Genomic DNA, 57,671 nt, shown 5'->3' with positions numbered 1-57,671 from the left:
ATCAACGACGAGGTGAAATCTCGGCCAGCCACAGGGCAAAATATGGCGAATTACTCGACCGGGCGCGGACAGCGATTCCGCAGGGTGACGCGACCACAATAGGCAGAATAGCTACGGCCAGCGCGCTCCTGCACCAGGAGCGAAGTCCAAAGGAGCACCTGAACTCAATGTTGAAAGCATCCGAAGCTACTGACGCCCTCGGGATCATAGTCGCGCACAGCGGCACAATGAGTGGAATTCTGCTTGATCGAATGGCCGCTGACTTTCCACGGAAGCTTCGGTCCGTGCTCGCTCATGTATCGGAGTTCGATGACTCGCCAAAAATATATCTGACCATGACTAGCTTTCAGTGAGGTAAGCAGGATGAACGCTCGTCCCAAACGCCTACCATTCTCCGGCTACTCAGATGCCTATGTCCTCCCCAGCATAATAAGGTGTGAGACAAACCTTTATGTTGCGCAGTTCGCGTTCATGAAACTTCTTCCCGCGAAGTACATCATTGAACAAGCGCTGGCCAGGGAGACTCTGACGTACGGCATGAAAGTTCTCGAAACTTCGAGCGGAACCTTCGCGCTGGGGTTAGCAGTAGTCTGCCGGGAATATGGTTTCCAACTTGAAATCTTCACAGACCCGGTGATGGACAAAGGCCTGGAAAACCGGTTGAACTCCTTGGGAGCCGAGGTCGTGATAATAACTGAAAAGGCGAAGCAGGGTGGCTATCAAAGAAGCCGTCTCGATGCCTTGCACGTTAGGATGAGACAGCTGGGCCACTTTTGCTTTTGGCCCCGACAGTACGAAACACCGGATAATCCAGCAGCCTATAAGCTCTTCGCCGACCAAATAGCAGAGATGTTCGGCTCGGACGTAACGTTGGTCGGATCTGTAGGGTCAGGCGGATCTACTTGCGGAACAATAGAGCGCCTCCGCCAAAAAGCGCCTAGCGCACGCCTGATCGGGGTGGACACCTTCAGTAGCGTGATCTTCGGCCAAAAGGATGGCGAACGCAAGCTGCGGGGGCTGGGGAACAGTCTTGTGCCCAAGAACGTGAAGCATGAACTGTATGACGAAGTGCATTTCATCTCGGCTCCACTCGCATTTACCGCAACGCGACTCCTCCACGAGTGGCACGCCGTCTTCGCCGGTCCGACATCCGGAGCGAGCTATGTGGTGGGGCGGTGGCGCGCCCGGCAATATCCAGAAGAGACTGTAGTCGTCATTTGCCCGGACGAAGGCCACCGCTACGTGGAAGCTGTATACGATCGCGAGTGGCTCAAGCAGAACGGATCTCTAAATGAAGGCGATCTACTGGATGCCCCGGCGACCGAAAACCATCCGTCCACGGCACTCCCACCATGGAACCGATATCTTTGGAAGCGGAAAACCCGGGAAGCGGTCTTAAACGTTTGGAGCGAGTGTGATGAGCCGAGGTAGCTTCCTTTTTGTAGAAAGCAATACGACCGGCACTGGCGAGCTATTAATGAAGCGGGCCCGAGTCTTGGGCTTTGAACCGTATCTCGTTACACGTAATCGAGCGCGCTACCCGTTTTTAAAAGACTCCGCGGCGCTTCAAGTGATCGAAGCTGAAACGGGCAGTCCGGATGACGTCATTGGGGTGGCTAGCAAAATAGGGCGGCTGAAGGCGATATACTCATCGTCCGACTATTTCGTGGAGACTGCGTCACGTGTCGCGACGGCAATGGGATTACCCGCGACGGACCCGGAGGCCATAGTCACATGCCGAAACAAATGGAAGCAAGCACTCGAGTTGCAGCGACAATCAATCGCGATTCCTGCAACTCGTCTGGCCACATCCATCACAGACGTCGAGAAAATTCTTAGCCGAGTCACTCTGCCGGTCGTCGTGAAACCAGTCTCCGGAAGCGGTAGTAGCGGCGTGCGGCTGTGCGAAAGCGTTACAGCTGCCATCAAGGCGTTTGAGAGCGCACAAATCGCACTGTTAGATCAAGTGGAACTGACCAGTCCCGAGATCCTCATCCAGCAATATTTAGAGGGTAGGGAATACTCTGCAGAGATAGTTGCTCACGATGGCGCGCTGCATTGCCTTGGAATTCTCGCAAAGCACAAAGGCCCCACTCCTTGCTTTGTCGAGGTAGGGCACGACTTTCCGGCTCCCCTTCCTGAGCCATTCCTCCAGGACCTGGCTTCCTTTGCCGCGGGCGCGGCATCGGCTCTGGGTCTGAATTTCGGACCGGCTCATGTGGAGTTCGTGATAACCGAGTGGGGCCCTGTCATCATCGAGGTCAACCCCAGGCTGGCCGGAGGGATGATTCCAGTCATGCTTTCGCACGCCTTGGGCACGTCAGTTCTGGATATGACAATCAAGCTTTACGCCGGGGACGCGTTCACGCCCCTCCGAGCGAGCACGAAGGCGGGAGCCATTCGTTTTTCCCTTGCTGATAAGGCTGGTAAGCTCAAACGCCTGAGCTTTTCTCGAAGTCGAGACGATGCAGTACCTGAGGCAGCTCTTCTAAAATCTGAGGGGGAGGAACTTCAAATATATGGCGATTTTAGAGATCGGATCGCTTACGCCATAGGCGTTGCTGATGAACTTACTGTCGCAGCCATAGCGGCTGAACGGATGATTGACTCCATTGTGATCGAGATTGAGGCGGCTCCTTGGCAAGCGGACAACCACAAAGTCGCGGGGTCAAGCCAGAGCAAGTGGAACCTGCATCCCGAAGCGATGAAGTTGCTCGCTCCACCAATCGAAATTGCACGTGACGGTCGCCTTCTGCGGTACCAGGCCACCATAGACGAAGCACATATGGTGATGCTCGCGGACCAAGGCCTGGTCCGTCAGGCAGTGGCTGCCGATCTCCTCAAGCACATCTTGGCCCTCCAGGACGAGGGCTTTCGGCCTTTGGAGGGCCGCGATGCTCCGCGTGGTGTCTATCTGGCCTATGAGGCCGAACTTGCCGCAAGAGCTGGCTCCGAAAAGGCTGGCTGGCTCCACCTCGCGAGATCCCGCAACGACTTGAACGCGACCATCTCTCTTCTGGTGCTTCGGGAAGCTGCATGTTCCATCTCGCAAGAGATAGGAATCGCACAAGATGCCCTACTTGAACGGGTGGAGGAAGCATCGAGCCTAGTGGCTCCGTTGTACAGTCAATATCAAATTGCGCTCCCGGGATCGCCAGGGCACTACCTGCTTGGCGTCTTCTTCGCTCTAGGTCGCGAGCGCCAGCGCCTCCATTCGCTGTTGGAAGGCATCAGAAAAAACTGCCCTATGGGAGCTGGTGCAGGCGGAGGCACCAGCTTGCCTATAGATGCGTTAAAGACCGCAAACCTTCTGGGGTTCGAAGTGCCGTCATTCAACTCACTTGATGCTGTCGCAAGTCGCGATCATCACGTGCACGGACTTTCAATCTTCGCTGGTATCTCGATATTGCTCAGCCGTTTGGCCCAGGACCTTCAGGTTTGGACTACGCGGGAGTTCGCGCTTATCGAGGTGCCCGACAATCTAGCTGGCGGCTCTTCCATGCTGCCACAAAAAAAGAACCCTTTTCTGCTGGAACACATTAAAGGGGCGGCAAGCTCGGTGATCGGGGCCTACGTTTCTGCAGCAACGGCAATCTACAAAGCACCTTTCAGTAACTCAATCGAGGTAAGCAACCACGGCTGCTCTTCACTAAGCCTCGCAGAAGAAGCGCTAAAGCGCGCCATAACCCTCACGTCGCTAATCGTGAAGTTCATGTCTTTCAAAGTTCTGTCGATGCGTGACTATCTGGAGGATGGTGCATCAATGACGACGATCGCCGTAGAACGGATGACGTCGCAAGGCGTTCCTTTTAGAGAAGCACACACAAAAGTTGCGGAGATTGCCAGACGCTTATCTCTGCATAGCAGCGCCGCTGAACGCCGCAGCGAGTTGATCAGACATCTCGCTGACGCGTTGCCAGCTAGTCTCGAAGAGGGTAGGGATGCTCTGCGGTTCGGAGGAGGACCGGGAAAGCGATCAACTGAGGGCCAGATTTCCGCAGCCAAAAAATTCCTTCGGGACACCCAACTGAAATATGTCGACCTATGCGATCACTGGGCACGCGCCGAGATGCTACGCAAACAGAGGGTGCAAGAACTCATTGACAGACACTAGCCTAGGTGTTTAGTCCCGGCATTTGCTGGAGCGGATTTACGATGAACTGTTAGGGCTGGTCAGCCCATTTGCCGATGAATTCGTAGGGCGTGAGCCCCTTCGGAGTCTTGAGCCTGCGAGCAAGTTGTAGGCGGCGACGAAGCCGGCGAGATGGGCGCGGAGTTGGTCGTACTCGTAGTGGAAGCGCTTGACAGTGGCATCCTTGACCCGGTTCAATCTCTCGATCTGGCCCTAGATCTTAGGATGCTTGGCCTTGGTCGTGCGGTGCTCGACGTCCTACCTGGCGCAGGAGTATTCGAAGGCGTCAGCGCGGAAGATCTCGCCATTGGGCGATTGCCTTCCTGGTCAGCGGCACCGCCGAGCCACCGGAACCGGTGGTGGTGAACTGGATGCCATTGTCGTAAGCACGGTGTGAATTTTGTAGGCCACGGGCGCGAAAACCGCAGCAGAAAGTCTCTTGATACGGCTGTGGGGCCTTCTCGTGCAACTAGACAAAGGCGAATTTCGGACGAACATATAGAGCTTGCCCTGCTCGGCCCGCACCTCTCCAGCGCCGATGTGGAAGTAGCCGATCGGGTAGCTCTTGAACTTCTTCTTCGCAGGCCTGTCGCACTCGACATCGGAAAGCCGGCCGATGCCATGGCGCTGCAAGCAGCGGTGCATTGAAGATCACGTCAGATGCGGGATCTCGGCTGAAGCGCGTAGAGGCAATCGTCAAGCGGCAGCAACGTGTAGCGCCGGAAGGCAACGATGACCGCCTCTTCCTCCATCGAGAGCACGGTCGAGCGCGGCTCGCTCGGGCCGGTCGGCAGATCAACGACGACGCTGACCCCATGACAGCTCCTACGTATTGGCGGTGAGCGTTTCGCCTATAGTGCATGCGCGTGAAGCAGTCCTGCATACCTGTCGTGAGTGGCAATCCGGGAGCGGGAAAGTCGTCAACACCAGGTCACGGCTCGCCACCTGGGAACCGCGCGCTTTGTGATCCGTGCGCTCTGTCTCGGCAATCAGCATCGCACGGCTTTCGATCTCATGCTTCGGGCAAATCATCCAACCAGCAAGCGCCCTCGCGGTGTGGTCTAGAAAAGATCTTTCCGATCGTTTCCAGATTCTTGCTTTGATGGTATCGCATGTAGACTCGGCTATCGGCTCCAAGGTCAAGGATCTCAATCTTGCCTGTGTAATGAGACATAATGTATTTGAATGTTTTTTGGATGCCGCTGAGACGTTGGTTGATGCCGCGTACAATCTCTGTTCCGCGGCGCAGCGACACCTGGAAGTGTGAGGCGCCCTTCACCGGCCTGCCCTGAAAGAGGTAATATGGACGGACACCGATTTGATGGCACTTGGCGAAGGTCGCTGCCAAAATCTCCGAATCGTCGTTGACTTTCGCGAGAAGCACGGATTGATTGAGAAACTGTACATCCTGTGCACGCAAAGAGCGAATATTGCGCTCCGCGTCCACTGAGATTTCACCGATGTGGTCGAAATGTGTGACGACCACCGAGGCTTTGCGCGCTTCATGGATCCGTTGGAACAAACCCGGCAAAGCGGGATCGTCAAACCGCTTGGGCTGGTAGGCGATTGCTTTTGTGCCGAATCGGATCGACTCCAAATGCGGTATTGGCAGTAGATGATCAAGAATTTTGCTAAGCGTGGCGGTACTGAGCGCGAAAGGATCGCCTCCCGAAAGCAATACATTTGTCATCTCAGGATGCTTGGTAATATAACGCGCAATCTCGGTGAAGTCAGTTGTGATTTCATGGGACTGCTTGCCAACGATGCGTTTACGAAAACAATAACGGCAGTAAGACACGCAACGGTCAGTTACAAGCAACAACCCGGTCTGGGGATATTTGTGCTGTAGTCCAGGCATGACCGTATTGTCGTGCTCGCCACTCGTATCCAGGCTGCCGGAGCTCTCGAACTCGTCGAATGAGGGCTCGACAATGTATCTAAGCTGGTCGCGGTAACCACTGGTTCTGACCTGTTCACGGTAGAATTTTGTGACTTGGTAACGCGTAATACCGTTGGCTTCCAGCTCACCTTCTGTAACGACGCGCGTCCCCTCGATGAATTTCATGATCGCTGTTCGGGCCCGCGTTTCAGAGCTTGTGGGCAGGCAAACGCGGGACGGTGCGGTCGCCGGCGCGTTTGGCACATACTCGCTCAGGCTCTGGTTCTCGCAATCAGCAGTACCCGCCTCCGAATCCCGCTTCATCTGGTTGGTTTGCGCAAGTTTCATTTAGTCCTCCGGGTTGGAGATTGCGGGACCCGTGATCATAACGTTTCCTTCACCGTGCCGTTTGCAACGGGCGTGCCGCCAAGAGATTGTGAGAGCAAGACGAGCGAAGCCAAATCTTTAACGATGTAATTGCGGGAATACTCGTACATCAGTGTGTCAAGTACCGAACATGGACGTATTCAACCGAACATGGCTGGCATAGGGTGCTGTAGGCGGGCGGAGCGCGTGCGATTGAAACGAATATCCCACAAAATGGGGTACCGGCCTCTGGCGCGCTGCGGCCAAACTTTCGAGGTGGTCGTCCTCACAATGATGATCTGAACCGTCAGGGCCGAAGCCAGGGTCAAACATCAAACCTGTCTGGCGGAGCCAAGAGACTGCAACAGATCTTCAAGTTAAATTCACAGAACCTTTGCAACCCAGACCGCTCATATTGCTACCTTCACCGCGGCTGACCCGTGTTTAAGGTCAGGCCGCCGCACTGCACTTCACGGAGGCGATGCCGAATGGCAAGAAGAGCGCTCATCCTGGTTGAAGGCCACAGGAGTATTGGTCTGCAATACGTTACCGCGGCCAAGCGTCTTGGGCTTCATCCAGTTACGTTGTCTGCCGATCCAGCTCAGTACGACTATCTTGCACCGGAAAGCCTTGAGACCATCCGTGTAGATACAGACGATTGCGATGCACTGATCCGCGAATGTTCCCAGCTACGTGCAACCTGTGACATTGCTGGTATTACAGGCTTTTCGGGCGTAGACGAGTCGATCTATGCGACAGTTGGCAAGCTCTGCCAGCGTTTCGGTCTGCCCGGACCGGACCCGGCATCCATCGAACGATGCTGCGATAAATACACTCAACGTCAACTCCTTGCCGTAGCCGGCATCCCAATGCCTGCTTATCGCTTGGCAATGGATGCGGCAGACGTAAAAAGCTGTGCAATGGAGATCGGCCTACCGGTGATTGTCAAGCCAGCCGTCGGTAGCGGCAGCTGCGGTGTGCGATTGTGCCGCAATGTCGACGAGTTGGCCAGGCACACGGCCTATCTGCTGGCTCGGGAGCCGACACATGGGACTTCGTCGAGGATACTGATCGAGGAATTTGCCCAGGGACCCCAGTATAGTGCTGACACAGTCGGAGATGAGGTCATTGCAGTGGGTGCCGCCAGCTTCGACCGCCCGCCACATTTCGTTGTCCGTGGCAGCGTCTTCCCGGCCCTACTGACGGAATACGAATATAAACGCATTGCCGACGTTTCACTGAGCTGTTTGCGATGTCTGGACCTTGGCTGGGGACCAGCGAACATTGAATTTCGGTGGACCAAGTGTGGCCCAGTAGTCATCGAAGTCAATCCGCGCCTTCCGGGGTGGACCACTCCTCGGCTGATTCAGCTGGCACATGGGGTCGATCTCATCACCGAGCACATCAGGCTTGTGATCGGCGAGGAATGGGATTTGCGCAGAAGGCATACGCAGGTTGCGGCCGCGCGGTTCCTACTTCCAGATCAGGATGGCATCTTTGATTGGATCGATGGCGACAGTCGGGCGGCTGCCGTACCAGGTATAGTCGAGGTCAAAATTTATACTAAACCCCAGACTCCGATCATCAGGAAAGGAGATTTCCAAGATACTATTGGACATGTCATCGCCGTTTCCCCCAGCCTTTCTCAAACTGAGGCGATACTGCAGCGTGCCGTCGATTTAATCGGTTGGTCGATTACACCCTTTCCAGCCCTTGGCTAACAGGAGCAATCTGTGGTCCCTGACCTTGTGGTGGCCAGTGTCGCACTGCACTCAAATCTAAGAGGAGTTTGGAAAATTCGGAAAGTGGGAGTTCGGCGGAGGTTTGGGCGAATCAAAGCTGTGGATGTGTGGACCGAACAGAGCGGTGGCCCGATGGCCAACATGGCAAGAAGACCAAGCGCTACCCGTCCGATCTGACGGATGAATGTGGGAACAGATCGCTCGGCTCGTGCTCAAGTTTTGGCTCCCCGGCCGTCCGCGCGAGTTTGGTATACGTTGGGTGATCAACGCGGTGCGCTACGTTGTGCGCTCGGCTTGCGGCTGGCGGATGCTGCCGATCCATTTCGGCGCCTGGCAGACGGTCTACGGGCTGGTCGGGAGTTGGCGCGGCGCTTCTGTTCCAGACCATCCACGACCTGACGCCGCTGGACCGCTCGCGACCCTGGCGCGAGGCCAGTCCCACGGCGGGCGTGATCGACAGCCCGGCGTAGGCTCCGCGAGCCAGCTTGTCGGCCGCAAGCGCCACACTACCGTCGATAAGGGCGGCTGTTCATGGTCAATCTATCGCCGGCCGACATCTCGGACAGTGCCGGGCTCAGGCGATTTTTGGATGGCATCCGCAAGGGCTGGCCCTGGGTGAAACACCAGTTCGCCGACGGCTCCTACGATCGGCCGAAGCTCATTGACAAGGCCGCCTATCTGGACTTCGTGGTCGAGAATCCGCCGGATCCGTCGACCAGAAGGGCATAGAAGCCTAGCGCCACCGCTGGGTTGGTCGAGCGTACCTTCGGCTGGCTCAGGCGGTGGCTCGTTCGCGACTACGAGCAGCGCATCAACGTCTCTAACGTCATGGCTCTTTTGGCAATGGGCGGCAATATGATCCGCAGAACGCTCATCTCTGATTTTCAGAACGGAGTTAGCGTCACGGTTCTTTTCATGCCGATTTAAATATCTATAATACCGAGTTTTAATGCTTTGGTGGCTGCGGCAGTCCTGCTATTGACGTCAAATTTTCTCATTGCGTTCTTTATATGAAAATTGACAGTGTCTTTCGATATTCCTAGGATAACCCCTATCTCCCAAGAAGACTTGCCTCTTGCTGTCCATAGGATACAATCTTTCTCTCTAAGAGAAAGGCAAGAACTACTATCGATTAAATCTGCGGGTTTATACCAAGTCGTTCTAGTATGGAAGTGCAATGCAGCGAGTGACAGGTAGGTAATAGTGCTATTCAGGAAGTCGTACTCGCAAGATCTGGAAAAAGTCATCACAGAAAGATTGCCATCAGGGCCATGTAATGGAACAGTAAGGCTTGATCCTAAGCCGAACCTCGAAGCCTCTTCCAAAAACCGTCGCTCGTCTTCAGTCGTGTTGGCGTCGTTATAGACATCACTCCATCGAAAAGCGGCTGCCCTTTTGCGGCTCTTCTTGATAATCGGATCTATCCGGTCAAATCCCATTTTGAAATAGCGCTTCTGCCATTCTTCAGGATAGGTCAACATCACTGGCAGTTCGTGTTGATCTGCCTTCAATGACTTTTTCCCTTGTGTAAGATGGCAATAGGCGATCCACGGGCATTCAAAATTCCGCGCGAAATCAGATAGCAAGTCGAACAACTGTTCGGCTCCAGCAACACCTTCAGCTTGGTCCAGAAATCGGCCGAACTCGAGTGCAACGGGCGGACTAGCTGAGTTCTTGGAATGCATTGACGGCGGTCAAAGGAAACTGGTTGGACAATCTGGCTATCAGGCCTCGAACTGCAGGGAGAATGATTCGCGCGTTTTTCAGGGTCTCTCCTTCCGCAGGATTTCAGATGAACAATCGCTGAAGCACTAGCTGTTGGGTCGTCGCGGCTCTGGTGCGACGTCCATCGCAGGCGGGACTTCAAAGCGGGCCGGCAAGCGTCCAAATACGTTATTAGTTCACCGCGACCCCGTGCTTTTTTTTATGTAAATTTTAGTTGAGTATCATTGTCGAAAATGTGACTCGGGGATGAAATGTGCAACTGAGACGATCGTGTCCCGCGGCGTGGTGTAGCTGGCGGCATTAGTCGCCGTGCTCTCCGGCATGGGCCGGGCTGATCAGCGCGCCACGGCTGGCAGGCTGATCAGGGGATCATCGCTCATCTGGCTGATCGTTTCCAGAGTCATGTATCTGGCCCGCTGCACTGCCCATTCATCGTTCTGTTCGAGCAGGATTGCGCCGACGAGGCGCACGATCGCATCGTCGTTCGGGAAGATTCCGACGACCTCGGTGCGCCGCTTGATCTCGCCGTTGAGACATTCGATCGTGAGCGCTGTCCCGGCGCCACCTTTCGCGCGCGGTCGCGAGCCACGATGCTCGGAGCCTTTGAGGGCTTCGACACGTGACGATTTCAGAGCTTACGCTTAAGCCCAGGGACGAGGAGCCGGTTCGACGGCTTGAGATATGGCGGTATGAAGCGCTTTGCCCGCCATTTCGACCGAGAGCCGGTCGTTGACACTCGGCATAGTTCTTATGCTCAAAGGGCGTTCAGGAATTCAAGAAGTCGGTCGTTTGCGTTGGCAAGGGCCGCAAGGAGCGAAGTACGCATGACCGAGTCCCGGTTGAGATCGATGATCTCCGAGACCCGCAGGCCTGTTTGCGCGGCCAGCAACAGCAGAGTGTAATCACGCCGTCCCAGCCATGTGCTGCGATCGGACAGGCCAGGATCGCTTCAATCTCGGGCCTGGTGAGAAACTGAAGCTGTCGCTTGTCGCATCGCTTGCTCGGGATCGCGAGCACGCGTTGAATCTGAGCGCTATGGGCCGGCTCCTCGAAGGACGCATATCTGAAGAAAGACCGAATGGCTGTGAGGCGGAGGTTCCGGGTCCTCACTGAGGCGGACCGCAGTGTCTCGAGGTAGTCCTCTAGAAATGCGCCGATGAAAGGCGCGTCCAAATCCCGCAGTGTCAACTGCGTCGGAGACCTGCCAAGGCGTGTCTGCGCGAATGCAAACAGGAGCCGGAAGTGGTCGCGATAGGAGGCCATGGTGTTGGAGCTTACGCCTCGATGTCGCATGAGCCGATCGGTGAACCACCGCTCGATCAGCACGGCTAAATCCCTCGAGGCCCTCATGAGCGAACCTCCCACCGCTCATCCAGCAGTCGCGCAGCATGGGTCATTAGCTCCGGCGCGGCGGATAGATACCAGTAGGTGTCGCGAACATTGGCGTGGCCGAGAAAGGTCGAGAGGACCGGCAGTTCCCGCTCGACATCTTCGCCCGCACGATACTAGTTGGTCAGGGCCTGGACGGCGAAACGGTGACGAAGATCGTGAACCCGCGGACCATTGCGCTGTCCCCGCTGCCGCAGACCGATCTGTCGCGACAGCTGCCAGAACACCCGGTGCACGTATTGGTGCAGCAATCTGCCGCCCTGCTCGGCGACAAAGAAATAGGGGCTACGAGGCGCGACGAGATGCGCGTTGCGTCGCGCGGCGTAGTCCGACAGCACGGCGACCGTCGTGGCATGGAGCGGGACCAGCCGCGACTTGCCGAACTTCGTCTCCCGAATGGTGAGGACACCTTGGTCGAGATCGACGTCGTCTCGGCGCAGTCCAGCGCTTCGGAACGGCGTAGCCCGGCGACCGCTATCAATCCGAACAGGCAATGATATGTCCAGCGACGGAGGGCGTTGGCCGGCGGCAGCGCCAGTGCCGCCGCCAGAAGCGCCGTGATCTCAGCATCCGTATAGATGTAGGGCTTTGCCCGCCGCGCCGGCGGCACAGCGTCTTGAGGTGGCACTTCCGTCATGGTCAGGTGGATGGACCAACTCGGTTGTCGGCCGATCAACGTCACCCACTTCATTGCCAACGCCGTGGTGGTGGTCTCGGCGCCTCGAGCCTCCATGAAGGTGACGAAATCCGACAACCGTCGAGCAGGGCCATGATAGTTGTATCCCAGTCCCGGCGCATGCCCACATAGCGCTCGAGCGCTGTTCGAAGACGTTGGACACCTCCCGGCCAGGGCAGGCTCAGTTCGCGCAGCTTCTCGATGTCGCGCTTGGCATAGATCCTTGTGCTGTCGATGCTCCGGTGACGAAGCAACTGGCCGATCTCGGCAAAGCTGGCCCCGACCGCAGCAGGTCGGTCGCAAGGCTGTGGGGGAAGAGGTGCGCGCCGTGGTGCGCATAGCCGTGAATATCCGCCCGCTCGAGGGCCTCCTTCGCGATCACGGTGAAGCCGGTCGCCCATGCCGGATGTAGGCGACGATAGCTGCACCGACGTCGTGGCGTAGCGGCATCATCGCTTGCCGCCGTCCCTTGCCATGGACGAGGACACTGCCCGACTGCCAATCGATATCGTCAAGACTGAGCGCCGCAACCTCGCTGGCGCCCAAGCCGAGCTTGGCCAGCGCGATCAGAACCGCATAGTCGCGAAGCCCCATTGCCGTGGTCCGATCGCAGGCATCGAGAACCAACTGAACCTTCTGTGGTGGCAGGAAGGTTGGCAGGCCAGCAAGCCGCCAGCGACGGATCGACGGCACACAATCGGCCAAGGCTACCGAAATGAAGCCCTTCAGATGCAAATAGCGCAGGAAGGTGCGCACCACCCCGCACATCGCTTTGCCGCTGTCGGCGGAGCATCGAGAGCATGTCGCTCGACATAGCCGATGACGATCTCCGGGGTGAGCGCTGCAAACCCATCTGCGCCAGCCGCACAGACCTCCTGCAGAAATCGGTGTGAGAGCAGCTTGTGACTTTCCACCGTCGAGGCGGCGAGCCCTCTCTCACTCGTGAGGTAAGCCGCGAACACATCAACAATCCGCTCGTGCTCCGTGCGCTCAATCGGAAGGGCGGCTGGTATCAAGCCTTCTTGCCGTAACGCGGCAAGCAAGCGCCGGAGCGCAGCGCGGTCGCCCAAATCGATGCTCCAGTGTTTGGAACGGTGCTCAAGAAACCGCTCGACATGATCTTCATTTAAATCCTGGAGATCGTGCCCGTTGCCGAGATGCCAGTCTCTCAGCTCACGAAATAGGCTTAGCGATCGCCATGTGCATTGCTGACCGAAGCCTTCATCCGACAATCTGCCCGCATAAACGCGTGCAAACTCGCCATACGGCCCGTGGATCAGCTTCCGAAACAGTGTGCTGCGTTGCAGGTAGTCACTTGCATTCATGTGTCCTCTCCTTCGCGTCAATTGCGACGGAGAGAGCCTAAGCTATGCCGATTCAGCTACCGCTACGTTGAGGAAAGTGTTGGTAAAAACTTGCTCACTCGGCATAGCTTGGCGGTCGGCATAAAAAACCGCGAAACTCAATGGCGTCGACCCGTACGCCTACCTCGCCGACGTCATCACCCGCATCGTCGCAGGCCATCCGCAAAGCCAGCTCGACGACCTGCTGCCCTGGGCCTATGCCCCCGCGCCGCTCAAGGCCGTGGCCTGAGAACAGCGGTTACGTTCGATCGGATTCGTCGAGTGGAGCTTGGCGCGATGTTCCTTGGGGCGACGGCGCGCCATTGTACGGACGCGGCCTCGGGCGTTTCCTGGGCGAAAGCGGTGGCGATGAAGGCTGAGACGACCCTGCGGCCGCTCTTGCCGGCATGGGCCAGCACGTTCCTCATGAAGTGGACGCGGCACCTCTGCCATGTCGCGCACAGCACCTTGGTGACGGCCGCCTTGAGGCCTTCGTGAGCATCGGAGACGACGAGCTTGACGCCGCGCAGGCCGCCACGTGTCAGAAGGCCTTCCTCGATCGGCCGATCGAGAGCGATTGGCCATACCTGTGGATCGACGACACTTACCCGATGACCACCCACACGCCGCTCGCTCGCTACAGCGCTACTAACGGCGCGCTCGTGAGCGGCTTCGCTACCGCCGAGCTACACCACCTGATGGACACGACCACTGAGACGCTCACCACTGTCGCGGGCGACTTCGATTGCTTCCGGTCAGGCTCTGAGAAATGGCGGGTCCGAGCCTTGCCTCTGACGGAGGCGAAGGCCACCGTTGGCTTTTTGCCGTTGTTTGTTGAAAGTTGCGAAACTCGCCCTTTCCGCCAGTGGCCCGCAAGGCGGGCATGGTCAGGGCGCTACTGACGTCTGGGCGGGCGTCTACTGCGGATTTTGTGTTGTCACTTTTTGACTGCTGTCGTCGGATCGCGGCGCCACGCCGCCGGGAATAAGGATTTGCAGCGTGTCATGGAAGATCGCGCAAGGTGGCCAGCAGGTTGCCGCCAGGAGCCCACGGTGGTGCAAACACGGCGACGTATCCCTGCAGGAGCTGCGCTGGCTCTACGACCGGCGCGATCTCGCAGAGGCCAAGGCTGATCTTGCCGCATGGCTTGCCAAATGGTCGGCACGCTATCCAGCGTCATGGCCGCCTCCTTTTTGCAGAACTTGACGCACACCAACCTGGCGACGCTCACGGGTCAAGCCACCAAGGTTAGCAGCTCCTGAACACCTCCGAAAACACTATGTTCTCCGCCTTGCTGGTTCTGGCCTACGGTCGTGCTAGCCAGGACGAGCGAATAGCAGGCGGCCCACAAATCACACCTACCCCCGAACAGGAGAGTCAGCGATGCAGTATCCCAAAGATTTGACCGATGCGCTGGAAATCATCTGGGGCGAAGGCATCCTTTCGCCGGGCGGACCGGAGGAGATTGCCCAGATGCTAAATGGGATCGATCTTTCCGGCAGCCGGGTGCTCGACATCGGTTCTGGCTTAGGTGGCGTAGATGTGCTGCTTGCGGCCAAGCACGGCGCGACCGCTGTCGTCGGCATCGATGTCGAGCCGCAGTTGGTCGAATCGGCTCGCGACCTGGTTGCGAGGAAGGGTCTCGCCGGGCGCATTACTTTCCAGTTAGTCGCACCGGGTAGTCTCCCGTTTGTCGACGACAGCTTCGATCTGGTCTTCTCCAAGGACGCCATGCTGCACATCCCAGAGAAGCTGGCCTTATATAGGGAGGTCCTACGTGTGCTAAGACCCGGCGGCTGGTTCATTGCCGCCGATTGGCTCTGGTCCGAGCTTGCCTCGGAGAGTTCCGTTGTTGACGCTTGGCTGTCGAATTCCCGATCAACAATCGCGTTCACTCAGCCCGCAGCCGCTCTCCAGGCGCTCATGGACGCTGGTTTCATGGAAGCACAGGTTACTGATCGCCGCCGTCAACTGCAGGAGGCTGGCCGCAAGGAGCTAACGCGCCTCAGTGGCCCACTAGGCCAGAAGCTTGCGACCATCCTCGGCGCGGACGTGGCCGAACGTCGTCTCGCTAGCGCCAAGGGACGCCAGGGAGCGCTGGATTCCGGCGATCTCATTCCTTGCCATATTAGGGGCCGCTGCTCGGCCTAGGTGAGAGCTTTCGGGAGGTTGACCGAACCGAGGAGACTGGAGTTACCAGGCTTCAGCACTCACCGGAGGGTGGTCTCACGCCGCTGCGTCGAGAGGAGATGGCGCTGTCGGTGATAGAAGGTGCTTTTCCCAAGCCCATGGGGCGCGCGTCTACGGCATGATCGACCGTTCCTCGCGGCCCGCCCATATGCCACAGGCCACCGCTGCGTCGGTCGCCGAGCGCATCGTTGCGTTGCGGCGGCAACGCTGGACCGGCAGGCACATCGCTCATGACGTCGGCGTCTCGTCCGCTACCGTCAGCCGGGTTCTCAAGGGTGCCGGACTGTCGCGGCTGAGCGACATCGAACCGGCCGAGCCGATCCGACGCTGGGGGGCGAGCATCCCGGCGAGATGATCCATATCGACATCAAGAAGCTCGGTCGCCTCAGCCAGGTCAGCCATCGCATCACCGGCGATCCGCAAAAGGGCAAGTCCCGTGGCGCTGGCTGGGAGTTCGACCATGTCTGCATCGACCACGCCTGCCGGTCCCTTCTAGATCCGAAACGCCGGCAATTCAGGCTTGGCTAAACCAGCCTGATTTCTTCGACATCCTGCCAATCGAGTCCTTGCCGCCGCTCAACAAAACGACCACCTCACCCACGCATCTACCTAAATTAGTAGTACCGTCGCCAAGTGGTATTTAGTACTCATCGCCGAGTAGCCGAAAGTCCGTGGTGATTACAACGGTAAATAGACAGGAGAGTAGAAGATGGTAAGCGAGCTAATCTACGACGAAAATTGGTCGTCAGTATATCAGGAATATACCTCACTCCGAGGTAGAGTTGCCGAGGTCGGAGATACTGTTAAATTTCTCGTCAAATATGCTAGTGGACGCAATGCTCTTGAACTTGGTATCGGAGAGGGACGCGTGGCCGCGCCCTTGAGCGCGCGCGGTGTGACGGTCGAAGGTATCGACAACTCGGACAGCATGTTAAAACTGCTCGCCGAGCGCAACAACCTGCTGAAGGCTTGGAAAGGAGACATCGCCAATTTTAGATTACAGCAACGCTATGATCTCGTGTATTGCGTTTACAACACCTTCATGCTGCTCGTCACGCGTGAATCGCAAATAGCTTGCCTCCGCTCTGCCGCTGAGGCTCTGGATGATGACGGCGCTCTAGTGTTAGAAGTCGAGGTGCCTGTATTGGGGAGCCTCGTCCGAGGCCCGACAACTACCACGCTGCTCGTTGATCATGAGAATACTATTCTCAACGCGTATATCCACGATCCACTACACCAGACCTTGGTTTCAACCTTCCTTTGGTTTTCTGGTTCATCCGTCAGACGATTCCCGCAGCGTGTGCGCTATGTTTATCATCAGGAACTCGATACCATGGCTGAATGCGCAGGACTGAAGCTAGCAGAGCGTTGGGGGGATTGGGGGCAAGGTGCGTTCACCGAAGAGTCCAAACGTCACATCTCGGTTTACCGGCGAGCTTGCCCCCGGTAGGGATCTTCCTGGAGCCGATCTTGGAGGGATGGTAGGAGTAATTGCGGCCTCTGGGGCGACATCGGCCTGCGACTGGTGCATCTCGGTCGCCAAGGGGCTGATGTCGCCCCCTCTGGTCCTTAGCCCCATCAGAATCTCTCCCGTACCAATCCGAGGTGCGACTCGGCTCAACCAAATCGGCCCGCGACTGACGGAGCAGCGGCTAGATGTTTGACAATCTCACATCACGATGCTGAGGTCGAGAGGTGGTTAGGGCGGCATCGTGTTGTTCCCAATTGGCGGCGGCATCTAGAGCTGGGCCCGATGCGTGGACACGGTCAAACTCACAAGCGGTCGCCGCTTGAGACGACTGCACCAATATCAGGCTGGCGGCGGGGCCTAGAAGGCGCCCGTCTTTGATACGGAACTCCAGCCAGCTGCGATTTCGGTTGCCGGCGCAGTTACAGCCTGCACCTCTTTAACCTGTGATTCTTCATGGAATGAGGATCCTGTTTAAGGGGTGATTTTCGTCCAAACGGGACCCCTTAACGATGGGGCCATCAAGATGCCTACGGTTTGATCGGAGGCATTTGTGTTTTGGATGTTGGTTGTGGAGACGATTGCAAAGATACGCCGGCTGTCGCTGGTGCGGGGAAAGTCGATCAAGGACGCAAAACCTTGCGCACCACCTTCCGGGAGATCTTCAGCTCCCGGCTGATCCGCGATCTCGCCGCCGGCGCCTTCGTCGCCGATCAGCGCAATGTCGTCCTGGTCGGCGGGACAGGCACCGGCAAGTCGCATCTGGCGATCGCCATTCCCGTTCTCTCATCCGCAACGGCGCACGCGGGCGCTTCTTCAACGTCGTCGACCTCGTCAACAGGCTCGAGACCGAGACCCGTGCCGGCCGGCAGCCGCATTGCCGATCATCTTACCTGGCTCGGACTTCGTCGTCTTCGATGAACTCGGCTATCTTCACTTCGCCCAGGCCGGCGGGCAGTTGCTCTTCCATCTGGTCTCGAAACTTTACGAACGCACCAGCGTCATCATCACCACCAATCTCGCCGTCGGGGAATGGCCGAGCGTCTTCGGCGACGCCAAGATGACAACCGTTCTGCTCCACCGTCTCACCCATCACTACGAGATCGCCGAGACTGGCAACGAATCCTGGCGCTTCAAGAGCCGCTCTCAAATCTGAAGTCCGAAGCCAATCAGTCGCGCCCGATCAGGCTGTGCAACCCCGACCAGCTTTGCCTGATCGGGCGCTTACCGGCGTGCCCTTCAACACCCCAATACCGGGGTCCCTTTTGCGCGAAAAACCAGGGTCCCGATTCCGTGGTCATTGACACTTTAACCTGGGCACACCAGGTCGAGTCGGTCGAGCTCGCGACGGAATCGCCCCTTCAGATGTTCTGGCAGTGGTGCTCACTCCTCAAGCCGATGTCGCCGGTGATGTCGCAGCCGCTCTAGCGGCACCACCGAGCCACCGGCCCCCGGGCGTGGTGAACTGGATGCCATAGCACCTAAGGAATGAAGGAGCGGCGACAGCCGAGACAGCGGTGCGCGCAGCTTTTCGCTGCAGGCGAGCACCGGTCGAGGCGGCCATTGCCAGTCAAAGTTTCTCTATAATGTGAATATGTTGATTTTCACTGAGAACTGACCCGGTTTGACCCGCCTTTCATGTATGTTTCGGTTCTGTGGGAACGGTCAAGGTTCTGGCCTTCTCCTTCGCTTTTTTGGGTTCGTGGGCAGAGCTGTTTTTGAAGCGGAAGCTGTCGTTTCCGGTTTCGAGGATGTGGCAATGGTGGGTTAGCCTGTCGAGAAGCGCGGTCGTCATCTTGGCGTCGCCGAAGACACTGGCCCACTCGCTGAAGCTGAGGTTTGTGGTGATGATGACGCTGGTGCGTTCGTAGAGTTTGCTCAACAGGTGGAAGAGCAATGCTCCACCTGATGCACTGAACGGCAGATAGCCAAGTTCGTCCAGGACGACGAGATCGGAATGCACGAGGCGATTGGCGATCTGGCCGGATCTCCCCTGAGCCTTCTCCTGTTCGAGCGCATTGACCAGCTCGACCGTCGAGAAGAACCGAACCCGCTTGTGATGATGCTCGATGGCCCGCACGCCGAGGGTGGTCGCAATATGGGTTTTGCCTGTGCCGGGGCCGCCGACGAGCACAATGTTGTGGGCCTCATCGAGAATTCGCAGCGATGAAGCTGCAGCACGAGTGCCTCGTTGATCTCGCTGCTGGCAAAATCAAAGCCGTTGAGATCGCGATAGGCTGGAAAGCGTGCGATCTTGAGCTGATAGGCTGTCGACCTGACCTCACGTTCCGCCGTCTCGGCCTTAAGCAGTTGCGACAGGATCGGAATGGCGGCTTCGAACGCTGGCGCTCCCTGTTCGGTGAGTTCGCCCACAGCTTGCGCCATGCCGTGCATCTTCAGGCTCCGGATCATGATGACGATTGCGCCGCTGGCAGGGTTATGACGCATGGCGCACCTCCAGGGCCTTCCTCAAGGCATCGTAGCGTTCGACATTTGCTTTCGGCTCATTGGTGAGCGTCAAAGCCTGGGGGGCGCTGATGGTTGGGGGCGTGAGCGATTTGCTGTCGACGAGCCGATGGAGAAGGTTGAGCACATGGGTCTTGGTTGGAACACCGGCTTCCAACGCCATCTCCACGGCCAGGAGCACGGCCTGCTCGTCGTGTTGCAGGACAAGTGCCAGGACCTCGACCATCTCGCGATCGCCGCCCGGCTTCTTGAGCAAATGCTGCTGCAACGACCTGAATGCATCGGGAAGTTCGGCAAACGGTGCTCCGTTGCGTAGGGCGCCTGGCTTGCGCTGAACGACAGCCAGATAGTGCCGCCAGTCATAGATCGTCTGCCCTGGTCGATCATGCCAGCGATCGATGATGCGACGATGCTCACAGACAATCAGCCCCTCCGCAGCGACAACGACACGATCCGGATAGACCCGAAGGCTCACGGGCCGATTGGCAAAGGACGCCGGAACGCTGTAGCGGTTGCGCTCCAGATGCACGAGGCAGGTTGGGGAGGCCCGCTTGGTGTATTCGACAGAGCCGTCGAAGAGACGGGACGCCGGCATCGAGCGCCGCCTCGACCATGGCGCGCGCCATCTTTGGCTTGGTCGCAAATTCGACCGTCTCCGGGATCGACGCCTTGGCACATCCCGCCCGATCCTTTGTCCAGCTCTCCGGCAGGTAAAGGCGACGATCGACCAGCGCTTGGCCGTAGCGACTCGCGTAAGCCAGAACACGCCGATCTGGCTGTTCTCGATCCGCCCCGCCGTTCCCGAGTACTGACGCGCGACTCCGGCGGGACGATCGCCCTTCTTCACAAATCCCGTCTCGTCGACGATCAGGACGCCATCCTCATCGCCCAACACCTCCACTACATCATGGCGAACCTCATCTCGGAGCCGATCCGCGTCCCAGTGGCTGCGCCCCAACAGCGACTGCATCCGATATGGCCGCTCCGCTCCGGATTGCTCAGCCATCAGCCAGCCTGTCTTGCGCTCAATGCCGGAAAGAAGTCTGCGCCCGTCTCCCGCAGTTCACGACGAGGAAGCGCCCGCCCAACCCGCGCCTTCAGCGCTGTGAGCTCCTGCTCCCAAGCCAACAAAGACCCCGACCACGAAGACAGACATGGCTCCCTCCATAACCTGGCGAAGTGAATCAGAAAATCAAATGTTTCGTATTAGGGCCGTGAGGGCATCGCTTCGATGACCCTGTTGATAATGTTCGGGTCGTCCGCCTGGATCAGAAGCTCGTGTTGAGGACGGTGAGGGCCGCCTTCGTGCGTACCCTGTATTGCTATGGACGAGACCTTATCCGTTGCTGGTGGAAGCCTCCTGGTTCGATGACTTGACCAACGTCACGCAGCAAGAGCATGCTGACGAACAGAGAGACCTTGATTGCAGGCTCCATTTCCTTCCGCGCTTAGGACGTTGTCGGTAAGCACGGTGTGGAATTCAGTCGGGCAAGGCCCCGATCAACCGCAGCAGAAAGTCTCTCGATACGGCGGTGGGGGCCTTCTCGTGCAACTCGACGAAAGCGAACTTCGAGGTGCGGTCGATAGCGACGAACATATAGAGCTTGCCCTGCTCGGCCCGCACCTCGGCAACGCCGATGTGGAAGTAGCCGATCGGGTAGCTCTTGAACTTCTTCTTCGCAGGCTTGAGAGGCTGCCGGTGCAGCCGTCCGACCGGATGTCACAGGACGGGAGGATTGGATAGTCGACCGGACGGTGAGTACGGAGTTGCACCTCACCAGCGCCGCGCGTTGCCCTCCGTGCTTTCGGCCACGAAAATCTGGGCGACCTGCGTCCGTTCGGTCGCACCAGCTTCGACCGGCTTTTTGTTTTGGGCTGTCGCGACCCGATTTGAATTCTCGGGGCTTTGTCTCGATCCACATAAGGACTCTCTGGACAGATCTTGAAGCGGCTGATTCTTGCTCTCGCGTCAAGATTGATCGGAGTGTTTCATTTTTTAAACGAAAATGCAATTAATGTAGTGCCAATTTGGGCGATTGATAAGGCTCCAATCACGGGCGTTGTTCCATGGATGACCTAGATCGAAGGATTCTTGCGGCTCTACAAAAGAACAACCGGCTGTCGTTTGCTGAACTGGCGGAGTTGGTCGGTTCCTCGGCAGCCTCATGCATGCGTCGGGTGAACAAACTGCGTGCTGATGGCGTGATCATTGCGGACATCTCGCTGGTAGATCCGAAAGCTGTAGGCAAATCGCTCACCGTCGTTGTCACAGTTGAGTTGGACCGTGAGCGTCTTGACCTCGTCGACGATTTCAAGCGCGCCATGCGCGCGGCCAAGGAGGTTACACAGTGCTACATGGTTACTGGTGACGCGGACTTTGTGTTGATCGTGGCCGTTGAGGACGTCGAGGGCTTTGACGTCTTCGTCAAGACAAAGCTCTATACTAACGCCAATGTCCGAAAATTTCAGAGCATGATCTCGCTCGATCGTGTCAAGTTCGAGCCGCGGGTAACGGTGTAGACTCGACAGGCTGCCCTGAAGTCATCACTCCGGGCCGCGTTTTGAAACCGGCATTGCTGGTCTAACATCATATTGAGCTTTTTCGCCTAAGCAACTGTGCGATTAGTAGGTGCAGTCGCTCCTGCGCGACCACGGTGTGAGTTGCCCGACCGTTTGACGCAGGCAAGGCAACCGTCTCGTTGTAAGGAAACAAAAAAATGGCGACCCCGATTACACAAATCTTGCCCGTCCTTCCTTGTGTGGACGAGCATTACGTAGATGAAAGGCGTTATCCGCACGGAGCCGCTTTCATGGACGGGCAATACCTGCCGATGTCCGAGGCCAAAATCTCCGTGCTCGATTGGGGGTTCCTGCACTCGGATGCCACTTACGACACGGTGCACGTCTGGAACGGTAGTTTCTTCCGGCTGGACTTGCATCTTGACCGCTTCTTGGGGGGCGTGGAACGATTGCGAATGAAGCTGCCCTATGATCGGGAAAAAATAGGGTCGATCCTGAGAAATTGTGTCGCTTTGTCGGGGCACAGATCGGCGTACGTGGAGATGATCTGCACGCGCGGTTCGTCGCCGACATTCAGCCGCGATCCCCGCCAGGCGGAGAACCGCTTTATCGCGTTTGCTGTTCCGTTTGGATCGGTCGCCAACAAGGAGCAGTTGGAAAGAGGCTTGCATGTCGCGATCAGCGAGACCGTCCGTATCCCGCCTAATTCCGTCGATCCCTCGATCAAGAATTATCATTGGCTCGATCTCGTGAAGGGCCTGTTCGATGCCTACGACAGCGGGGCGGAGACAGCGCTGCTCCTGGATACAAACGGGCACATCGCGGAAGGGCCCGGCTTCAATGTGTTCCTTGTAAAGGACGGATCCTTGAAGACGCCCGCTTTTGGGGTATTGCCGGGCATTACACGCCGGACTGTGTTCGAGCTTTGCGCCGAGATTGGATTGTCGGCCACGGCTGCTGATATTAGCCGTGCTGAGGTCAAAGGGGCTGACGAGGTGTTCATCACCTCGACTGCCGGCGGCATTATGCCCGTGACGCGCATCGACGACGCCGCGATCTCTAATGGGCAGGTCGGATACGTCACTCGCCGGCTGATGGATCTCTACTGGCGAAAGCACGATGATCCGGCATGGTCGACTGCTGTCATCTACCCGTGATCGGAAATGAGCCAGGCGACAGCACTTTGCGAGCAGCTTCGTGACCCTGACGATGAGCGGTGGTCATGCACACTCCCGATAATCCAGCAGCCTCGCTTCGTCGGGGCGCCGTCCTAGCTCTGGAAGCCGCTCGATGCAGACCCACGTCTCCTGCTACCGAAAGACCTGCAGTCGGAAGACGATCGCAAGCCGCGATGGTGCGGCAAATTTCTGCGTCGCCGAGATCGGGCCACGCTCCGTGGAAGTGCATCCGCGAATTAGTGATGCCGGTTGGTCGGCGTCACAATCCCTGTGGAATATGACGAGTTCGGAGCTGCTACGCTACCGTTTGTGTTCTGGCGCGCGGGTTGAGCGAATCGACAGCCGTTACCACTCGATGATTAGCGTCCAAACCGCACTGATATCGTGGCCTTGTGTTGGACGTACTCTATGCCATTCCTGCGGAGTTGCCGATGATCAACGAATTGATTCCCTATTTGGCTGCGGAACTGGCTGGCTTGAAATCCGCGGGACTCTACAAATCCGAGCGCGTCATCGCGTCGACGCAGTCATCCGAGATCGAACTCGCAGATGGCAACAAGGTCCTGAATTTCTGCGCCAACAACTATCTCGGTCTCGCTGACAATAAATGTCTAAGAAAGGCGGCTAAGGGCGCGCTCGATCGCTATGGATACGGTATGGCGTCGGTCCGCTTTATCTGCGGCACGCAAGAAGTGCACACGCAACTCGAGACGCGCATCTCCTCATTCCTAAAGATGGAAGATGCGATCCTTTACTCATCCTGTTTCGACGCCAACGCTGGTTTATTCGAGACGCTGCTCGGCGAGGAAGACGCCATTATTTCCGATGCGCTGAACCACGCCTCGATCATTGACGGCGTACGGCTTTCAAAGGCCAGGCGCTTCCGCTATGCCAACAATGACATGGAAGCGCTGGAAGAAGAACTGAAGAAGGCCGAGGGTAGCCGCTTCAAATTGATCGCGACCGATGGCGTATTTTCCATGGACGGCATCATTGCCAATCTCGGTGGGGTTTGCGACCTGGCGGAACAATATGGCGCCATGGTCATGGTCGACGACAGTCATGCGGTCGGCTTCGTCGGCAGGCATGGGCGCGGCTCTGTGGAGCATTGCGGCGTCGAGGGCAGGGTGGACATCATAACCGGCACGCTCGGCAAGGCGCTCGGCGGCGCCTCGGGGGGTTACACGGCAGGCAAGCGCGAGGTCATCGACTGGCTTCGCCAGCGCTCGCGGCCGTATCTGTTCTCCAATACGCTGATGCCTGCCATTGCAGGGGCGTCGCTGAAGGTGTTCGATCTGTTAGAACAAGGCGATGAGCTACGCGAAAAGCTCTTTGCCAATGCCGACCGCTTCCGCTCGAAGATGTCGAAGGCAGGCTTCATACTGGCTGGCGCGAACCACCCAATCATCCCTTTGATATTGGGCGACGCGAGCCTCGCGCAGCAGATGGCCGAGAAGATGCTCCAGCTCGGCATCTATGTAGTCGGTTTCTCCTTCCCCGTCGTGCCAAAGGGGCAGGCGCGCATCCGCACGCAGATGTCTGCCGCACATTCCAGTACGGATGTTGACCGTGCCGTTAAGGCCTTCACTGAGGTAGGCAGGGAATTGGGAGTCATCCGACATCCAACATAACGGAAAGCCTTGGTCGATCCCTGCGAGGAAGTCATGATGAGTCCTTGCCGCTAAGTCCTGGCCGATCTGTGCAACGGAAGGTTGGTTATTCTCGTCCATCTACTGTCCAACTCTAGTGGCACCTTGATGCCTGCCCGAATGAGGCAGTGCTTGTCCGCCTCGGTCGTCTAGGTGATCTCCCGCGGAACCTGCACCCCAATATCTGCTATCTGTCTGGAGAACAAATGCCCAAGATTGTTATCATCGGCGCCGGGATCACAGGTGTGTCGACTGCGTATGCCCTTTTGGAGCGTGGTTATGATGTGACAGTATTAGATCGCCATCGATATCCTGCGATGGAAACGTCATTTGCCAATGGCGGACAGCTCTCGGCAAGCAACGCTGAAGTCTGGAACCGATGGGCGACGATTCTTAATGGGATAAAGTGGATGATCAAGCGCGACGCTCCACTTCTAATGAACCCTGCGCCCAGTTGGCACAAGTACAGCTGGCTGGTGGAATTCGTGGTGAACATCGCCAACTATCGCGAAAATACTATAAAGACTACCCAGCTCGCGATTATGGCGCGGAAGCATATTTTTGAGATAGCTGAGCGAGAAGGAATTGATTTTGATCATGTTCGTCGCGGCATTCTTCATCTATATTGGGACAAGAAAGATTTGAGTCGTGCGCGAATTGTAAACGAGTTGTTAGTTAAAGGTGGATTGGACCGACGGTCCGTTACAGTGGAAGAGATCCAATCGATCGAGCCCACTCTCCATAGTACTCCACATGGTGGGTTCTACACACCGTCGGACTCAACCGGCGACATTCACAAGTATACTGGCGGTCTCGCTTGGGCATGCGAGAGGCGCGGGGCCCGCTTCTGCTACGATGCAGATGTGCGGCGTATCGAACGTCAACAAAGTTTTCGAGTTTTCTATGCAAGTGGTGCTGAAGATCGACATTCCACGCAACATGAGATATGCGCAGACGCGATCGTCATCTGTGCCGGTTGTAGTAGCCGCGACTTTGCCGCGAGTTTGGGCGATCGGCTCAACATCTATCCGGTCAAAGGTTACTCCATCACGGTCGAGCTCGATGAGCCCGCGTCACAAGAAGCGGCACCCTGGGTCAGTCTGCTTGACGACCGCGCCAAGATCGTTACGAGCCGATTAGGTTTGTCTAGATTGCGAGTCGCCGGAACCGCTGAGTTCAACGGCCCAAACCGCGACATTCGGGACGACCGCATTAAGCCTTTGGTGGAATGGACGCGTATGCATTTTCCGAGGATAAATACCACCCACGTAGTGCCGTGGGCGGGCTTGAGGCCGATGATGCCCGACATGATGCCACGGGTCGGCAGAGGCCGGGCACGCGGTGTGTTCTACAATACGGGCCATGGTCATTTAGGCTGGACCTTGTCGGCTGCAACTGCCGAGATGCTTGCGGTGATCATTTCGGGTGACTTGCCGGTCGACGTACGCAAAGTTGCCTGACTGCAACGGAGAGAGTGCGATGAATATCGCCGATTTATAGAGAGCCGCGCAGGTTTCGGGATGCAAGGTCACAAGCGGCGTCTTGCTGAACTTCTGCCGGATGCGCGTCGAACCCCCGAAACGGCGCCCCTCACCGCCCTTGTACGACGTGCCGCGATCGACGAGCATTACCGGGCCGCGTGGTCTCCGCGGAATAAATTTTGTCGTGGAGGCTACGGCGCGCTTCATCAAGCTTGGCATCGCTCTTGAGCGCATCCAGCCGGGCAAGCCGCAGCAGAACGGGCGCCATGAGCGCTTCCACCTGACCATGCTGCCGATGGCCAAGGCACCGAAGGCCGACAGGGCGGCTCAAGCTCAGGCCTTCGAGGCCTTCCGGCGCAGCTACAATGAGGAGCGCCCGCACGAGGCACTTCGCATGGGCACCCCGGCGCAGCATTACCGTCCCTCGACCCGTCCCATGCCCAAGACGATCCCCGAGCCGGACTATCCGGACGAGGCGGCGGTGCGCAGCGTGCGCCAGAACGGCGCCGTCAAATGGCAGGGCGCAGAGATCTACGTCTCGGCCACGCTGGCAGGCGAGCCGATTGCCATCGAAGAGACTGAGAACGGCCAACGGGCGGTGCGCTTCTATGCCCATCCGCTCGGCTTCATCGACCACAAGCACATGAAACTGGTTCGCCGCAGCGCCGCGCCAACCCGACCGCTTGGCGCTGCGACGAACCCATCATAAGGGGGAAAACTGTTACCTATGTATCCGGTTCAAACTGTTACCCATCTATCAGCTGGACAGGGGATGGCGTAGCCTTTTCCGGCGGGACGGAACACGAGAGGTGATAGTCGTCGAACGGCACGGCCGCCTAGATGGCATTCCGGAACCGGCTTATACCTACGACTTCGATGGCGACTGGCCGCACACGGCCGCGACCGAGGCCATCGCACCATCGCCGATCCAATATACGAGCATCAACCCGAGCTAACACGGTGGCATGGTCGCCCATTCGATCCGAGTATCCAGCTGAAGACCAGACCCAAACCCGGATCGGAAGATCGCCAACGCCAACGCGGCATTCGCGAAAAGCCGCAGCCAGACACCCTGACATCGCGAATGGTCGCAGCCCTCCGCGGAAGCGTAACTTGCGCGACGGTTTACTGGCTGCTCAGATGAGAACTCGCCGCTACCGGGCGCAAGTCTGCCCGCCGTGTCCTGGCTCACCATCTGACAAAGAGGCAGATGCCAATGATCGCCACAACACCCGCGTCGCTTGCGCCGACCTGGGGTGGGTAAGAGTTCGGCCCGATCAGCGTCAACCAGCGCGCGCTTGTGGAAACGGCTCATGCGAGTGCGCCCGGTCGCCGTGTGCGCGCTCGATCAGGCTGAAACGTTTCAGACCGGCCGCGTTTTGGAGTTCACATTTCAGCAATTGACCCATTTTGGCTCAAACCTACCTCGGTAGGTGCTATCGTTTCGAAAATGGTATCTGCTGACAAAGTCATTCGTGGGAGAGCGAGACCTCTGCCGCCGCTTTGCGATCAGAAGCCTCGCGTGACGTGGGCCAAACTAATAGGTGCCGATGGACCGCGCCGCGAACACAAAAAGGGGAGCGAAACTTGAAAATCTCTCGACGCGACCTCATCATGCAGAAGGTCTAAGGGCGCGATGGCTGCTTATATACTGCGCCGAATGGTCTCGACCGTCGCCGTCATGGCGATGGTCGGCATCTTCGTCTTCCTGCTTCTCAGGCTCGCGCCCGGCGATCCGGCGGCCATCATGGCTGGCCCTAGGGCCACGCCAGAGATGATCGCCGGTATTCGCGAACAGCTGGGACTCAATCAGCCGCTTCCCGTTCAGTTCGTCCATTGGGCGCTCGGCATACTCGGCGGCGATCTCGGGACCTCAATTTTCACGGGGAGGCCAGTTTTTGAGCTGATCTCGCAGCGGCTGGAACCTACCGTTTCCCTGTCGATCTGGACGATGACCCTTTCAATCATCATAGGAGTCTCCTTTGGCATCATTGCGGCATGGCGAGCGGGCGGTCTCGTTGATCGCGTCCTAACGGTATTTGCGACACTTGGTTTTTCTGTGCCGGTGTTTGTCGTCGGCTTCTTTCTCATATACTTGCTCGCCATCAGAACTCATTGGCTACCGGTGCAGGGATATCAGCCTATAGCCCATGGCGTCGAGCCATGGCTTATGCACCTGATCCTGCCGACCGTTACTTTGAGCATTCCTTACATTGCTTTCATCGCTCGGATCGCGCGGGCGAGCATGCTCGAGGTTCTGTCGGAAGACTACATGCGAACAGCCGCCGCCAAGGGCGCCTCGTCCTATGCCATGCTTTTCCATCATGCTTTGAAGAATGCCGGCGTCCCAATCCTCACCGTGATCGGCCTAAGTTTCGCAGGTCTGATCGGCGGTGTCGTCATCACGGAAACGGTTTTTAACATACCCGGTGTCGGTCGTTTGGTGGTCGATGCGATCAACAACCGCGATTATCCCATCATTCAAGGTGTGCTGATCCTGGTTTCGGGTCTGTATGTCATTATCAATCTTGCGGTCGATCTTTCCTACACCCTTGTCGACCCCCGGATCCGGTACTGATTATGACGCTCCTCTCCGCACCAATTGAAGCCGTGCCGATGGGTCGGCTGCAGCTTTCCGATCTTCCCCGTCTGGCTAGGCGGCACCCGCTCGTCGTAACAGGCGGCGGCCTCTTAGCTCTGTTGATTGTTCTAGCGCTCGCTGCGCCACTTTACGCCGGCGATCCGGTGAACATGGACCCTTTCAAGCGCCTTCAACCGCCGTCAGCTGACATGTGGTTCGGAAGCGATAATCTGGGCCGTGACGTATTTGCACGGACGGTGTTCGGCGCCCGGATATCCCTCATAGTCGGATTAGCGTCGGCGGCGGGCGCGGCTTTGGGAGGCGTTCTGATCGGTGTCATCGCCGGCTACAATCGCAGCTTCGATAACATTGTCATGCGGGTCATGGACGGCCTTATGTCGATCCCGACCATTCTTCTAGCCATCGCGCTTATTTCTCTGACGGGCCCCGGGGTCGGTATCCTCATCGTCGCCATCACGATCCCCCAGATGCCGAGCGTCACGCGACTGGTTCGTTCGGTGGTTTTGACTGTTCGGGAGCGTCCTTATGTGGAGGCCGCGCTCTGCGGCGGTGCGCGCCTGCCGAAGGTGCTGTGGCGGCATATCCTCCCGAGTACGATACCGGCTCTCATGGTGCAGAGCGCCAATGTCTGCGCAGATGCGATCCTGACTGAGGCGGGGCTGAGCTTCCTCGGCGTAGGCGTGCCGCCCGAGATTCCCAGCTGGGGCAACATGATCGCAAGTTCGCGCCTATATCTCTCTGTTGCCCCTTTGACGATCTTCGCTCCCGGTATCTGCCTTGCCGTCACTGTCCTTGCCGTTAACCTGCTTGGGGATGGCCTACGCGACCTGTTCGATCCTCGCGCGAAGCGGGGGCGTTAACATGCAGATGCATCAAAACGCAGGCAACGACGTGCTTCTCGACGTTTTAGACCTTGAGACGCACTTTTACGGCGAAGAAAGCGTCACCCGCGCCCTGGGCGGTATCAGCTTCCACGTGAAGAAAGGCGAAACGCTTGGCGTTGTCGGTGAATCCGGATGCGGAAAGAGCGTCACCGCCCTCTCGATCCTTCGCCTGCTACCGAAGCTTTCCGCCAGGACTGTCGGCGGTGAGGTCCGCTTTCACGGACGCGACCTGCTTGAGCTGTCGGATCGGGAGATGCGAAAGATCCGCGGCGACCAGATCGCGATGATCTTCCAGGAGCCGATGACGAGCCTGAACCCCGTCTATACGGTCGGCCACCAGATCGCCGAGGCGGTTCAGATCCACACTAAGACTTCGCGGTCCGTTGCCATGGCAAAGGCCGAAGAGATGCTCCGTCTCGTCCGCATCGCGGACCCCGGGCGTCGCGTGAACAACTATCCCCACGAAATGTCAGGTGGGATGCGCCAGCGCGCAATGATCGCCATGGCTCTCGCCTGCTCACCAGAGCTATTGATCGCCGACGAGCCAACGACTGCGCTCGACGTTACTATCCAAGCGCAGATCCTGCGGCTCATCGTCGATCTGAAAGAGCGCACGGGAACGGCCGTGATGTTGATCACGCATGACCTGGGCGTCGTGGCCGAGACATGCCAACGCGTGATTGTCATGTATGCCGGCCGAATCGTAGAACAAGCGAGCGTGATGGATCTGTTTGCGCGTCCAGCGCATCCCTACACCCAAGGTCTCATGCGATCGGTGCCGGATCCACGGCGCGGCCGACAGCGCCGACTTCCAGAGATCCCCGGGATCGTGCCAAACCTGCGCGAGCCCATTGTGGGCTGCAGCTTTGCGCCTCGCTGCCCTTTCGCGATCGACATTTGCCGCGAGAAGACGCCCGCCCTGCGTGATGTCGGGTCGAGCCACGCCGCGGCTTGCTGGCGCGCCGAAGAGGTGATGGGCGCATGAACGGTCCTCTGCTGAAAGTCGAGAACCTGACTAAGCACTACCCGCTTGGCTCAGGAATCTTCAAGAAAAGCATTCCGGTGATCCGGGCGGTGGAGGATGTATCCTTTTCCGTCGCGGCGGGCGAGACGCTTTGCATCGTCGGTGAGTCCGGCTGTGGCAAGTCCACCGTGGCGCGGCTCCTGATGCGGCTCGTTGAGCCGACGGGTGGGCGCGTGCTGATCGACGGAACCGACATTGCCGGCCTCAAGAAGGACGCGCTTCACGCTTGGCGCCGTCGGATGCAGATGGTGTTTCAGGATCCTTACTCATCGCTAAATCCGCGCCTTACCGCCGAACAGATTATCACCGAACCCGTTGAGAATTTCAAGCGTCTCAGCCGAAGGCAGCGGCAGGCACTCGCCGGAGACCTTCTCCGAAAGGTCGGCATGTCGCCGGACATGATGCACAGGCTTCCGTCCGAATTGTCGGGCGGTCAGCGCCAGCGACTCGGCATTGCACGCGCCCTGTCGCTCAACCCCTCGCTCATCATCGCCGACGAAGCGGTGTCGGCCCTCGACGTCTCCGTGCAGGCACAGATTCTGAATCTGCTTCTGGATCTCCAGCAGCAGATGGGTATCGCCTTCGTCTTCATCTCGCATGACCTTGGCGTCGTGGAGCATATCGCGCATCGCGTTGCCGTCATGTATCTGGGGCGGATCGTGGAGCTCGCCCCGAGCGAAGCGCTCTTCGCGAAACCGATCCATCCCTACACCGAGGCGCTGATCGCGGCCGCCCCTGTGCCGGATCCGACGCGAGTTCGGTTGGAGGCGCCTGTCGAGGGCGAGGTGCCAAGCCCCATCAATCCGCCAAATGGGTGCGCGTTCCACCCGCGTTGCCCGCTCGCCGTCGAGCGGTGCCGCATCGAAGTGCCGCCCCTAGTACCGATGGTCGACGGTCGCGTCGTGGCCTGTCATGTGCGCGCTCCGGCCACAGACATCCCGGTGCAGCGAACTGCGGCGGCCAGTTCTTCGCTTGCTCAAACATAGGTATCGGAAAGCGCAAGCACAGCAGCAAAATGGGCACCTGAGACAGATAGGAAATCATATGGAGAGACATTCATACGAGAATGGAAACCAGCCGGTCGAAGAGGATGCTGGCTTCGACACGGTCGGTTCGATCGCGACCAACGTCGAAGACGGCTTCACAATGGCAGCAGTTGGGGATCTCCTCTTTGCGCGGCCAGTGACGAAGGGCCATTATCCTGGCTTAGGCGATGTTCTCAGGACCTTCCATGGAGCCGATGTCACTTTCGGGAACCTGGAAACCAACATCTTGGATGTTCAATCAAAAGGATGTCCGCAGGCAGAGTATGGCGGAGCGTATTGCATCAGCGACCCGCAGCTAGGACCTGACTTAAAGGCCATGGGCTTCAATATGGTCAGTCGCGCGAATAACCATACGCTCGACTGGGGCCTTGAAGGCATGCGCGAGACGAGCCGCGCGCTCGATGAAAACGGCATCATCCACGCAGGCGCAGGTGAAAACCTCGCACAAGCTGGAGCCGCGCGCTTCCTGGAGACTCCGCGCGGAAGAGTAGCGTTGGTGTCATTTGCTACGACGTTCATGCCGATGGCTCGTGCGTGCGATCCCGCTGGCGAGGCGCCAGGTAGACCAGGGCTCAACGCCCTTCGTTTGGAGAAGAGCATCGTTGTTGCGCCGGAGATGCTCGAGAGCTTGAGAGAGGTGCGCGAAGTGCTACCGGGCTACAACCCTGCTGGAAAAGATCCAAGCCGCGTAGTCCTCGGCGGCGTGACGTACAAAGCTGGTAACAAAGCCAGTTACAGCTTCGAACCCAACTCGCGTGACATCGCCGATATCCTGCGCAACGTTCGTCGGGGCAAACAGATCTCCGACTTCTGCATCGCCACCAATCATGAGCACGAGCCCGGGGTATGGAGCCAAGAACCGCCTGACTGCGAACAGGCGTTTGCCCGAAGGCTTATCGATGCCGGGGCAGACGCATACGTCGTGCATGGGCCTCATCAGCTGCGAGGCATCGAGATCTACAAAGGTCGGCCTATCTTTTACAGCTTAGGTAATTTCTTCTGTCAAGACCTCCGGACCCCAGTAGGCGATGACATGTACGAGGTATACGGCAAGGATCCGAGGGTCGATACGGACGTAGAAGTCACGGTCGACGAGGTGGCAAAAGGCTATCCGACTGCGGAAGGGTTAGTAGGGTCTCAATCTGATTCGATCTTCTATGAGAGCGTGGTGGCCCTTAGCCGCTTTGAGCAGAACCAACTCGCTGAATTGCGGCTCCACCCGATCGAGCTCCGCCGCGTAAACAGATTTGCGAACCGGGGTGTACCGCGGCTCGCACCCGGCCCGCAAGCAATAACTATTCTGGAGCGCCTACAGAAGCTCTCGACGCCCTTTGGCACCAACATTGAGATCGAGAACGGGGTTGGCTTGATCCGACTGCCGTCCGGCTTGGCGCAATGAGCGGATGTGGTGACACCTCAGGTGCCGGATAGTACTAGCCCCGGCCGACCGGCTGCGACACCTGGGCCCAGTCCATAGGGCGGTGTTCGACCTGCTGCTTGCAAGACCAACCCTTTTGAGGCACCGCGCCAACTGCCGGGCCACGTGCCATCCGGAGAAATTCCCATGAGCTACCGCATACTCACTGGCGAGATAGACACGGAGACAAACACCTTCAGTAAGGTGCCAACCACGCTCAAAAATTTCGAGCTGCTGCTGGGAGACGAGATTCCGCCGGCGCGGCGGGGTACGCGCACTGCGCTGGGCGCCGCCTTCGAGGCGGCGGAGAAGTTTGGTTGGACGCTTTCTCATCCGCTCGCCGCTGTGGCCACCCCTTCCGGCACGGTGACGAACGAGACATTTGAACAGCTCTGCACCTGGCTCCTTGGCGGCGCAGAGGGCTGCCAGGGTGCGCTCCTCAACTTGATGGGCGCCATGGTAGCTGTGGGCTATGAGGACACGGAGGGCGAGATTCTCGCTAGGTTGCGTGCCGTTCTCGGGCCTGATGCGCCGATCGTCGTCACGCTCGATATGCACGCAAATGTCACGGAGAAGATGGCGACAAATGCCTCGGCGCTGATTGCCGTGCGGACCTATCCTCACATTGATTATTATGAACGGACCTGGCAAGGGGCCGAGCTGCTTGACCGCGCGTTGAGCGGCAAGATTAATCCCCGCACCGTCATCGCCAAGCGACCGATGCTGCACGGTCTCGACGGCGGGCGCACTCAGGTGGGCCCAATGCGCGAGTTGATCGACCGGGGCGATGCGTTGGAAGACTCCGGCAAGGCGCTCGTTGTCAGCGTCTGCGCCGGGTTTGCTTCGAGCGACATTTACGATGTCGGGCCCAGCGTCACCGTTACAGCCGATGGAGATACCGCCGAGGCCCAGCGCATCGCCGAAGAATTCATGGACTACGCTTGGGAGACACGCGCCTTCACCACCGATACCACCATCAGTGTCGCCGAGGCCCTGGAACGCGCCAAGACGGGCGAGGCCGGCGCTGACAAGCCTTTGGTGATCGTAGAAATAGGAGACAATCCCGGTGGCGGAGCTTACGGCGACGCCACCGATCTGCTCCGCGCGATGATCGCAGCCGACCTTCAGAACGCTGCCTTCCATGCTATCTTCGATCCGGAGGCCGTTCAGGCCGGTATTACAATCGGGGTCGGCAACAAGGGCCGCATCAGGCTTGGCGGCAAGCACGCACCGGAGATGGGTGGGGGTCCGCTCGAGGTCGAGGCCCAGATTGTCTCCCTAACTGATGGCCGCTTTCGCTGCTATGGGCCTTCCTTTCTTGGCGGAGGCACATGGCGCAGCTTCGGACCTTGCATGATGATGCGCGTGGGCGGCATCGAAGTCGCCGTGATCTCGCGGCCGGAACAAACGGTTGACCTGGCCCAGCTCACCTCTCTGGGCATTGACCTCTTTCACTGTGGGACCGTAGCGCTGAAGTCCTATCATCACTTCCGCGCAGCGTTCGAGCCGATCGCTCGTGAGGTGGTCAGGGTCGACGCCGGCGGGCTCGGATCCAAAACGTCAAGGCAATACCGTAATGCCCGCCGGCCCATATGGCCGCTCGACGAAATCACGCTCTAGTACTGCAGATGCCGATCATTTTCTGGTTCCCATCGTTGTAGGAAGCCAAGTCTGTCGCTTCGTGTCAGGTTTTTGGCTTGGGAGCAGGAGCTCAAAGCCCTAAATGTGCGGAGTGGGCAGGGTTTTTCCTCGTCATGAGCTGCGACACGGGCGCAGATTTCGTCGGCCGCCTTCTTTCCGGCATTGAGCGCAAGACGGGCTGGTTCATGGCCGAGCAGTCGGGATGGCCATCCCGAGCAGAGATATCGCTCCGCGTGGCATCCCCTCTCGCTGGCCCCGGATCGGCTTGAGGCAGCCTGCGCAGCGGGCGCTGACCATTCAATGCGATCACCTAATCCTCCGTCAATGCCAGCCTCGAATTCGGCCTCGACTGCGTGCCGGCCGCGGCCGAGCCGGTCGAGCCCACGGCATCGCACACCAACATTCGCGGCGACTTCTATTCCCAATGCAGGAAAGGAAGCCAACCATGCTGACACATCAACCTCCGACCGGACGCAGGCTCTCCGCCTTGGCGAAATGGCCAGCGCTTACCGGGACCTGGCCGACCAGAGCAAAGCCCACGATCTCAGCCGCGACGAGTGGCTCGGCCTGATGGTCGCTCGTGAAGCCGCATGCGTCCGACAAGCGTCTGACCAACCGTCATGCCGTCGCCAGGCTGCGCTTTGTCGACGCCTGCATTGAGAACATCGACTTCGCTGCACATCGCCGGCCCGACCGGCGCACATGAGAAGCAAAAAAGCACCGCGCCATCTTGACCGGCGCCGAAAACGGCATTCATCGCAAATCACTTCAACCGGGCACCCGAAAGCCGCCTTCATCCTGCGGTCGCGACTTAGCGAAATTGCTGTCCGCGATCTAGAGAAATAGTGTCCCGGTTTTGCGAAATGCGCACCAAAATAGCGGAAAGCTCAAGATCGTCTAATGGGACGGTAGCGGCGCGTGTCTTTATGCCAAGCAACTGGAAGACGCGAAGTTCTGCTGGCCGCGGATCGGTCCATACTGTCCAGCTCACTTATGCTCAACTGAGCGCATCGCCTAACCGTGGCCATACAGCCAGGCGCTCATGAAGTACCGCTGCTGAACCCCATGCGCTGCGCGCTCACCTTGCTCGTGACAATGCCCTTAACCTCTCAACTGTGCTCAAAAACGCCCGTCCTACGGTTCAATGACGGTTGCGGAGCGACGATGTTGCCGAGAGAACAGGGCTGCTATGTGAAAGGTCCTCAAAAGAGCAGGTGGGGCGTGGCTTGATCATCCAAAGGCCAAATCGGTCGAGTTATAGCCTTGTATGGAAGCTTGCTGGGGTGCCTGCCCACAAGTCCATCGCTCTCAACAAAGATAACCTTTCGGGCTATCGGACCATAGTCAATCAAAAAGGCTATGCTCGATTTCACGACCAAAATCTTCTTGGAAAGCGGGTCAATTCCCACGTTGCTAAAAAGCTCTAGGCCCAGCGCTTGCGTCCGCTGGCTGTTGAGCACAACTTCCACGCCACCTATCTGCACAGCGGCACAGTCACCGAGCGCTGCTCGCGTAGCACCACTGAACTGCCAGCAATCTTGTTTAAGTCCAATGACGGTTACATCTGCGTCGATTGGCATTCCCGAGACGGGGCCGATTTTGCCGCCTATGCGCAAGGGAAGCTTGGCACCTACACCTGCCTTGAAGCAGATACCCACAGCGACCGGATCCCAAAGCGGGCCGAATGCGACGTTCTCGATTTGATGCTCAATAAGGTACCTAAGAACCGTTGTGTTGTCCGAAGTGGCACCACCTCCGGCATTGTCGTTACTATCCGCAACCACAACCGGAGCACCGTCGAATTGCAGTGCCAGATCAATGCCGTCGTGGATTTCATACCTTCGAAATGCGGATTTCGGTTGGTCGCGCATTGACACCAACTCCAGTCCCAATTTCGTGGCAAGCACATCGCCCTTCTCTTTTTGATTATCCGTAATGACAAGCATGCGAGTCCCTACTTCGGGTACATCGGATGGCAGAAATCCATGACCAACCGAAATAGAGAGAACACCGTCTTTGCCTTCCATTAATTTGATACGGTCAACGAGATCTCGCATCCTGGGCATGTCAGTGGGATACCAATGCAACTGCCGGCAATCATACAACGATATCACCGGCTTCACTTGGCCCCGAATTGTCTTCAGGACCAACTCAAGTAGTTCCTCGGCACGTTCGGTCTGATCAGTGTGGGGATATTCCTTATACAGTATTACGATGTCGGCGAGCTTCACTCGCTTCACCGTCAGATGACAATGCGGGTCGAGATGCACGCCGATAACGCATTTAGGGCCGACAATGGCTCGCACACACTCCAAAAGGTCTCCTTCGACATCGTCGTAGCCATACGCCACCATAGCACCATGAAGACCCAATAGTACGGCATCTAGAGGCAGCGCCGTCTTAAGTTGGTCTAGAATCTCGTCACGCATGAATTCGTAGTCGCGCTTATTTGTTGGGCCAGCAGCCTCTGCGAAGAAACAGCTGCCCTCGATCAACGTGAACCCATCTTTAGCCGCCCTCCGTCGCGCCACCCATAGTGGATCTGTGCACCAAACTGGCGCCTCTTTGGGGTGCTCGCCCGGCCGGAAAAATGCGCCCGCTTTGAAGTCCTCTATTCCAGTGGGCATCGGGCAGAAGCTGTTAGTTTCAGTAGCAAGCGTAGCCGCAAATAGGCGCATAAAGGCAGACCCCGTCATCTCTCATAAGTGGAATGGAAAGCATAGCCTAAGCAGGTGGCATGATTGCAGCAAATGACAGATGTTTTTGAAAGTCAGAGCGCAAAAAAGCGACGCAATTTGACGGATCCCGTGGCTCTGCTGCGCGAAGTAGGGCCCTGTTTGGTGGCGCTGAACGGCCTCGGGCAGTACACGAGGGGTCGGTCGCATCCGGCATAACAGAGAGAGAGAGAGAGAGAGAGAGAGAGAGAGAGAGAGAGAGAGAGGTCGCCAGGCACGTTTAGCGAGTGCAAATGCCGGCCATGCGGACGACCCTATTTTTTGCCACCGTAACTAAATCTCCCGAAGCAACTCTATCGTACCCGTACGGTGAGTGCCGCCGCGGTCGCGTTGCATGGCCTGACGGCCTTCAGCGGCATCGGAGAGATCGGTTTGCCCTTCTTGCCGTCCCGGGCGCTTTTCGCGATCTCGGCTAATTCGAAGAATCCTCACCGCGCATAGGCGTAGCAAGGCCGGCGTGATCGGCTGCTCCTTCCCCTGCGGATCGAACAGCGGCTCGAAGCCACTGTGACAGTTGCACTGAAGGATCGCAGCGAAGCACAGGATCACCTCCGAGCTTGGATGGCTGCCACTGCAGCCTGATCGACCTCGACGCGCCCTTTATCTGCGCGTTCTGGGTGATCTCGAGGCGAGCCTATTGACGACAGCGCGGACGCGCAACCTATCCGGTCTTCCTTTCGCTATGCCTCTTTCGAGGTGCCGGCGCACAGCGCCCATATTCGGTACAGGTGATCCCGACAAATCCTCTGCCTTTATCAGCATGGGCCACCCGCATCTTGTTGGACAGCGCAATGGCCACTTCGCCATCATTCGGGCATTTCGGAGACCACCATGCGCGTCAAGCAGTTGCGCCTGTGGTTCGTCTCCATGGCCTACGTGCGGGTGTGCGCTGCGCCGCATGGCACTAGCATACCCAGTTGGCAATCCGCCTCGTCAGCGTTCGCCGTATCACCCTGGAAATAGCATCAGGCTACCCCTGCCGGCGCGAGTTCGCCGCCGCACATGCAGCTCTCGCCAGCTGACGCACTGACGAACCAGACACGCGCGTCCACAGATCCCAAACAGCCCACTCGTTTGGCCAAAAATCTCCCTTTGCCCGCCATTGCGGCGTGGATCGCCGACCACTTGAAAAACGACTCCCGACAGTTGAGAAATGCGGGCTAGAAGCTGCTCTGCGGTCATTTGAAGTGGTGCTGGAGCGGGCTGAAGGCTGGCGTCCGCTGGAACAATCGCGACGGTGCTTGGCCGAAATCGGTGGTTCGGACAGCTGGCCACGTTTTCGTCGAGCCAGCAGGGACGAAGGTCCTCGGAAGGGGCGGAGAAGTTCTGAAACACGCACATGATCTATTTCAAGCGGACGGAAGCATTGGACTTCCCAGACTAGACCCGGTGTGAGCCAACTCACGCGCCACGGCTTCGTCTAAGGGCGTGTCGTATGTCTTCAACACGAATCCTAATACCGCATAGAAGCCAACCGTTGCCATCAGGTCGAAGACGGCATGTTTGCCGAAGGTCGCCGATATCTCCCTCTCGGTAGCAACTGGCAACTTTGCAAAATTGAAAAGCGCGTCGACAGCTCGAGCGATAAGTCCGTCCTCGCCCTCGGGCAGCCCTCGCATGCCTTGGATGCGCGCATCCGAAAGACCGAGCGCACGGGCGCGGCTCACATGATGTGCCCATTCATAGACCGAGTCCATCCTGTGCGCACAGCGCAGGATCACAAGCTCGGACCGGACCGCCCCCAGAGCGCTGTCCTTGACGATATGTTGACGCAGCGGAGCCCATGCCCTCAGCAAAGCCGGATGATGCGCCATCGTTCGATAGACGTTCAGTGTACCTGCAAAGCCACCCTTGAGATCCTCAATCTCTACCGGCCACTCATCGTCGCCGAGCGGCAGGCAAGGGGACGTCTTGACCATTGGCTCGCTCATTGATCACACAGTATTTTGTTCAACTTCGACCGTAGCGGTGATGGCGGCGGCCAGTCTCTCGACGATTTGATCGACCTGGTCGGGCTGAATGATATAAGGAGGGGCCAATAGCACATGGTCTCCATGTACCCCGTCGACCGTTCCACCCATCGGGTAACACATCAGGCCCCGCTGCATCGCCTCCTTCTTGATTTTGGCATGGATCCTGCGGGCAGGGTCGAAGGGCTGCTTCGTCTCCCTATTCGCTACGATCTCGATCCCGCGGAACAGACCTCGGCCCCGGATGTCCCCCACATAAGGTGATTGGCCCAGCGCAGCCTGAAGGCCGGAGTGCAGCCGCTCACCCATCTTGACCACATTTTCCATGATCTCAGGCCGCCTCAGAATTTCGACGACTTTGTTGGCCGCAGCAGCCGCGACAGGATGGCCGACATAGGTATGGCCGTGCTGAAAAAGGCCGGACCCTTCGGCAAAAGCGCGATAGATTTTCTTGGACAGGAGGACCGCGCCGATGGGCTGGAACCCTCCTCCCAATCCCTTCGCGATCGTCACGATGTCCGGTACAATGCCCTCCTGCTCGAAGGCGAACATTGTACCTGTGCGCCCCATGCCGCACATTACTTCGTCGAGGATGAGCAAGATACCGTACCTGTCACAGATCTGACGGACCCTCTTAAAGTAATCGGCCTCTGGTCCGACAGCGCCGAGCGTCGCGCCTACGACGGGTTCCGCCACGAACGCCATGACCTCTTTTGCGCCGAGCTCGATAACCTTCGCCTCCAGTTCGGAAGCCAGCCGTTCGGCATATAGTTGCTGCGCTTCGCCGTTCATCATGTCGCGATAAGCATAGCATGCTGAGACGTGGTGGGTTTCTGGCAGGATCGGCTTGAACTGCGCGCGGCGCCAAGCGTTCCCTCCCGTTGCCAGAGCGCCGATCGTATTGCCATGATAACTCTGTCGACGCGCAATAATATGTCGGCGTTCGGGCTGCCCGATTTCAACAAAATACTGACGCGCCATTTTGATCGCCGCTTCGACAGCCTCGGAGCCGCCTGAAACTAAATAGACATAGTCAAGTCCCTCGGGCGCCAGCTCGACTAGTTGTTCGGCAAGCTGCTCGGCAACGTCAGTTGTGAAGAAGGACGTGTGAGCATAGCTGACATTGCCCATCTGCGCCCTCATTGCCTGCAAGACCTCCGGGTGGTCGTGACCGAGGCAACTCACCGCAGCGCCTCCCGAGCCATCGAGGTAGCGCCGACCATCGCCGTCCGTGATGAAAATACCCTTTGCCGCAACTGCTCTTGGCAAGCTTGCACCGATGGATCGATGGAGAATTTTGGTCATTATGAGGTCTCAGGTTGGATAGCGCGTAACGATGCTCTATTCCGCCGCTGTCAGACTTTCAAAATTCACCTCACAATGAAACATAGATATCATATGTGCCACTTTCGATCGATTCGCTATCTCGTCATGGAATCCGGTGACCCTCCTGCGCCCATCGGAGCGCCTGTATCGGTCGAATGGGCTCATCGACATTGGTTTGACAGGCTCGAGGCCGTGCACGCGGACCGCTACGTTGTAGTCGACAACCCGCTTGACTGGAGCCAAGACCCTCATTGAGCATTCTCTCTTCGAGACCGTGCGCGAAAAGTTCCCCTGCGGCGATTGGGAGAAGATCACCTAGCCGGATTGCGGGGGCGGCGTCCCTCAGATGTAGGGAAGCCGGAATATTTCAAGCCTTCCCTCTTCGTGTCGCTCGCGTTTCATAGGTGAAGCTATTTCGGCGCAAACCTTTTCCGCCAGCCTGTCATATTTGTGAAAGGATTTCTGGCGGTGCAACGCTTGGACCGCGACGGGCAAAATCTGGGTTCGGGCCCATCACGTTATGCGTAGACGCTTTGATTGTTTGATTTTTTTCGTCCGGACTTCGTTTGACCGGCCGTCTCGAAGAAAGGCTATTGCAAAATGAACGGCGTCGATATGTTTAGGGATTTGCAGCGTGAGGCGACCGAGTGGCGTCGCTACCTTCATGAAAATCCCGAGCCCGACTTTCGGGAACACAACACAGCGAAGTTCGTGGCCGAGAAACTGGCGTCATTCGGCATCCATCATATCGAAACAGGGATAGCTGAGACCGGCATCGTCGCTTTGATTCAGGGCGAAAGAGGAGAGGGGCCGACCATCGGGCTGAGGGCCGATATGGATGCCCTGCCTATCGTTGAGGCGTCTGGAAAGCCCTGGTCGTCCAAAAACTCCGGCGTAATGCATGCATGCGGCCATGACGGTCACACCGCCATGTTGCTGGGCGCAGCGAAATACCTGGCGTCTACACGGCAATTCAAAGGCTCGGTTGCCCTGATATTTCAACCGGCAGAAGAGCCGGAATTCCCAACAGGCGGCTTTAAGATGGTCCAGGAAGGGATTATGGATCGTTTCGGCATCTCCCAGGTGTTCGGGATGCACAATAGGCCAGGCATGGAGATCGGCAAGTTCGGCATTTGCGATGGCCCGATCATGGGCTCGCAAGACGACTTCGACATCATCGTGCAGGGCAGGGGTGGCCATGCTGCCCACCCGCATCGTACTATCGACCCCGTTGTCATTGGAGCGCAGATAATCATGGGTCTGCAAACCTTGGTTTCGCGCCAAACAGATCCGATGGAGACGCTGGTGATCTCCGTCACCAAGTTGAACGCTGCGCAGAGCTACAACGTCATTCCCGATCGCGTTGAAATTTCCGGAACTGTCAGGACCCACGCATCGGGCCTGCGAGACTTCGCCGAACGAGAGATTATGGCATCTGCTCAGGGGATCGCGCGGGGATTTGGCGCGGATATCGAGTTCAAGTACCTCCGATCTGTTCCGGTCACCTTTAACCACACGGAGGGGACCAACCTGGCAATCGATGCGGCATGCAGTCTCGTGGGGTCTGAATTCGTCAACGACAAGATGAGACCAAGCATGGGGGCGGAAGATTTCGCTTACATGCTTGAGGCGCGGCCCGGCGCTTTCATTTTTCTTGGCAACGGGCGAACCGCTGATTGTCACAACCCAGCATATGATTTCAACGACGAAGCCTTGCCTTATGGCATCGGCTATTGGGTGAACCTGGTCGATACGATACTTGGTGAGTGAATGTTGAATAGCCGTGCCCGCACGGAGTTAGAAGGTCTATGGTTCGAAGGATGTTGATCCCTGCGGGCCCTTGGCTTTGCGGAATACCGGAGCTGTTGACACGCGCGACCCGGAACGGACCAACCCCAGTCAACATCCCTGACCGGCGCCCTAGATGTTTGATCCCAGGCTCACATGATGATGCTGGGGTCAAGAGCGGCGTCAGGGCGGCATCGTGTTCCTCCAATTGGTCGCGGAATCCAGAGCTGGGCCCGATAGCGTGACACGGCTCGGTCAATCGAGCCTGGTCAACTCACATACGGTCGCCGCTTGAGGACGGCTGCACCAATATCCCGCTTGCGGCGGCAAGGGCCCAGAAGGCGAGACCCGTCTTGGATACGGCATTCCAGCCAGCTGGGATCTCGGTTCGCCTCCTGGATCCGCCGAGGCTGATCAGGCTTCGAGGGACGAGTGTGTCGGTGTGGTCTCGTCAGACAGCCTTCATGACGGCACCTTCGATGAGGACGCCCGCGGTGACGTATTTCCACAGCGCCACGAGCAGCTTCCTTGCAAGGGCGACGACGGTTGTTTTTTTGAGGCGCCCCTGATTGCGCATCACGCGTTCGTGGAACCAGCGGGTAAGCGCTGAACTCGGTTGATTGCGCAGCCATAGCCAGGCCAACTCGTCATCGTCGTTCGCAGCCGGGGGTTGCCGGCCTTCGAGACGCCTTGCTCGTGCTGGACCGATCCGCTCTGCCAAGGCGTCGGCGCGAGCCCGGCATAGGCGGCGACCTGCCGGCGATTATCGAAGTGCCGGAACAGCCCTTCCGCGTAGAGGATGGCGGCACACTCGGGGCCGATACCCTTGAGATCGAGCAATGACGCTGCTGGAGTTTCGGCGACTTCGATCGCCAGCAGAGCGTCACGCTCGGCCTGCACCTCTTTGATCTGGGCTATCACCAGTTCGAGTCGGTCGAGCTCGCGACGGATTTGCCCCTTTAGATGTTCAGGCAGCGCGCGGCCGTCGCCGGTCCTCAATTCCTCAAGCCGATGTCGCCGGTCACGTCGTAGCGGCTCGTAGCCGGTGATGCCCTGAGCAAACAGCAGACCCTTGATCCGGTTGACATGGCAGGTCCGCTCACCAACCAGAACCCTGCGCTCGCGGCCGATGCGGCGGCGGTCGTCCTCCTTGATGCCCGGCACCCTGACCATCGCGCACACGCGCGGCTCGCTCCGCTTGTAGGCGAGCAGCGCGCGCACCAGCGCCTCACCATCGATCTTTTCGGTCTTGGCACGACGCCGCCGGCGCGACGTAGGAATCGAGGCGGCGTCGACGACATGGCTTTCGATCCCCTCGGCCTCCAGGATTCGATGGATCCAGAAGCCGTCGAGACCCGCCTCCTGAATAACCACAAGCGCAAAGTGCCGGCCGGTGCGCGCCTGTGCCTTGTCTGGAGCTGGGCAAAGCGTGCCAGCAGTCCCGTGAATCTCCGCCGCGTACCGCATGTTTCGACATCTTCTCCCCACTGCCCGGCGACAGCGAAGTGATCAACCAGGTCGATTTACTGAGTTCCAAAGAAACGAAGATCGCGCCAAGATCGGTGCGGATAGCGGCAGGCGCCGCAGATCGATCGGCTACAACACGCATGATTGGCCTCCACAGAGTTGTTGGTCAGCAACCCCACTCTGCCAGAGCGCAGGTCGCTATCCACCACCAGTCATGGGATCTTTGATGGGGCATCCTTATCTTCCGAATCAAGGGATGCGCTATGGGCCAGGTTCTGCATGGGAGCGCACTTCGGTCGCCGATCTGCCGACTGTCCGAAGGAGCCGAGATCGACAGTGCTCTCGATCGAGGAGGAGGCGGTCATCGTCGCCTTCCGGCGCTACACGTTGCTACCGCTCGACGACTGCCTTTATGCCTTGCAGTTAACCATCCCGCACCTGACGCGGTCTTCATTGCATGGGTGCCTGCAACGTCATGGCATCGGCCGGTTAGCGGATGTCGAGGGCGACAAACCGGCGAAGAAGAAATTCAAGAGCTACCCGATCGGCTACTTCCACATCGACATTGCCGAGGTCAGGACCGAGCAGGGCAAGCTACATATGTTCGTGGCCATAGACCGCACCTCGAAGTTCGCCTTCGTCGAGTTGCACGAGAAGGCCCCCCGCCGTATCGAGAGACTTTCTACTGCGGCTGATCGCGGCCGTCCCCTACAAGATTCACACCGTCCTTACAGACAACGGCATCCAGTTCACCACCCCCGGTGCCGGTGGTTCGGCGGTGCCGCCGATCAAGGAGGCAATCGCCAATGGCGAAATATTCCGCGCTCACGCCTTCGAATACACCTGCGCCAGGAATGACATCGAGCACCGCACGACCAAGGCGAGGCATCCGTGGACCACTGATGTGATCGACAAGAGCCTTTTTGATAAATCGGCGCTATTCTCCTGTCGCGCACGGACGACCGCGTGGCGAAGAGCAGGGTCCGAGGTGAGAGCCCTGCCGCGCAGCTTCTATCGTCGCACCTCGTTTGCGGCTTCCGTGCGCGCCTTTCTCGGGCCTCGCGGGTTCCAACCGGCGACGAAGCGTGCATAGGCGCTCTCGGCCTGCTCCACCCACCGGCGCTCTTCTTCCCGGTGGCTCTTGATGTTGTAGGCGTGCGCGGCCCCCTTTTGGCTGCGCACGGCCTTGCTCCCGGCCTTGAGTTCCACATCGCGCAGCTTCTTGGCATGCAGGGAGGGTCGAGCCCACGCGTAACTCTCGCCCTTCATCAACAGATGCCAGATCACAACAGAGAGTTTGCGTGCGGTTGCCACGGCCGCGACATCGCAACGGTCCGGGAGCACGAGCGGCCGCCCAGGCCGCCTCGACGAGCATGCCGCGCGCATGACCACGGCCCTGCTTGGTGATCCGCCCATGGTAGGCCGGACCTGGCCCGGATGTCGGACGCTTGGGTTCAACCCGAGATAGCTCACGAGCTTCTGCGGATCGTCGAAGCGCGACACGTTGCCGATCGCCGCGTTCATCGCCAGCGCGACGGTCATGTCGACGCCGGGAATGGTCATCAGCCGCTTCACGCCTTCATCCGTGAGAGCCGAGCGGGCAAGATCGCGTTCGATGACCTGGAGGTCTTCGCCCAATCGGTCGACTCGCGCAGATGCCGATCGATCGCGAGGCGCTCGTCCTGCGGCACGACCTGCTCGCTCAACCATGACCGGCCCTTAGTGCCGCACAGGTCGGCATGCGGGCAGGACGGGATCAGGTGGCTATGAAGGATCGACTGGATGACGTTCTTCAATCGAGACCTCTGCCGGACAATCTGATTGCGCCGTGTCACCTGTCGACGCAGAGCCTGCTTCGGCTCATCCGGAATCCAGACTTCCGGCAGGAAGCCGCTGGCATAGAGCTGCGCCAGAACGCTGGCATCGATCGTGTCCGTCTTGATCTTGGCATAGGCGATAATGCGCACCTGCTTGGGGTTTGCGATCACCACTTTCTTCACATGCGGCGCGACAACCGCGGCGGCCGAGGACGCGTTGCCCGTCGCCTCGATCACCACGACATCATCCAACGACAGCTTTGCGGCGAAGGCATCCAGCAGATCGCGCCGCATGTCGACACGACCAGCCGCCTGAGCCTGCCGTCCTCCCAAGCTACCGCCTCGGCGAAGGCGCGATGGATATCCACTCCGATGATGCGCATGCTCGTTCCTCCTTCTTGGCTCGGTCAAAGACGGGAGCTGGCGGGCAACACGACATCTACTGATCCGCGCTCGCAGCGCATCCGGGAAAGTCGCGAGGGGCGGCCATGTAAGCCCGGGCTCTCAGCCCACGGTCTATTGACGGCCTGCCTGCACCTTCGTGCTCCCGGTGCCCCACGTCCCGGATGGGCTCACCATAAGGCCGTTCCAAACAAGAACAGCAGGACGAAAAGGCACCACAGATCACATACCGGATAACGGCCAGGTCGAGAGAATGAACCGGACTATCAAGGACGCCACCGTCAAGCGCTTCTACTATGAGAGCCACGACCAACTACGCAACCATCTCGCCGACTTCGTTGCCGCCTACAATTTCGCTAGCAGGCTAAAGACCCTCAAGGTCTCACGCCCTACGAGTTCATCTGCAAGGCATGGGTCTCACAACCGGAACGCTTCAAACTCAATCCGCTCCAGCAAATGCCGGGACCAAACACCTCTAGAGCGTTTCAGATTTTGACAGAAGTGTATCCAGCGTTTGCGAAGTAGTATCTGCATTCATTGGGTTCGATGGTTGATACGAGGTGGCCGATGTGTCGCCAGGTGTCGTCGATGGTTCGCTTCTGGGCGGCTCGCATCCAGTGTTTGATCTTGGCGAAGGCTTGCTCGATTGGGTTGAGGTCGGGCGAGTATGGCGGCAGATACCAAAGCCTGGCGCCTGCGGCGCGGATCATCTGCCGGATGGCGGCCGACTTGTGGGAGCCAAGATTGATGGGGTGGACGCCCCCTGGCGGCATCGCTGTGCCAAAGTGGTGTCGTTGATCATCACTTGAAGGAGGCGTCCATGTTGGAAGTTAACATAATCGGGTTGGATCTAGCGAAGAACGTTTTTCAGGCGCACGGTGCGGATGCATCGGGAATCGCCCTGTTCCGCAAGAAATTGCGTCGCGATCAGGTGCTTCGGTTCCTCGCCGAGCAGCCGACTTGCACGGTTGCGATGGAGGCCTGCGCCAGCAGCCATTACTGGGCGCGGGAGATTTCAGGGCTTGGGCATAGCGTCCGGCTGATCGCGCCGGGCTACGTCAAACCTTTCGTGAAGCGGCAGAAGAACGATGCGGCTGACGCGGAGGCGATCTGCGGAGCCGCACAGAGGCCGACCATGCGGTTCGTGGCGGTGAAGAGCGAAGAGCAGCAAGCTGCGGCCATTGTTTTTCGCGTCCGCGATCTCGTGGTGCGGCAGCGAACCCAAACCATCAATGCAATACGCGGCCATCTTGCCGAATTCGGGATGGTGGCCGCGCAAGGCCTCTTCCATGTGGCCAAGCTTCTGGCCGCGATAGAGGACAAGGGTTCCGCTGTTCCCGAAGTCGCCCGCTCGATCCTGCGCCTGCTCGTGGAGCAATTGCGCTCGTTGGACGAGAAGATGGCTTTGCTCGACCGCGAGATCGCCCGGCGCGCCAAGGAAGACACGGAAGCCAGGCGACTGATGACGATCCCCGGTATAGGGCCGATCACCGCGACAGCTCTCGCCGCGTTGGCTCCGTCGGCTCAGACCTTCAAGAGAGGGCGCGACTTCGCGGCCTGGCTTGGCCTTACGCCGCTGCAACGCTCCACGGGCGGAAAGCAGAAGCTCGGCGAGACGTCTCGGATGGGCGAGCGAACGCTACGCAGGCTGCTGATCATAGGGGCCAGCGCGGCCGTACGCTGGGCAATGCGGAAGGGGAAATCTGCGGACCCATGGCTCATGCGCATCTTGGGCCGCAAGCCGCCCATGTTGGTGATCGTCGCGCTTGCCAACAAAACTGCACGCATCGTCTGGGCACTGATGGCGAAAGGCGGAACTTATCGGGCGCCAGCCGTGGCGGGTTAGTTCCGCTCGGCCAGAAGGCCTCGAAAGTGTGAGAAGGTCAAACGGAGAGTATGGCGCAACGGTCAACGAGACGGGATCGGGAAAACCAGATCATGGATACGTGCGTTGAGCACGCGAGATTGAATTGGACCCGCTCCGCGAACTCCCATACGGGCCCGCGGCATGTCGAACGTCACATCAGAGGCCGGACACATGTCAGCACCCGACCACGCTCCGATCTCTTTGTAGAAGATTCTCTTGCATCGATGGGGGCGTCCACACATATCCATGACGACTATGTCGCCGGGCTGGAGCACTGGCACGAGCTGCTGCTCGACATAGGCCCGGAAGCTCTCGCCGTTGATCGGTCCATCGAAGACGCAAGGGGCAGCAAGACGGTCGAGCCGCAGGGCGCCGAGGAAGGTCAGCGTGCGCCAGTGGCCGTGCGGAGCAAAGCCGCGCACGGTTTCGTCGATGAACACCAGCCGCTCCGGATCGAGTCCCGCCTGCCAGGAACGCCAGCGTTGTCGTCGGCGGGCAACATCGGCGCGAGCTTGCTCAAGGGCGAATAGCGTTTTTTTTGAACCGCAACCCCTCGCGCCGCAGGAAGTGCCATACCGTATCGTGCGAGACCTTCACACCGCGTGCCGCAAGTTCGTTTTTCAGGCCGTGTAGCGACAAATGCGGCATCTGGTTGATCCGCTCCACGATGAACGCCCGGTGCGGCTCCAGTACACGCTTGCGGTGCCGCCCATCTTGCCTGGCGCTACAGACCCACTGGCCCGATAGCGCTGCGACCACTTCACCGCAGACGAGACCGCAATGCCAAAACGAGCCGCTATCGAGCGGCAACTCTCGCCGGCCTCGATCGCTCCAAAAACACGCTCACGAAGATCGTTTGAAATGGGAGCCGTCATGAGATGCTGGCCTCCGATCCAGCCAGCATCTTGAATCACAAAATCACTCCGACGGGAATCCCACAGATTCAGTCAAAATCTGAACCGCTAGCGAGCCTAATCTCCTGCTGGTTAACGCTGAATGTCTCCGGCCATTAGCCGTTCTCTTAGCGTTCAGCTGGTTTGACTTAGTGGCCGGCTTCGTAGGCACTCAAGACTGCAGCTCGCATGTCAGTTTGTACTCCGACCAGTATTAAGCCTTATCTGAGCGATGTTCGACGTTCGGCGTCACTTGGCATTTTGCCGCGCCGTAGGAGCGAACCAGCATGTCTGACCGTTGATCCGCACCACAACTTCATCGTGCGAGACGTCTTCGTTCGCCGGCATCTTTCCGGCCTCTGCCGCGCGCATAATCTAGGCCCTGGTCGGCACGATTGGCGGATGGCCTCCTAGGAAACCACGATCCGGCGATCGAGCAGCATTTCCCGCCCGTAGCAGGCTCAGATTGGTGCCAGACAGCACGGGCCGCGACTTCGATCGAATTGCGGTCGCTCCTGTGGGTCGCTGCGTTTATGGTCACCTGCGCGTGCTACCTCCCCTAATGCGGTGTCCGTCCGTATTGCCTCACCATGCTGCTCCCGACCGACATTGTCCATTAACTCATCACAATGTCGCCTGATCCATCTTTCGTCATTCGGCTCAGGGGCGGCTTCATCAGAGATCTTGTTCGGGCGTGACCAGCGCCTTTACGAATGTATCAGCCTTCACATCGCCTTTGTGACACTTCTCATCACCTCCCGTCGGAGGACCAACGTCACCTGTATTCGCCTCGCAGGATCGTCTCCGCGGCATCAGCCAGCACCTGGCAGCCGAGCACCAGGTCGGCATCGTGTGTATTTTCGGTCCAATGGTGGCTGATGCCCCCGATGCTTGGCACGAAAAGCATAGCGGCCCTCAGTTTGCGGCCCACGACTTGGGCGTCGTGGCTGGCTCCACTTGGCATCCTCACGTGGGCACCAGGGGCATGGCGCATCGCCGCACTCTCTATCGCTTCCTGGAAGGCCGAATCCATATGCCATGGTCTGCCGGTCTCGGTACGCTCGATCTCGGCTCGGCAACCCGTTTTAATCACGGTCTCCTCAACCACCTCCCTTAGCACCAAATCAAGGCGCTCAAGCACTGCCATCTCTGAATCCCGGAACTGGAATAGCACTTCTGCCTTGCCCGGAATTATGCTTGGAGCGCCCGGCTCCAGGCTAATGCGGCCTGTGGTCCATACGGAACTCGGGCCGGCCACTGTAGGAAAGCGGTCGGCAATATTCATGGCCAGCATCGCTGCTGCCAGGCCGGCATCCTTTCGGATAGCCATGCGCGTCGTACCAGCGTGATTTTGGACGCCGCGAAAAATGATCGAGTACTGCCAGATCCCGACGATGCTCGTAACAACACCGATCCGGTTGCCCGAGGCTTCCAGCGCGTCACCCTGTTCTATGTGTGCTTCCAGATATCCAACGTAGCGTTCCGGTTCCAACAGAGATCGGGGCAAACCGACTAGGCCGGCGGCCTGGAGCGCTTCCCTAAGCGGCAGCCCATTACGTATATTCACCGCGCGGTCGATCTCCGCCTCGTCGATGTCACCGATGAAAGAACGGCTGCCGAGCAACGATAGATAGTGGCCTTCTTCATCCGCCCACGCGACTGGGGCTATGGGAAGGCCAGCGCAGTCCGGCGTTTCCGCGAAGCTTCGGGCAATCTCGAGACCGTACACCACGCCAAGCGCCCCGTCGAGCCAGCCGGCATGGTTCTCAGACTCTGCATGCGACCCGATTAGCAGCGATCGTCGTTTCGAGAGAGGGGTGCCGAACACATTGCCCACCCCATCGATATGCGCCTGAAGCCCTACTGCCTCGTATTGCAGCGCAAGCCAGCGGCGGCTGTCCATATCCTCTCTGGAAAAGGTCGGGCGATGGACACCCGTCTCGTACGCGCCGAATTGAGCGAAACGTCTGAGCTCCGAGAGCAAGCGCCCGGCGTTGATCTTTGGCATCTTCTGCACCAGCCTCCTGTAGTTCGTAGCTGAATAGTCTAAGTTAAATAGTGCTGTCTTGCTTGGACCTCGTCGACGATACGCCGGGTCGGCCACCCGCGGGGTCAGTACAGATCCTGTGACTATCCAGCAACAGCCTCAACTATCCCAACATCCTTCACGAAGTCGCAAAGAGCCAAGCTCATGCAACAATGCAGCGCCTGTCCGAATTCCGCTGTAGAAGCAATCAAGCGTTATATTTTCATTCGGCGCGTGGTTCGCTTCATCATGATTCGCGTACGGCGTTTCGAAAGCAGGAATGCCGAGTATTTTAGTGAATACATAACTGGGCAGGCTGCCAAAACCCGCTGGGATAAGCAGGGGCTCCGCCCCTTGCGCTGCGACCAAGGCACGGCGTAACGGCACGGTGAAGGGCGAGGCTATAGGCGTCTTTGATGGGGACATGTTCTCCATCGCGATGAGCTCCACATCAGGCGCGTGTTGTTTCACATGCGTGGTGACCTTGCGCAGTATGTCCCCGGGGTCCTGCGCCTGCACGAGCCGCATGTCGCATTTCACAAAGGCCTCACTGGGCAGGACGGTCTTGCTACCAGGCCCGCCATAGCCGCCATGAAAACCATTGATTGTCAGCGTCGGCCGGAAGCAAAGGCGCTCGTAAAAGGAGCGTGCCGCCGGCGCATCGAGCCGCACGAGCCCGAGGCTCTGCTTATATGCCTCAACGTCGAGCGGCAGGCGCGCGATTGCGGCCAGTTCCTCCGGAGACTGAGGCTCTATACCCTCATGGAAACCGTCGATGGTGATTTCACCATCGGTATTCTTCATGGTCCCGAGCAGGTGCACTAAAGTCCAGATCGGATTCGGCACAACGCCACCAAAGTTGCCCGAATGTAGATCGTGGGAGGCGTGGCGGCAACGAAGCTCAAAGGACAGCACGCCGCGAGAGCCGAACTTGATCACAGGTGCACCGCTCGCATGACGCGGACCATCGGCGGTGACGGCAAGATCGGCTTTTAGAATATCCTTGCTGGTCCGCACGAAATCGGCAATGTGCGGGCTGCCGACCTCCTCTTCACCTTCCAACAGCAAGATGACGTTGCACGGCAACGCGCCATGCACCTTGAGGTGGGACTCGATCGCCAGGATTTGGGCAAAATGCTGGCCCTTGTTGTCTCCCGCACCGCGAGCGTAGACGCGCCCGTCACGGACAGTCGGCTCGAAAGGCGGCGAGAGCCATTTGTCGATCGGGTCGGCCGGCTGAACGTCGTAGTGGCCGTAGAGCAGCACTGTCGGCTTACCCGAAGCCTTCTCCCACCGCGCCACAACTATGGGATGCCCTCCAGTCGCCATCAGGCAGGTTTCGAGCCCAATATCCGTGAGCATTCGGACGAGGAGTGCACCTACTTCGTCGATACCTATGTTCTCGGCACTGATGCTTGGGTGGCGAAGATACCCAACCAGGCGTTCCAGAGATCTATTGCGGCTCTCATCGATATATTTGAAAACAGCTTTCAATGTGTCAGACGAAGTCATACATTACCTGTTTACCTAGCGAGCTGCTGCTACAAGTCTGGACTTGGCGGCACCATTACTCAGCGAAGGCTAAAATCGCGCCGAATATCCCGAGGCCATTTCGCCACCATGTTGGACCGGTTGCATTTGACTTGATAGCCTGAATGACTGACGGTTCGAGTAGGTCGGTTCCAGGCCGACGGACGACTGCAATGCGATTGATCCTTCGGAGCGGCGAACCCGCGTGAACCCCCCTTAACGCGGCGGCGACTACGTCAAAGTGGCCCATCGATGCAATGACAGCTGCGCAGCCAAGAGCCTTCTTTGGCACCACTGAAAATAAAGTATCGCGACGACCGATGCGCGCCGAAATGGTTCCGCTTGTGAAATATTTGAGCACGAAAAGGTACTTTTTCAATGCAGAACGGTGCACCGTGCCAACATGGGCCTATCGAAATTCACATGAGGACCGCCCGGACACGCGCTTCGCAACCCACCGGCGCTACCCGGGTCGTTCCTGTACCGCGCTGCTTGGCCCGCCAACGACTAACTGTCGCTGCCTCTAAGGACAAGGAAGGGAGAATCCGACGAGCACGCGTTATACGGTCGGGCGTGTAATCATCGCATAAGCCAGAGCAACGTCTCTGATGCCATCAGAGGAAGAATATGCCGAAAATAGAGGCATGGAAGGCTGGCATTAAACTGCCCCTGGTTCTGCACCGCGCATTTCAGCAGCCGACGCATTTTGAGCACAAACGCTCCTCCTTTGGGGTCATTATTCCCAATTGTCGCCTCCAGGTAAGTGCGTGCGACCGCACTATTTAAAGGGGAACAAACCATGAGAATCTCGCGACGCGACCTCGTCAAGATGGGCTTGGCCGCCGGAACGGCTTTATCGATGCCGTCGGTCCTGCGGGCGCAGACAACGCCAGTCGGCGATCGGACGGTGCGCATGGCGATGACCGGTGACCTTAGCGTGTTCGATCCTATCTTTACGACGGCGGACATCACGGCCAACCATGGCTTGGCCATTTACGACACGTTATTTTCACTCGACTCCAAGCTTATGCCGCAGCCACAAATGGTTGGGAGGTGGGGTGTATCCGACGACAAGAGGACCTACACATTTGAACTCCGGGATGGACTGGGCTGGCACGATGGCACCCCCGTGACCGCGGCGGATTGTGTCGCTTCCATCCGTCGCTGGGCTCAGGTTGATTCCGGTGGACAAGTCATCATGGAGCGGGCCAGCGATATCTCGAAGAAGGACGACAAGACCTTCACGATCGCGCTTAAGGAGCCGCTGGGGGTGCTAATCGATCTGCTGGCGAAAGTGTCTGAGCCGTGCCTGTTCATCATGCGTGAGACGGACGCGATTCGCCCCGCAACGGAACAGGTCACCGCGAATATCGGGTCGGGTCCCTTTAAATTCAATCATGCGCTCGCCAAGCCAGGCGCGAACTTCACCTACGATCGCAACGACGAATATGTCCCGCGTAGCGAGGCGCCTGAGGGCTTCGCCGGCGGGAAGGTCGTCAAGGTCGATCGTGTCATCTGGGATAGCATCGCCGATCAGCAGACTGCTTTGGCTGCCTTGCAAGCGGGTGAAATCGATTTTATCTCGGGGCCACCCGCCGATCTGTTTGCAGCGATCGAGAGCGACCCCAGTCTTGCACTCCAGGTCCTGGACAAGGCGGGCACTGACATGTGCCTGCGCATTAACCACCTGCAGAAGCCGTTCGACAACGTGAAGGCGCGTCAAGCAATGCTTCACCTGGTCGACCAACAGGCGTTCCTACGTGTCATTTCGCCCGATCCTAAATATGGCCACGCCGTCACTTCGATATTTGGAAACAGTACACTTTACTCGAATGACGAAAATACGGGATGGTACAAGAAGGGGGGCGACCCGGAAAGGGCCAAGCAGCTCTTCCAGGAGGCCGCATATGCCGGAGAGAAGGTCGTCATCCTTCAACCCACCAACTGGGCGTCGGCCAGCAATGCTGCGCAGCTTTTGGCGGTCACGCTGCGCAAGATCGGGGTCAATGCCGAACTTGCCCCTAGCGACTGGGGCGGGATTGTTGCACGTCGGGCTAACAAGGGTCCCACTGAGAGCGGCGGCTGGAACATGTTCATCACGGACGATTCCGATTTCGTTCAAGGCGACCCGATCGCCGCCCCCTTCCTCAGTGCGAATGGCGACAAGGCCTGGTACGGCTGGCCGAAGAACGAGGAATATGAGGCTCTTCGGGCCAAATGGGCAGATGTCGACACGCTTGAAAAGCGCAAGGTACTGGCCCGCAAGATGCAGCGACTATGGTGGGACTTCGTCGGCGACGTGAGGTTGGGTCAAATCATCGCGCCAAAAGCGCGACGGAAGACGCTCACCGGGCTAATCGAAATGCCGCAGCTTATCGCAATGTGGAACATGCAGAAGGCCTGAGCAAGGCTGCCGAAATCCTCCGCAGGTAGATCGCCCTCCAGGCCACCTAGTAGCTGACCCGGCGGATCCCGCCGGCCGCGATGCCTCCCCATGCATTGCGGTGGCCCGTCGGGGCCATCGCGCGCCGGCGAGGCCTTCAGATCAGGCGTCTAGTTATTGAAGCCAACCGCCTTTGGTGTGGGCTTAAGCTATTAAGCGTGTGGTGGATGCTACGCCACGGAATCCCATCGCCGCTTGTAGTCACGAGTCAGCTGTTGCCGCACCCAACCAGCCAGTACGCTGCATGAATCAACATTCATCAACGAGCTTGGACATGTTTGCGGCACTGGTGCCCACACTACGCCACAGCGCATCAAGTTGCATCGTGCAAGCCGGGTGGACATTTCAAACCGTGAGAGTTTCTGCAGTCCGTATTTCAGCACCCGGCACTATTTGGCGCAAACTCTCCTCTCCAAAATGGTAATCATTTTGCGGAAGTTAGGTGCGGACGACCGCGCCCTGGCTCAAAAGGGAGGAACTAGGAACATGCTTTCTCGACGCGAACTTATGAAAGCGGGGCTGGCTGCGGGAACGGCTTTGTCAATGCCGTCTGTCTTACGGGCGCAGACGGCGCCCACCGACGCAAGGACGGTGCGGATGGTGATGGCCGGTGAGTTGAGCGTGTTTGACCCGATCTTCACGACGGCTACCATCACTGGCGATCATGGTTTTGTCATTTACGACACGCTGTTCTCGCCCGACTCCAAGTTTATGCCTCAGCCGCAAATGGTGGGGAAATGGGGCATATCCGACGACCAGAAGACCTATACGTTCGAGCTGAGGGATGGGCTGGGCTGGCACGATGGTACGCCCGTCACCGCAGGCGATTGTGTCGCTTCGATCCGTCGCTGGGCTCAAGCTTACGGAAGTCTGCTTCTGGAGCGCGCCAGCGACATCTCGAAGAAGAATGACAAAACCTTCAAGATTACGCTTAAGGAACCGCTGGGGGTTTTGATCGACCTGATGGGGGGAATCTCGGCCATACCGGTGTTCGTCATGCGTGAGAATGATGCGGATCGCCCTGCCACCGAGCAGGTGACCGCAAATATCGGATCAGGACCGTTTAAGTTCAATCGTGCTCTGGCTAAGCCGGGCGCCAACTTCACCTACGATCGCAACGAAAAATATGTGCCGCGCAGCGAAGTCCCCGACGGATTCGCCGGCGGGAAGGTGGTCAAAGTCGACCGTGTCATTTGGGACAATATCGGCAATCAGCAGACCGCGTTCGCAGCCTTGCAGGCCGGCGAGGTCGATTTCCTCGAAGCGCCGTCCGCCGATCTTTATCCAGTGATCGAGAGCGATCCTAACCTTGCACTTCAGGTTTTGAACAAGTCGGGCAACGACATGTTCTTGCGCATGAATTGCCTGCAGAAGCCGTTCGACAATGTGAAGGCGCGTCAAGCGTTGCTTCACTTGATCGATCAGGAGGCGTTCCTCCACATCATAGCCCCCGATTCAAAATACGGCCACACCGTCAGTTCCATGTTTGGAGCTAATACACTCTATACCAACGACGAAAATACGGACTGGTTCAAGAAGGGCGGGAATCCGGAAAAGGCCAAGCAGCTCTTGCAGGAAGCCGGATATTCCGGCGAGAAGGTCGTTATTCTCCAACGCACAGGGGGTCCTTCCGCCGACGCCGCGCAGCTCCTGGCGGCGATGCTGCGCAAGATCGGGATGAATGCCGAACTTGCGCAGAGCGACTGGGGTGGGGTTGTCGCGCGCCGGGCTAACAAGGGGCCCGTCGAGAACGGCGGCTGGAGTATCTTTATTACGGACGATGCCGATGTTGCGTTCGGCGATCCGATTGCCGCACCTTATCTAACAGCGAATGGCGATAAAGGCTGGTACGGCTGGCCCAAAAGCGAAGAATATGAGGCTCTTCGGGCCAAATGGCCGGATGTCGAAACGCTCGAAGAGCGCAAGGCACTGGCTCGCGAAATGCAAAGGGTTTGGTGGGATCTCGTCGGCTTCGTTTATCTTGGTCAATATGTTGGACCAATCGCCCGCCGCAAGACGCTCACTGGGCTCATCGAGATGCCCGTGTGGACCCCGATGTGGAACATGCAGAAGGCCTGAGCAACGGCTGTCTACATCTTCCGTGTTACGCCGCCTCCCAAGGCGTACCGGCCCGGCAGCGAGCTTAGGCTCCTGTCGGGCTTACTTTCGCGCTCACCTCGGGAGAGCTACCGGCGCCTTGAAAAATACCGAGACCTCGCACAAGAAAATCGGTGACTTAGCCATGCTCCCGATGCTTCACCTGATGGAAAGGCGACTCTGTCGGCGACGCCCGATAAGGTTACGAACCGGAGTGCCCTTTGAACGGTCATCCAGGAGATGAATTTTTGAGTCTGCTGTGTGCCCACGCTTTCGCCTGGGAACCATGCCAGTAAACGCGGGACATACGCTAAGCAAAGGTTCGCAAAATGAGCAGGGTGGCTGGATCAAACGAAGATTTGGCTGCACCAACGACCTTTGGGCCACTTCTGCAGCCCACCTTTCGTTCGATCTGGCTCGCGACGCAGGTTTCAAGCCTCGGCTGGTTGATGCAGACTGTCGCCATCAGCTGGCTGATGGCAACGATCTCGA

The 57,671-nt window shown here is 58.3% G+C and carries 33 protein-coding genes and 22 pseudogenes (1 of these 55 running past the window's edge); 30 read left to right on the top strand and 25 right to left on the bottom strand.

Annotated features, from left to right (window positions below; genetic code table 11):
• The 3 genes in view from NKH06_RS17215 to NKH06_RS17205 are tightly spaced (at most 10 nt apart) and all read left to right on the top strand, a layout consistent with a single transcriptional unit that may run on beyond the window.
• Positions 1 to 353, top strand: the end of a protein-coding gene (locus NKH06_RS17215) for a GHMP family kinase ATP-binding protein (protein WP_352893512.1). The gene continues 649 nt to the left of window position 1, outside the view; the window shows 353 of its 1,002 coding nt (coding positions 650–1,002); the start codon falls outside the window, past its left edge; it ends in the stop codon at positions 351 to 353.
• Positions 354 to 363: 10 nt separating this feature from the next.
• On the top strand, positions 364 to 1,431 hold the full coding sequence (locus NKH06_RS17210) for a cysteine synthase family protein (RefSeq protein ID WP_352893510.1): 1,068 nt from the start codon (positions 364 to 366) through the stop codon (positions 1,429 to 1,431).
• On the top strand, positions 1,418 to 4,114 hold the full coding sequence (locus NKH06_RS17205; protein WP_352893508.1) for a lyase family protein: 2,697 nt from the start codon (positions 1,418 to 1,420) through the stop codon (positions 4,112 to 4,114). The genes NKH06_RS17210 and NKH06_RS17205 overlap by 14 nt, the downstream gene beginning before the upstream one ends.
• A gap of 49 nt (positions 4,115 to 4,163) precedes the next feature.
• On the opposite strand, the pseudogene NKH06_RS32045 reads toward NKH06_RS17205, so the two are convergent.
• Positions 4,164 to 4,935: pseudogene (locus NKH06_RS32045) on the bottom strand (transposase family protein); the annotation flags it as partial.
• 209 nt (positions 4,936 to 5,144) lie between these two features.
• Entirely contained in the window at positions 5,145 to 6,359 is a 1,215-nt protein-coding gene (locus tag NKH06_RS17200) for a KamA family radical SAM protein (protein ID WP_352893507.1), read from the bottom strand.
• Positions 6,360 to 6,865: 506 nt separating this feature from the next.
• On the opposite strand from NKH06_RS17200, the gene NKH06_RS17195 reads away from it, so the two are divergent.
• On the top strand, positions 6,866 to 8,098 hold the full coding sequence (locus NKH06_RS17195; protein WP_352893505.1) for an ATP-grasp domain-containing protein: 1,233 nt from the start codon (positions 6,866 to 6,868) through the stop codon (positions 8,096 to 8,098).
• Positions 8,099 to 8,224: 126 nt separating this feature from the next.
• Positions 8,225 to 9,046 (top strand): annotated as a pseudogene (locus NKH06_RS17190) (IS5 family transposase).
• On the opposite strand, the gene NKH06_RS17185 reads toward NKH06_RS17190, so the two are convergent.
• The 6 genes and pseudogenes from NKH06_RS17185 to NKH06_RS17160 all read right to left on the bottom strand — a co-directional run bounded on the left by NKH06_RS17185 (position 9,043) and on the right by NKH06_RS17160 (position 13,234).
• The gene (locus tag NKH06_RS17185; protein ID WP_352893503.1) at positions 9,043 to 9,804 is read right to left on the bottom strand and encodes an autoinducer binding domain-containing protein; all 762 of its coding nucleotides are present in this window, start codon (positions 9,802 to 9,804) and stop codon (positions 9,043 to 9,045) included. The pseudogene NKH06_RS17190 and the gene NKH06_RS17185 overlap by 4 nt on opposite strands.
• Before the next feature lie 375 nt (positions 9,805 to 10,179).
• Positions 10,180 to 10,386: pseudogene (locus NKH06_RS17180) on the bottom strand (transposase); the annotation flags it as partial.
• Between the two features lie 281 nt (positions 10,387 to 10,667).
• Positions 10,668 to 11,194: pseudogene (locus tag NKH06_RS17175) on the bottom strand (tyrosine-type recombinase/integrase); the annotation flags it as partial.
• A gap of 155 nt (positions 11,195 to 11,349) precedes the next feature.
• Positions 11,350 to 11,727, bottom strand: coding sequence for a tyrosine-type recombinase/integrase (locus NKH06_RS32040; RefSeq protein ID WP_502914494.1), 378 nt, complete (start codon positions 11,725 to 11,727; stop codon positions 11,350 to 11,352).
• 560 nt (positions 11,728 to 12,287) lie between these two features.
• Complete coding sequence (locus NKH06_RS17165) at positions 12,288 to 12,668, bottom strand: tyrosine-type recombinase/integrase (protein WP_352893501.1); 381 nt, start codon at positions 12,666 to 12,668, stop codon at positions 12,288 to 12,290.
• Positions 12,635 to 13,234 (bottom strand): site-specific integrase, encoded by a 600-nt coding sequence (locus NKH06_RS17160; RefSeq protein ID WP_352893500.1) that lies wholly within the window; start codon positions 13,232 to 13,234, stop codon positions 12,635 to 12,637. The genes NKH06_RS17165 and NKH06_RS17160 overlap by 34 nt, the downstream gene beginning before the upstream one ends.
• 124 nt (positions 13,235 to 13,358) lie before the next feature.
• On the opposite strand from NKH06_RS17160, the pseudogene NKH06_RS17155 reads away from it, so the two are divergent.
• Positions 13,359 to 13,502: pseudogene (locus NKH06_RS17155) on the top strand (transposase domain-containing protein); the annotation flags it as partial.
• 11 nt (positions 13,503 to 13,513) lie between these two features.
• Here the strand turns inward: NKH06_RS17155 and NKH06_RS17150 are convergent.
• Positions 13,514 to 13,797: pseudogene (locus NKH06_RS17150) on the bottom strand (transposase); the annotation flags it as partial.
• Between NKH06_RS17150 and NKH06_RS17145 the strand changes: the two are divergent.
• From NKH06_RS17145 to NKH06_RS17125, 5 genes and pseudogenes are all read left to right on the top strand, one after another.
• Positions 13,747 to 14,154, top strand: a complete 408-nt coding sequence (locus tag NKH06_RS17145) for a hypothetical protein (protein ID WP_352893567.1) — start codon at positions 13,747 to 13,749, stop codon at positions 14,152 to 14,154. The pseudogene NKH06_RS17150 and the gene NKH06_RS17145 sit on opposite strands and share 51 nt — an antisense overlap.
• Before the next feature lie 157 nt (positions 14,155 to 14,311).
• Positions 14,312 to 14,434: pseudogene (locus NKH06_RS17140) on the top strand (transposase); the annotation flags it as partial.
• 201 nt (positions 14,435 to 14,635) lie between these two features.
• The gene (locus NKH06_RS17135; protein WP_352893498.1) at positions 14,636 to 15,403 is read left to right on the top strand and encodes a class I SAM-dependent methyltransferase; all 768 of its coding nucleotides are present in this window, start codon (positions 14,636 to 14,638) and stop codon (positions 15,401 to 15,403) included.
• Positions 15,404 to 15,501: 98 nt separating this feature from the next.
• Positions 15,502 to 15,928 (top strand): annotated as a pseudogene (locus NKH06_RS17130) (transposase family protein); the annotation flags it as partial.
• A 223-nt stretch (positions 15,929 to 16,151) separates the two neighbouring features.
• Positions 16,152 to 16,892, top strand: coding sequence for a class I SAM-dependent DNA methyltransferase (locus NKH06_RS17125; RefSeq protein ID WP_352893497.1), 741 nt, complete (start codon positions 16,152 to 16,154; stop codon positions 16,890 to 16,892).
• Positions 16,893 to 17,384: 492 nt separating this feature from the next.
• On the opposite strand, the gene NKH06_RS17120 is transcribed toward NKH06_RS17125, so the two are convergent.
• Positions 17,385 to 17,672, bottom strand: coding sequence for a hypothetical protein (locus NKH06_RS17120; RefSeq protein ID WP_352893566.1), 288 nt, complete (start codon positions 17,670 to 17,672; stop codon positions 17,385 to 17,387).
• Between NKH06_RS17120 and NKH06_RS17115 the strand changes: the two are divergent.
• Positions 17,586 to 18,066: pseudogene (locus NKH06_RS17115) on the top strand (ATP-binding protein); the annotation flags it as partial. The gene NKH06_RS17120 and the pseudogene NKH06_RS17115 overlap by 87 nt on opposite strands.
• 480 nt (positions 18,067 to 18,546) lie before the next feature.
• On the opposite strand, the pseudogene istB reads toward NKH06_RS17115, so the two are convergent.
• The 4 pseudogenes from istB to NKH06_RS17095 form a co-directional block, all read right to left on the bottom strand.
• Positions 18,547 to 19,295, bottom strand: a pseudogene (gene istB, locus NKH06_RS17110) (IS21-like element helper ATPase IstB).
• A 52-nt stretch (positions 19,296 to 19,347) separates the two neighbouring features.
• A pseudogene (locus NKH06_RS17105) lies at positions 19,348 to 19,971 on the bottom strand (Mu transposase domain-containing protein); the annotation flags it as partial.
• Positions 19,958 to 20,477 (bottom strand): annotated as a pseudogene (locus NKH06_RS17100) (IS701 family transposase); the annotation flags it as partial. The pseudogenes NKH06_RS17100 and NKH06_RS17105, both read right to left, overlap by 14 nt.
• Before the next feature lie 354 nt (positions 20,478 to 20,831).
• Positions 20,832 to 21,066: pseudogene (locus NKH06_RS17095) on the bottom strand (IS481 family transposase); the annotation flags it as partial.
• Between the two features lie 377 nt (positions 21,067 to 21,443).
• On the opposite strand from NKH06_RS17095, the gene NKH06_RS17090 reads away from it, so the two are divergent.
• The 11 genes and pseudogenes from NKH06_RS17090 (at position 21,444) to NKH06_RS17040 (ending at position 34,797) form a co-directional block, all read left to right on the top strand.
• Positions 21,444 to 21,896, top strand: coding sequence for an Lrp/AsnC family transcriptional regulator (locus tag NKH06_RS17090; RefSeq protein WP_352893495.1), 453 nt, complete (start codon positions 21,444 to 21,446; stop codon positions 21,894 to 21,896).
• 197 nt (positions 21,897 to 22,093) lie between these two features.
• The gene (locus NKH06_RS17085; protein WP_352893493.1) at positions 22,094 to 23,053 is read left to right on the top strand and encodes an aminotransferase class IV; all 960 of its coding nucleotides are present in this window, start codon (positions 22,094 to 22,096) and stop codon (positions 23,051 to 23,053) included.
• Between the two features lie 452 nt (positions 23,054 to 23,505).
• On the top strand, positions 23,506 to 24,705 hold the full coding sequence (locus NKH06_RS17080) for a glycine C-acetyltransferase (protein WP_352893491.1): 1,200 nt from the start codon (positions 23,506 to 23,508) through the stop codon (positions 24,703 to 24,705).
• A gap of 224 nt (positions 24,706 to 24,929) precedes the next feature.
• The gene (locus NKH06_RS17075) at positions 24,930 to 26,183 is read left to right on the top strand and encodes a D-amino acid dehydrogenase (RefSeq protein WP_352893489.1); all 1,254 of its coding nucleotides are present in this window, start codon (positions 24,930 to 24,932) and stop codon (positions 26,181 to 26,183) included.
• 217 nt (positions 26,184 to 26,400) lie between these two features.
• Positions 26,401 to 26,913, top strand: a pseudogene (locus tag NKH06_RS17070) (integrase core domain-containing protein); the annotation flags it as partial.
• Positions 26,914 to 27,840: 927 nt separating this feature from the next.
• Entirely contained in the window at positions 27,841 to 28,782 is a 942-nt protein-coding gene (locus tag NKH06_RS17065) for an ABC transporter permease (protein ID WP_352893487.1), read from the top strand.
• Between the two features lie 2 nt (positions 28,783 to 28,784).
• Positions 28,785 to 29,666: an ABC transporter permease gene (locus tag NKH06_RS17060; protein ID WP_352893486.1), complete on the top strand. Its 882-nt coding sequence runs from the start codon at positions 28,785 to 28,787 to the stop codon at positions 29,664 to 29,666.
• 1 nt (position 29,667) lies between these two features.
• On the top strand, positions 29,668 to 30,675 hold the full coding sequence (locus NKH06_RS17055) for an ABC transporter ATP-binding protein (protein WP_352893484.1): 1,008 nt from the start codon (positions 29,668 to 29,670) through the stop codon (positions 30,673 to 30,675).
• Positions 30,672 to 31,700, top strand: a complete 1,029-nt coding sequence (locus NKH06_RS17050) for an ABC transporter ATP-binding protein (protein WP_352893482.1) — start codon at positions 30,672 to 30,674, stop codon at positions 31,698 to 31,700. Before NKH06_RS17055 ends, NKH06_RS17050 begins: the two co-directional genes overlap by 4 nt.
• A 58-nt stretch (positions 31,701 to 31,758) precedes the next feature.
• Positions 31,759 to 33,159 (top strand): CapA family protein, encoded by a 1,401-nt coding sequence (locus tag NKH06_RS17045; protein WP_352893480.1) that lies wholly within the window; start codon positions 31,759 to 31,761, stop codon positions 33,157 to 33,159.
• Between the two features lie 165 nt (positions 33,160 to 33,324).
• Entirely contained in the window at positions 33,325 to 34,797 is a 1,473-nt protein-coding gene (locus NKH06_RS17040) for a M81 family metallopeptidase (RefSeq protein WP_352893478.1), read from the top strand.
• A gap of 1,223 nt (positions 34,798 to 36,020) precedes the next feature.
• Here the strand turns inward: NKH06_RS17040 and NKH06_RS17035 are convergent.
• The 5 genes and pseudogenes from NKH06_RS17035 to NKH06_RS17015 form a co-directional block, all read right to left on the bottom strand.
• Positions 36,021 to 37,496, bottom strand: a complete 1,476-nt coding sequence (locus NKH06_RS17035; protein ID WP_352893476.1) for a M81 family metallopeptidase — start codon at positions 37,494 to 37,496, stop codon at positions 36,021 to 36,023.
• A gap of 395 nt (positions 37,497 to 37,891) precedes the next feature.
• Positions 37,892 to 38,123 (bottom strand): annotated as a pseudogene (locus tag NKH06_RS17030) (IS66 family transposase); the annotation flags it as partial.
• Between the two features lie 779 nt (positions 38,124 to 38,902).
• A complete protein-coding gene (locus tag NKH06_RS17025; RefSeq protein ID WP_352893475.1) occupies positions 38,903 to 39,472 on the bottom strand; it encodes a carboxymuconolactone decarboxylase family protein in 570 nt (189 codons plus the stop codon).
• Positions 39,473 to 39,487: 15 nt separating this feature from the next.
• Entirely contained in the window at positions 39,488 to 40,828 is a 1,341-nt protein-coding gene (locus NKH06_RS17020) for an aspartate aminotransferase family protein (protein ID WP_352893473.1), read from the bottom strand.
• Positions 40,829 to 40,999: 171 nt separating this feature from the next.
• Positions 41,000 to 41,101: pseudogene (locus NKH06_RS17015) on the bottom strand (electron transfer flavoprotein subunit beta/FixA family protein); the annotation flags it as partial.
• Positions 41,102 to 41,449: 348 nt separating this feature from the next.
• Between NKH06_RS17015 and NKH06_RS17010 the strand changes: the two are divergent.
• Complete coding sequence (locus NKH06_RS17010; RefSeq protein WP_352893472.1) at positions 41,450 to 42,619, top strand: M20 aminoacylase family protein; 1,170 nt, start codon at positions 41,450 to 41,452, stop codon at positions 42,617 to 42,619.
• Positions 42,620 to 43,088: 469 nt separating this feature from the next.
• Here the strand turns inward: NKH06_RS17010 and NKH06_RS17005 are convergent.
• Positions 43,089 to 44,246: pseudogene (locus tag NKH06_RS17005) on the bottom strand (IS110 family RNA-guided transposase).
• A 173-nt stretch (positions 44,247 to 44,419) separates the two neighbouring features.
• Between NKH06_RS17005 and NKH06_RS17000 the strand changes: the two are divergent.
• Positions 44,420 to 45,020: pseudogene (locus tag NKH06_RS17000) on the top strand (DDE-type integrase/transposase/recombinase); the annotation flags it as partial.
• Between the two features lie 95 nt (positions 45,021 to 45,115).
• Here the strand turns inward: NKH06_RS17000 and NKH06_RS16995 are convergent.
• Positions 45,116 to 46,304: pseudogene (locus tag NKH06_RS16995) on the bottom strand (IS110 family RNA-guided transposase).
• 254 nt (positions 46,305 to 46,558) lie between these two features.
• On the opposite strand from NKH06_RS16995, the pseudogene NKH06_RS16990 reads away from it, so the two are divergent.
• Positions 46,559 to 46,848: pseudogene (locus tag NKH06_RS16990) on the top strand (integrase core domain-containing protein); the annotation flags it as partial.
• Here the strand turns inward: NKH06_RS16990 and NKH06_RS16985 are convergent.
• Positions 46,809 to 47,069 (bottom strand): annotated as a pseudogene (locus NKH06_RS16985) (transposase); the annotation flags it as partial. The pseudogenes NKH06_RS16990 and NKH06_RS16985 sit on opposite strands and share 40 nt — an antisense overlap.
• Before the next feature lie 74 nt (positions 47,070 to 47,143).
• On the opposite strand from NKH06_RS16985, the gene NKH06_RS16980 reads away from it, so the two are divergent.
• Positions 47,144 to 48,169: an IS110 family RNA-guided transposase gene (locus tag NKH06_RS16980; RefSeq protein WP_352893471.1), complete on the top strand. Its 1,026-nt coding sequence runs from the start codon at positions 47,144 to 47,146 to the stop codon at positions 48,167 to 48,169.
• A gap of 230 nt (positions 48,170 to 48,399) precedes the next feature.
• On the opposite strand, the pseudogene NKH06_RS16975 reads toward NKH06_RS16980, so the two are convergent.
• The 3 genes and pseudogenes from NKH06_RS16975 to NKH06_RS16965 all read right to left on the bottom strand — a co-directional run.
• Positions 48,400 to 49,065 (bottom strand): annotated as a pseudogene (locus NKH06_RS16975) (transposase); the annotation flags it as partial.
• Between the two features lie 793 nt (positions 49,066 to 49,858).
• The gene (locus NKH06_RS16970) at positions 49,859 to 51,091 is read right to left on the bottom strand and encodes a hydantoinase/carbamoylase family amidase (protein WP_352893469.1); all 1,233 of its coding nucleotides are present in this window, start codon (positions 51,089 to 51,091) and stop codon (positions 49,859 to 49,861) included.
• Between the two features lie 138 nt (positions 51,092 to 51,229).
• Positions 51,230 to 52,621 (bottom strand): M20/M25/M40 family metallo-hydrolase, encoded by a 1,392-nt coding sequence (locus NKH06_RS16965; protein ID WP_352893468.1) that lies wholly within the window; start codon positions 52,619 to 52,621, stop codon positions 51,230 to 51,232.
• Positions 52,622 to 53,438: 817 nt separating this feature from the next.
• Between NKH06_RS16965 and NKH06_RS16960 the strand changes: the two genes are divergently transcribed.
• The 3 genes from NKH06_RS16960 to NKH06_RS16950 form a co-directional block, all read left to right on the top strand.
• A complete protein-coding gene (locus NKH06_RS16960) occupies positions 53,439 to 55,043 on the top strand; it encodes an ABC transporter substrate-binding protein (protein WP_352893467.1) in 1,605 nt (534 codons plus the stop codon).
• A 525-nt stretch (positions 55,044 to 55,568) separates the two neighbouring features.
• A complete protein-coding gene (locus NKH06_RS16955; RefSeq protein WP_352893466.1) occupies positions 55,569 to 57,161 on the top strand; it encodes an ABC transporter substrate-binding protein in 1,593 nt (530 codons plus the stop codon).
• Between the two features lie 347 nt (positions 57,162 to 57,508).
• The coding region (locus NKH06_RS16950; RefSeq protein ID WP_352893557.1) for an MFS transporter at positions 57,509 to 57,671 on the top strand (163 nt) is incomplete at its 3' end.

The sequence above is a fragment of the Mesorhizobium sp. M1342 genome (assembly GCF_040317955.1).
In the GTDB taxonomy this organism is placed as follows: Bacteria; Pseudomonadota; Alphaproteobacteria; order Rhizobiales; family Rhizobiaceae; genus Mesorhizobium.
This window is presented reverse-complemented; position numbering and strand designations above follow the sequence as displayed.

What these genes read in the sequence shown, in the direction of transcription:
- NKH06_RS17010 (WP_352893472.1), top strand. Translation starts at nt 41,450, where the DNA reads ATGAACGGCGTCGATATGTTTAGGGATTTGCAGCGTGAGGCGACCGAG.
- NKH06_RS17020 (WP_352893473.1), bottom strand. Translation starts at nt 40,828, where the DNA reads ATGACCAAAATTCTCCATCGATCCATCGGTGCAAGCTTGCCAAGAGCA.
- NKH06_RS16970 (WP_352893469.1), bottom strand. Translation starts at nt 51,091, where the DNA reads ATGCCAAAGATCAACGCCGGGCGCTTGCTCTCGGAGCTCAGACGTTTC.
- NKH06_RS17090 (WP_352893495.1), top strand. Translation starts at nt 21,444, where the DNA reads ATGGATGACCTAGATCGAAGGATTCTTGCGGCTCTACAAAAGAACAAC.
- NKH06_RS16955 (WP_352893466.1), top strand. Translation starts at nt 55,569, where the DNA reads ATGCTTTCTCGACGCGAACTTATGAAAGCGGGGCTGGCTGCGGGAACG.
- NKH06_RS17065 (WP_352893487.1), top strand. Translation starts at nt 27,841, where the DNA reads ATGGCTGCTTATATACTGCGCCGAATGGTCTCGACCGTCGCCGTCATG.
- NKH06_RS16980 (WP_352893471.1), top strand. Translation starts at nt 47,144, where the DNA reads ATGTTGGAAGTTAACATAATCGGGTTGGATCTAGCGAAGAACGTTTTT.
- NKH06_RS17135 (WP_352893498.1), top strand. Translation starts at nt 14,636, where the DNA reads ATGCAGTATCCCAAAGATTTGACCGATGCGCTGGAAATCATCTGGGGC.
- NKH06_RS17185 (WP_352893503.1), bottom strand. Translation starts at nt 9,804, where the DNA reads ATGCATTCCAAGAACTCAGCTAGTCCGCCCGTTGCACTCGAGTTCGGC.
- NKH06_RS17080 (WP_352893491.1), top strand. Translation starts at nt 23,506, where the DNA reads ATGATCAACGAATTGATTCCCTATTTGGCTGCGGAACTGGCTGGCTTG.
- NKH06_RS17075 (WP_352893489.1), top strand. Translation starts at nt 24,930, where the DNA reads ATGCCCAAGATTGTTATCATCGGCGCCGGGATCACAGGTGTGTCGACT.
- NKH06_RS17120 (WP_352893566.1), bottom strand. Translation starts at nt 17,672, where the DNA reads ATGCGACTTGCCGGTGCCTGTCCCGCCGACCAGGACGACATTGCGCTG.
- NKH06_RS16965 (WP_352893468.1), bottom strand. Translation starts at nt 52,621, where the DNA reads ATGACTTCGTCTGACACATTGAAAGCTGTTTTCAAATATATCGATGAG.
- NKH06_RS17200 (WP_352893507.1), bottom strand. Translation starts at nt 6,359, where the DNA reads ATGAAACTTGCGCAAACCAACCAGATGAAGCGGGATTCGGAGGCGGGT.
- NKH06_RS16960 (WP_352893467.1), top strand. Translation starts at nt 53,439, where the DNA reads ATGAGAATCTCGCGACGCGACCTCGTCAAGATGGGCTTGGCCGCCGGA.
- NKH06_RS17205 (WP_352893508.1), top strand. Translation starts at nt 1,418, where the DNA reads ATGAGCCGAGGTAGCTTCCTTTTTGTAGAAAGCAATACGACCGGCACT.
- NKH06_RS17035 (WP_352893476.1), bottom strand. Translation starts at nt 37,496, where the DNA reads ATGCGCCTATTTGCGGCTACGCTTGCTACTGAAACTAACAGCTTCTGC.
- NKH06_RS17060 (WP_352893486.1), top strand. Translation starts at nt 28,785, where the DNA reads ATGACGCTCCTCTCCGCACCAATTGAAGCCGTGCCGATGGGTCGGCTG.
- NKH06_RS17125 (WP_352893497.1), top strand. Translation starts at nt 16,152, where the DNA reads ATGGTAAGCGAGCTAATCTACGACGAAAATTGGTCGTCAGTATATCAG.
- NKH06_RS17050 (WP_352893482.1), top strand. Translation starts at nt 30,672, where the DNA reads ATGAACGGTCCTCTGCTGAAAGTCGAGAACCTGACTAAGCACTACCCG.
- NKH06_RS17210 (WP_352893510.1), top strand. Translation starts at nt 364, where the DNA reads ATGAACGCTCGTCCCAAACGCCTACCATTCTCCGGCTACTCAGATGCC.
- NKH06_RS17055 (WP_352893484.1), top strand. Translation starts at nt 29,668, where the DNA reads ATGCAGATGCATCAAAACGCAGGCAACGACGTGCTTCTCGACGTTTTA.
- NKH06_RS17025 (WP_352893475.1), bottom strand. Translation starts at nt 39,472, where the DNA reads ATGGTCAAGACGTCCCCTTGCCTGCCGCTCGGCGACGATGAGTGGCCG.
- NKH06_RS17085 (WP_352893493.1), top strand. Translation starts at nt 22,094, where the DNA reads ATGGCGACCCCGATTACACAAATCTTGCCCGTCCTTCCTTGTGTGGAC.
- NKH06_RS17040 (WP_352893478.1), top strand. Translation starts at nt 33,325, where the DNA reads ATGAGCTACCGCATACTCACTGGCGAGATAGACACGGAGACAAACACC.
- NKH06_RS17045 (WP_352893480.1), top strand. Translation starts at nt 31,759, where the DNA reads ATGGAGAGACATTCATACGAGAATGGAAACCAGCCGGTCGAAGAGGAT.
- NKH06_RS17195 (WP_352893505.1), top strand. Translation starts at nt 6,866, where the DNA reads ATGGCAAGAAGAGCGCTCATCCTGGTTGAAGGCCACAGGAGTATTGGT.
- NKH06_RS17160 (WP_352893500.1), bottom strand. Translation starts at nt 13,234, where the DNA reads ATGAATGCAAGTGACTACCTGCAACGCAGCACACTGTTTCGGAAGCTG.